Genomic DNA, 56,973 nt, shown 5'->3' with positions numbered 1-56,973 from the left:
CCCGCGCGATCCACTCGCCGCCGGCGGCGAGGATCACGACCAGCAGGGCCGCGACCGCAGCGTATGCAAAATCACGGTCGAGATTGCCGAAGGTGAGCCAGAGCGCCAGCAGGATGACCAGAGGCGCGATGACGCCCCATGCAGCCCACGAGGCTGCTCGGGTCCGCGCCGAGGCGGCAAAGCGGCGGGCGGTCCACAAGCCGGCGGCAAGGAAGACAAGGCCGAGGCCAATACCGATACGCAGCGTCAAGGCATTTCCGGCCGCCACCGGCAAGCCGTCAAAGCCCAGATTGCCTTGGGAGAAATCGGAGCCAATGGTGGTGGGCGGAATGATGCCGAGATGGATCATCACCGTCACCAGCCCGGCTGCGTGCAGCAGCGGCACCGCGCGCGGCCGGAAGAATGCGGTGGCGACAAGGGCGACGAGAACCAAGGCGCCTGGCAAGGCATAGCCTGCCGCGACAAATGTCGCGTCGACCGACAGGCCGAGCGCCGAAAACGCGATGAAAGCCCCCGGCACGATCGATGGCCAGTCGAAGCCGCTTTCCGCTTCGCTGCCCCGACCGCTCAGCCAGACAAGAGCCAGCACGGCCAGCGTGACGGCGTCGATGAACAGGATGGCGGAGAGGTCCGCGCCCGGCGCGTCGGTCATGTAGAGGATGGTCCAGATGCCGGTGCCGAAAAAGGCGGCCGCCATCAGCGCTTGCCAGTCGCGCATGCGGGCGATGACGCCGGTGGCCGCGAGCACGATGGCGAGATAGCCGAACAATGCCCAGGGATTGGGCGCCTGCGAAGCGATCAGCACCGGGGTCACCATAGCGCCGACAAGACCGATGCCAGCCAGCGCCTGGCCATGGACGAGCGCGGCGGCGATGGTCGCAATACCGATCGCACCGAGCAGCGTGAAGGCAAGAGCCGGGCCGATGAAGCCGTAAACGCCATGGGCGGCATAGACGGTGCCGAACAGGATGAAGGCACCGGCCGCCGTCAGAATCGCCGGAATATAGGCGCCGGCAACATCTTGCACCGGCACCTTGAAGCCGGTGCGGCGAATGAACTCGCCGCCGGCGACCAGCACCAACCCGAGCACGGCCGCCATGGTGAGCCGCACGCCGGGTCCGAAAATGCCGGCCTCGATGGTGTAGCGGATCAGGAACAAGCCGCCGAGAGCAAGCGCGATGCCGCCGACCCAGACCGCCCAACGCGTGCCGAGCGCGGTTTCGACATCGGACTGCCGGGCGGCCTGGGCGGCCGCGGCCGGCACGACCTCCGGCGTTTCCGGTGCTGCCTCGGGCGCGCTCCAGGGACCGGGCACACTCTCGCCGGCCGGGATTTCCACCTCCATGGCCTGTACCATCGCGGGTGCCGGATCGCTGATTGCTGCCGGGGCGATGTCGGCCGCGGGCGCGGCCACCGATGACGTGTGCGCCTTGCCCTCGGCCGCCTCCTGGTCCGACAGCCTGACCACGGGCGGCACGACGCCCGAAAGCACGAGACTGCGCAGCGCGCCAAGCTCGCGCTCGATCAGACCGATCCGGCTCTGCTGGCGCGAAATGATGACGAACAAGGCGATGATGGCGACAAGGCCGATCAGGCTTTCAAACATGGCGGTTCCCCCAAACCAGGCCAGTTTTCACTGACATTTCGTCTCACTGACATTCAAATGCGGCGGCCAAACGGCTGAAAACTCAACGTGCCGCCAGATTGGCGGCCGGAAATATCGAACATGTCTCGGTACCGAAAGCCAGCAGCTTGCCGCCGGCGTCCTTCAGCGTCGCCTCGGAAACGGCAAGGGTGCGGCCCTTGTGAACCACCTTGCCTTCACAAACCACCTCGCCGGTCCTGGGCGTGATCGGCCGCGTCAGGTTCACCTTGAACTCGGCCGTCGTGTAGGCCTCACCCTTTTCGAGCAGCGTCTGAACGGCGCAGCCCAACGCCGAATCGAGCAGCGTCGCCGCCCAACCGCCATGCACGCTGCCCAGCGGGTTGAGATGGCGTTCGCTCGGCACGCCGCGAAATACGGCGCGGCCTTCCGACACTTCGGTCAAGGCGAAGCTGAGCTGGAAGGAGATCGGCGGTGCCGGATATTTGCCGTCGATGATTCGCTGAAGCAATTCCAGGCCGGTGTATTTCAGGATGTCGGCATGAGGAATGGTGCCGAGGCCGAGTGGCGAGACCCAGCCCGGATAGAGTTCGACTTCGCTCATCTGATGATTTCCCCGGCCGCGTTCTCTCCGGCGATCGGCTTGTGCGTCGCGTGGTGCTTGCGCAGCGCTGCAAGAAAGCCGGCGCGCGCGTCAGGCTGATCGATGCCGCGCGGCTCGTAAACATGGCGGGTGAAGAAGAAACCGGTCAAGCGGAACGCGTCCGCGATCGCCGCATAGTTCGCGCGCATGCCGGAGCCGCGCTGCAGAAATGCAGGCAGCACCAGCATCTTGTCGTGCCACGGCACGCCGGCTTCACGCGACACCGCGCGTCCCGACTTCGGCGAGACATAGGCAAGATCCTGCCTTGTACCGGTGGCGGCGCATTGGCTGAGATCGAGGCCGAAGCCGAGTTCATCAAGGATCAGAAGTTCGAAACGCGCCACCAGCTCGCCGGCGGCATCGGCATCGTCCAGGTGGACGATCATCACCGAAAGCGCCTCGTAGAGGCCGCCATGGGCGTCACGCTCGGGCAGCAGGCGCAGATGCGCCGCCATGGTCTGAAGGCCGTAGACGGCGATGGCACTGTCCATCAGCCGGGCGGCATTCATTTCGATCGCTTCGGCCTGGAAGGTGCCCAGATGCTCGTCGAGGCGCGCGCGCCACAAGAGATCGACGCGATTGCCGGGCTGGAGAACGGGCTGCTGCTTGCGCGAGCGGCCGCCGCGCACGAGGCCGAGATGGCGGCCATGCGCACGCGTCATCACCTCGAGAATGGCGCTGGTTTCGCCATGCTTGCGGGTGCCGAGAATGATTCCCTCGTCGCGCCATTCCATGCCCGAGCTTTTCACCCGTTGGATGGCGAAATCAAGATGAGGCGCTGGTGCTCAGACGGGCTTGCTCCGGGACAGCGCGCAAAAAACCGCCCACAGCGATACGCTGCGGGCGGTCTGGTAAGGTCAGTCGATCCGTTAGAACGAGCGCTGGAAGCGGAGAATGCCGCCGACGCTGCTCTTCTTGTTGGCCTTGGTCCAGTTGTTGAAGTCGACGTCGTCGAATTTTCCTGCATTGAGGTAATCGACTTCAGCCGTGACCGTAAAGCCGGGCACAACGGTATAGGCAACGTTCGCGGCGATGCCGAGATTCTTCCAGTCGTCATAGGAGATCTGGGCGTTGAACGAGGTCTTGTCGTTGAACTTGTAGGTGCCGCCACCCCAGATTGCCCAGTTGCCGCCCCACTGTTTGTAGAAGCCGCGACCGTGTGCATCGATGGCGTTGTTCGCATCGTCGGTGAGATTGTCGTCGGTGCCGTAGCCAGCCATGATGAACAGCGACAATTCGTTGGTTGCCTTGACGTCAAGGCGAACCTTGCCAGCGACTTCTTCGTAGTTGCTGTCATAGGCCACGACGCCGGTGATCGCACCCCAGTCGCCCTTGTACTTCAAGCCGCCGACGACATGCGGAACATAGCTGTCGATGGTGCCCACGACGCCGGCGCCTTCTTCGAGGGAGACCATGCCCGAGAAGCCGTTGCCTGCGTCGAAGTAGTATTGGACGACGTTGCTCTCCTGCCCGCCGTAGGGCACCAGCGTATCCTGGATGACGTTGCCGGCATAGCCGATGAACGTGTCGAAAGCCGTATCGTCCTTACCGACGCGCAGACCACCGAGTTGGATCCAGGCGAAACGCAGCGAGAGCGACTTGTTACGGCCCGTCCAATCGGTGCTGGCCGAATCTTCATAGTCGCCCGAGGAGTTGCCGTAGTTGAAGCGGGTCTCGGTGTAGGTCTTCAGGGTACCGAGCTCGGTTTCCTGACCGGTCCAGGTCTTCAGCGTGAAGCGGGTGTTCTTGTAGTAGGTCGAGTGATCGTCGTTGGCGTTCTGATGGTCCTGGACATGGTTGACGCCATCGAACGAGCCGGAATCGCCGACGCCGATATCATAGCGGACATAGCCGCCGATGCGCAGGCAGGTCTCGGTGCCCGGGATATAGAAGTAACCGGCGCCGTAGACGTCACAGATCTTGACGTATTCGGCCGGTTCCGGTTCGGCGACGACGACCGCGTCCGCGGCGCGCGCGCCGGACACCGCGATCAGTGCCGCGGCTGAGCCGAGAAGGAGGCTCTTGATGTTCATTTCTGACCTCTCCAGTCAAGTTAATAAGATGGCTTCTGAATTGTGGCTGGCGGATATGTTGTCCCGCTTCACCCGACAATGAAAAAGGGCTCGCACCGCGTCCCCTTTTCGCGGCGAACATACCCACCAATCTTCCGCCTTCAATGACAATTCCACAAATATGCCGGATTCAGACCACAGATTAAATCTGTGTTGCACAAATAACACTAACCCACCATGACCAATTTTCAAATTGGCACAAATGGTACATTGTCATTTTTATGTAATAATTGGGTATTTTTTTGATTTATTCATCTGATGCTGTAATTTATTCTATTATTTTCATGTAATTAAAAATTACTTCTAACAAAAACATTGAATAACTTATTTTTCGACGTCAGATCCCTGAATCAAATCTGACCAATCCCTCGGGCTCCGCCGACGTCAGAAGGGCCATGTGAAGTTGCCCGCCGCAGTGACTTTTTTTAATCCATCGGAAACTCAACGCCGTCCGATGTCGGCGCGTCACGCGCTTCCCCTCACGCCTGACACTCGCGATTGATCAGCACCGCATCGATCACCCGCCAAGATTCTTCGATCTCGGCCCGGGCGACGTCTATGTGGCCGGCGGCGATGATCAGCGCCTTCCACAGCGCCCAGCCACGCCCGCGCGCCCAGGTCGCCTCATCTGCCGCGAGGCAGGCGCGAAAAGTGTCCCGGCTCTCGCCTTCGAAAAGCGTCCAGGCAATTGCCAGATCGCAGGAGGGATCACCGACACCGCAGGTGCCAAAATCGATCACCGCGCCTAGCCTGCCCTTTTCGACCAGGAGGTTGCCCCGGCTGACGTCGCCATGGAACCACACGGAAGGACCTTCCCAGGCCGCGGCAAGGGCTATCTCCCAGACAGCGGTGGCGGCGCCGGTATCGATGCGGTTGCCGAGCGCCGAGATCGCTTGCCTTGTCTCGCCGTCATAGACAGTCAGCGGTCCGCCGCGAAAGAAATTGTGCTGCCCAGGCGCTGGCCCATCGGTCGCGTCCACGTATCTCAACGCAACCAGGAACCGAGCCAGGTCCGCCGCGAATTCCGACAGATCCGCGATACGTTCCCGTTTCGCGGTCTCGCCCTCGATCCAGCCATAGACGGACCAGTGCCAGGGATAGCCCTCGGCCGGAGCGCCCATCGCCAGCGGTACGGGGATGGACAGTGGTAACAGCGGCGCCAACCTCGGCAGCCAGCGATGTTCCTTTTCCACTTGCAGGGAATAAGCGGCGGCGCTCGGCAACCGCACGGTCATCTCGTCGCCGAGATGAAAGGTCCTGTTGTCCCAGCCGCCAAAATCAACCGGCCTGACCGCAAGATTCTTCCAATGCGGGAATTGCGCGGCAATCAGCCGGCGCACCAAGGCGGCATCGATCGTGACCTCAACCATGATCTTTCCCGAAAACAGACCCTCTTGTTCGGGATCATGCCCTAATGAGGAAACTCCAACCCCATCTCGCGATAGCGCTCGGGATCATCGCCCCAGTTCTCGCGCACCTTTACGAACAGGAACAGGTGCACCTTCTGCTCCAATATGCCTGATATTTCCATCCGCGCGGCCTGCCCGATGGCGCGGATGGTCTCGCCCTTGTGGCCGAGCACGATCTTCTTCTGGCTGTCGCGCTCGACAAAGATGGTCTGGTCGATGCGCACCGAGCCGTCTTTCTTCTCTTCCCATTTCTCGGTCTCGATGTGCGAGGAATAGGGCAGTTCCTGATGCAGCCTGAGATAGAGCTTTTCGCGGGTGATCTCGGCCGCGAGTTGGCGCATCGGCAGGTCGGAAATCTGGTCTTCCGGATAGTACCACGGGCCGGCCGGCAGCGCCTGGGCCAGATAGTCGAGCAGGTCCTTGCAGCCGGAGCCGGTCAACGCCGAGACCATGAAGGTGCGCTGGAACGGCACTTTCTCGTTCGCTGCCGCTGAGAGGGCCAGAAGCGCCTCCGGCTTGACGCGGTCGACCTTGTTGAGGATCAGCGCCATCGGCTGGCGCACGTCCTTCAGCCGTTCGAGGATGGCATCGGCGTCGCCCCTGATGCCGCGTTCCGCATCGATCAGCAGCAACACGATATCGGCGTCCTTGGCGCCGCCCCAGGCGGTGGTCACCATTGCCGTATCCAGCCGCCGCTTGGGCTTGAAGATGCCCGGTGTGTCGACAAAGACGATCTGCGCGTTGTCGTGCGTGGCGATACCGCGCACGATGGCGCGTGTCGTCTGCACCTTATGGGTGACGATCGAGACCTTGGCGCCGACAAGTTGGTTGACCAGCGTCGACTTGCCGGCATTGGGCGCGCCGATCAGCGCGACGAAGCCGGAATGCGTGACAGGAGCGGCTGCAGTGTCTTCGGCGGTCATGCCGCACTCCCTTCATGAACCCAGACGCCCTCGCGAACCAGAAGGGCGGTGGCGGCGGCCTGTTCGGCCTCGCGCTTAGAGCGGCCGCTGCCGGTTGCCGGCTGAAACGCGCCGACCTTGACGCTGACGGTAAACAGCGGATCGTGATCGGGGCCTTCCCGGCCGTCGACCTGATAGGCGGGAACAGCGCCCGCCGCCTGATGCGCCCATTCCTGCAATTCGGTCTTGGCGTCGCGGCGTGCCGCGCCCGAGGCCTGCGAACGCGGCTGCCAGTATTTGTGAATGAACACGCGGGCCGCTTCCAGACCACCGTCGAGATAGAGCACGGCGATCAATGATTCCAACGCATCGGCGCGCAGGTTAACGCGCTTGCGTCCCTCGAGCCCGCGCACGTCCGATCCGGCATGGATCAGGTCCGGCAACCCGATATGCTCGGCGATATCAGACAGCGCCTCGGCATTGACCAACGCATTGAGCCGCAGCGACAATTCCCCTTCCGCGGCATCGGGAAAGGCAGCCAACAGCATATCGGCGACTACAAGGCCAAGAACCCGGTCGCCGAGAAATTCGAACCGTTCATAATCGGCGCCCGCATTGGCACCGCGCGCACTGGCATGGGTAAGCGCACGCTGCAGGCGCTGGCGGTCGGCGAAGGCATGGCCCGTGCGTTCCGCAAGCGCTTCGGCGAGCGCATCGGCGGTCAACCGTTTTGGCGCCGCCATGGCCCTAGTTGACGAAATGGAACAGGCGCGAAGCGCGCATCAGCGACGGCCATTTCCAGATTTCGAGCGGGCTTGCCTTGCCGGCGATCGAGAAGAAGACAAGGTTGGCGCGGCCGACCAGGTTCTCGGCCGGAACATAACCTACGGTGAAGCGGCTGTCGGCGGAATTGTCCCTGTTGTCGCCCATCATGAAATAGTGGCCCGGCGGCACGTCGAATTCGCGGGTGTTGTCGCCGATCGAGTTCGGCGACAGGTCCAGCGTGTCGTAGCTGACGCCATCGGGCAGCGTCTCGCGATAGACGTCGATGGGATAATCCTTTTCCGTGATGTCGGGATTGTCGATCTGGCCGGTCTTGACGCGCGGCACGCCGACGCCGTTGATGAACACTTGGCCATCCTTCATCTGGATCTTGTCGCCGGGCAGGCCAATGACGCGCTTGATGTAGTCGACGGACGGATCCGGCGGGAACTTGAATACCACCACGTCGCCACGCTTGGGCTCTGAGCCCCAGATGCGGCCCGAGAAGATATCAGGGCCGAAAGGCAGCGAATAGCGGGAGTAGCCGTAGGACCATTTGGTGACGAACAGATAGTCGCCTTCCAGAAGCGTCGGCCGCATCGAGCCCGACGGGATCGAGAACGGCTGGAACAGCAGCGTGCGAATGACCAGGGCGAGCAAAAGCGCCTGGACGATGACGCTGACGGTTTCGCCAAGCCCGCCGGATTTCTTCTGGGATTTTTCAGCCACGCTCATGTCGTCCTCGATTGTGCGTTGGATGGTATAGAGTCTCGGCGCGCGCTGGGCAACGTCAATGCCGGTCGTCAGATGCAATCAATGTGGCGCTTCTTCGACGGGCACCGCCTCGATGATCACAAAGGCTTGAGCGAGCGGAAAATCATCCGTGATGGTGAGGTGGATGGCAGCCTGATGGCCTTGGGGCAGGATCTTTTCCAGCCGCGCCAGCGCCCCGCCGGTGAGCGCCATGGTCGGCGCACCGCTGGGCAGGTTGACGACCCCCATGTCACGCCAGAAGACCCCTTGTGCCAGACCGGTGCCCAGTGCCTTGGCGCAAGCCTCCTTGGCGGCAAAGCGCTTGGCGTAGGAAGCCGCGCGAGCGCGCCGGTTCTCCGAACGCGCCTGCTCCACCTCGGTGTAGATCCTCTGGATGAAGCGCTGGCCGTGGCGCTCAAGCGACTTCTCGATGCGTCTGATGTCGATCAGGTCGCTGCCGATGCCGATGATCATTGGGCAGCGGAACCGACGCTTCCGCCGGGATGATGCGAATGCTCACGGCGTCTCGCGCGCTCAGCCAGCCGCTTGCGCCTCTGTTCGCGGAAGACATTCATGCCCCAGCGCGTGATGCCGTAGAACACCAGGCCGAACACCAGCCCGAGCGGCACCGCCCCGATCAGCATCGGCTCCAGGACGGGATGCCATAGTTTGGCGAACGAAAGCGTGTGCATCATCTCGCCCAGATGCGCCGGCGGGCCATGCGCCGGCAGGCGATCGTGCAGGATGAGCTTGCCGGTTTCCCAGGATGCGCCCCACAAGAGCGGAAAGGTCAGCGGATTGCCGAAGAAAACAGCTCCGAGAGCAGCTGCCACCAGATTGCCGGCGATCACCCAACACAGAACGGCGGCAATGATGAAGTGGAAACCGACGGGGAAGAACGAAGCAAAGACACCTGCGGCGACGCCCGCCGCCACCGCGTGCGGGGTGGCCTTCAGCCGCAGAATGCGCTTGGAGAAATATTGAAGCGAGCGCGAAAACGAACGGCGCGGCCACAAATAGGTGCGCACCCGCTCGAAAAGGCCATCAGGCTTGCGGCGACGAAAAAGCACTGTCTTCCTATTCCCGACAATTCACAGCCTACACGCCGGCTGTTCCAGCCGGGCTTCGACCACCATATCTTGCGCTTTACGGTCGCCAGAAGGCAATCGCGACTTTGATATAGCCATCCGCAACCCCGACAACAACCGGAGGCCGTCCGTGCGGTGGCCGCACCGCCAGATTTTGGTAAGGTCCGTCTCCTCCAACATCGGACAATCGCGGCGAATTTGAGAAGCGGTTTTCGGCTAATTGTCGCAGCCAAATGATCGATACGCTACCGCAGATACTGGCTGACTTCGACCAGGTTGCCATCCGGGTCGCGGAAATAGACCGACATCATCGGGCCCCGCGCGCCGAGGCGTTCCACCGGCCCGAGCTCCACCGTCACGAGATTGGCTTCGAGACCGGCAAGGAATTCATCGAGCGGCCGCTCGGTGATCAGGCAGAAGTCCCCGGATCCTGGCGTCGGCGACTGGGCTTTCGGCTCGAAGGTGCGGCTAACCTCGTGGACATTGATCTTCTGGTTGCCGAAGGCAAGTGCTGTCGGCCGGCCCGGCGTATCGACGCGTTCGAAGCCCAGCACGCGTTGATAAAAGGCGCAGGTTGCGTCGAGCGACGCCACCGTCAGCACGAAATGATCGATGCCAACGATCAATGCGACCTCCTCCTCAGATGTTGCGGCTGCCGGGCTTGATGGCCGGGATGGCGGCAAGCTCCGGCGGCAACCTGTCCGGCGGATAGGCTGGAACCTCGTATTCGGCAAGCGCAATCAGCGGCACGCCGACATGGGTCTTGCCGGCCGAACGATCGATGATGCAGGCAGCCGCGACCACCTCTGCGCCGAGTTGGCGCAAGCAATCGATGGTTTCGCGGATCGACAATCCGGTGGTGACGATGTCCTCGACGATGACGACGCGGGCGCCTTGGTCAATCTCGAAGCGCCGCAGGCGAAACTCGCCCCCTTCCCGCTCCACCCAGATCGCCGGCACGCCAAGGAGGCGCGAGGTTTCGTAAGCCGGGATCAGCCCGCCGATCGCCGGCCCGACGACATAGTCGATCTTGCCCGGCACCGCGGCGCGGATCTTCTCGGCCAGCGCCTTGCACAGCCGCTCGGTCTTGTCGGCATGCATGAACACCCGTGCCTTCTGCAGGAAGACCGGACTGCGCAGACCCGACGTCAGGATGAAATGACCCTCCAGAACAGCGCCAGCCTCGCGGAATATGCCCAGCACTTCGTCGGTATTCATCTCGTCCCCCATGGATCGGCTATCGCTAGCCATTGACGCGCCGCGCATCGCTGACGCTCGAATTGTCCTTGAGCTGCGAGAGCAGCCGGTTGAGATGCTTGAGGTCCCAGACTTCGAGATCGATCAGCATTTCGGTGAAATCGGGCGCGGTGCGCACCATCGACAGCGTATGGATGTTGGCGTCGTTTGAGGCAACGACCTGGGCGATGTCGGCGAGCGAGCCCGGCGCGTTGATGGCGGTGACCGAGACGCGCGCGGGAAACCGTTCCTTGGTGCGTTCGTCGATGTCCCAACGCACGTCGATCCAGCGCTCCGGCTGGTCGTCGAAAGCCTGCAGCGCCGGCGACTGGATCGGGTAGATGGTGATGCCGGTGCCCGGCTGGACGATGCCGACGATACGGTCGCCAGGGACCGCGCCTTCCGGCGCGAAGCGCACCGGCAGGTCGCCGCGCACGCCGCGGATCGGCACGGCGCCGGCGCCTGGCTGGTCCTTGTCCTTGCGCGCGGCCCGGCCAGGTATCTGGAACAGCATGCCGGCGGCGTTGCGGATCTTCGACCAGCCCTCCTCGCGCTGCTTGGGAGCCGCAGGGGTGACGCGCTCGTCCTTGTAGTCAGGGAAGACCGCCTTCATGACATCGGTGGAAGCCAGTTCTCCGCGACCGACGGACGCCAGCACATCCTCGATGTCCTTGCGAGCCAACCGGTGCAGGACGGGCTTCAGGCTTTCCTTGGTGAAGGTCTTGCCGGCTCGTTCGAAGGCACGCTCAAGGATACGCGCGCCGAGACCCGAATACTGCTTGCGGATGGCATTCTTGGTGGCGCGGCGGATGGCGGCGCGCGCCTTGCCGGTGACGACGACCGATTCCCACGCGGCTGGCGGCACCTGCGCCTTGGAGCGGATGATCTCGACCTCGTCGCCATTCTTCAGTTCCGTCATCAGCGGCATGATGCGGCCATTGACCTTGGCGCCGACGCAGGTGTCGCCGACATCGGTGTGGACGGCATAGGCGAAATCGATCGGCGTGGCGCCGCGCGGCAAGGCAATCAGCATGCCCTTCGGCGTGAAGCAGAACACCTGGTCCTGGAACAGCTCCAGCTTGGTGTTTTCGAGAAAATCTTCCGGATTGTCGCCTTCGGCCAGTTGCTCGATGGTGCGCCGCAGCCAGGCATAGGCATTGGTCTCCTTCGAGATCGCATGGCCGGCGCCGTTCGTCTTGCCACCGGCGTCCTTATAGATGGAATGAGCGGCGACGCCGTATTCGGCGATCTTGTTCATCTCGCGGGTGCGGATTTGCAGTTCGACGCGCTGGCGCGAAGGGCCGACGATGGTGGTGTGGATCGAACGGTAGTCGTTCTGCTTCGGCGTCGAGATGTAGTCCTTGAAACGGCCGGGTACCATCGACCAGGTGGTGTGGATGGCGCCCAGCGCGCGATAGCAGTCCTCGACGGTGTCGACGACGACGCGGAAGCCGAAAATGTCGGACAGTTGCTCGAAGGACAGAGCCTTGGCCTCCATCTTGCGGAACACCGACCACGGCTTCTTCTGCCGGCTCTTCACGCCGGCGTTGATGGCATGCTTCTCAAACAGTGCCGACAGCGCCTTTTCAATGTCGGTCAGTACGCCCTTGTTGCGCTCGAAGATCTCGGCGAGGCGGGCGGTGACGGCACGGTAGGCTTCCGGATTGATGAAGCGGAAGGCGATCTCTTCCAACTCCTCGCGCATGCCTTGCATGCCCATGCGCCCGGCCAGCGGCGCGTAGATGTCCATCGTCTCCTCGGCAATGCGCAGACGCTTGGCCTCGGGCATGTGATCAAGGGTGCGCATGTTGTGCAAACGGTCGGCGAGCTTGACCAGCAGCACGCGCACATCTTCCGAGATCGCCAGCAGAAGCTTGCGCAGGTTCTCCGCCTGCTCGGCCTTCTTGGAGACGAGATCGAGCTTCTTAAGCTTGGTCAGGCCCTCGACCAGCTTGCCCATTTCGGGGCCGAACAGATCGTCGATCTCGGCTCGCGTCGCCGTTGTGTCCTCGATGGTGTCGTGCAGCAGGGCGACGGCGATGGTCGCCTCGTCCATGTGCATCTCGGTGAGGATGGCCGCGACCTCGAGCGGGTGCGAGAAATAGGGATCGCCGGAAGCGCGCTTCTGGTGGCCATGCTTCTGCATGGCGTAGACATAGGCCTTGTTGAGCAACGCCTCGTTGACGTCAGGCTTGTAGCGCTGGACGCGCTCGACAAGCTCATACTGACGCATCATGGGCTAAATCTCTCGGCGATGAAATGAATCATGCGCCGCACTGTCGTACGGCGCATGTCCGGTACCAACTGTCGCAAATACCAGATTCATACATTATGCCAAGTGCGGCCAAAACTGCATCTGGTATTTGCGACAGTTGGTACTCGATAGCCACGAAAACTGCCGGGACGGAAGGGCCGGAAGATTGTTCCAGGCGCTTCCGGAGAGCTGTCTCAGTAGTCGTCGCTCTTTTCCGGCGGGACCAGACCTTCGATGCCGGCCAGCAGGTCTTCCTCGGTCATGCGATCGAAGGTGACGTTGTCCTCGGCGTCGTCGGTGTCGGCGGCGGCGACGGCACCGCCAGTCTGGTCGGCGATCACTTCGCCATCGGCTTCGGGCTCGTCGACCTCGACATGCTTCTGCAGCGAATGGATCAGATCTTCCTTGAGATCGTCGGGCGACAGCGTCTCGTCGGCAATCTCGCGCAGCGCAATGACCGGGTTTTTGTCGTTGTCGCGCGGGACGGTGATCTGCGCGCCCTGGCTGATCTGACGGGCGCGGTGGCCGGCCAGAAGCACCAGCTCGAAGCGGTTGTCGACCTTGTCGATGCAATCTTCAACGGTTACGCGGGCCATGGATTGCCCCTTTCATGCCTGGATGTGACGGAAAACAGGCGCGGTCCATAACCCGAACGGCGCCAAAATACAAGCATCATGAAGATGCAGGCCCACGGGGCACTCAATCCCTCCATCAAACTCCGGATTTGGCAAAACCGGCCGCGTCCACAGTTCGGTTCTACGATCACAATTGCTTGCAGTGCGCCAGACGCCCTTGGATTGCCACCAAACTGGCGTTATCTCGGTTGGTCCAAGGTCGGCCGGTTTTTATGAGCCTGACCAATAGTCGATACCGCATTTCGTTTAGACGGCGCTTATTTCGAAAAGGATTATTTCCATGTTCGACCCTCGTGAAAAAATCGCCCTGTTCATCGACGGCGCCAATCTCTACGCCACCTCGCGCGCACTCGGGTTCGACATCGACTATCGCAAGCTTTTGGCGAGCTTCCACAAGCGTGGTTACCTGTTGCGCGCCTATTATTATACCGCGCTGGTGGAGGACCAGGAGTATTCCTCGATCCGGCCGCTGATCGACTGGCTCGACTATAACGGCTTCAAGGTGGTGACCAAGCCGGCCAAGGAATTCACCGACTCGACCGGCCGCCGCAAGATCAAGGGCAACATGGACATCGAGCTCACTGTCGATGCGCTGGAACTCGCCGACGTCGTCGACCACTATGTCATATTCTCCGGAGATGGCGATTTCCGCACGCTGGTCGAGGCGCTGCAACGGCGTGGCCGCAAGGTGTCGATCGTCTCGACCATGGCCTCGCAGCCGCCGATGATCTCGGATGACCTGCGCCGCCAGGCCGACCATTTCATCGACCTGGCGACGCTGAAGAACGAAGTCGGCCGCGATCCCTCCGAGCGGCCCGTAAGGCGGCCCGAACCGGCCGAAGTCGAGGAGGACGACTACTGAGGCCGGTCGACTTGACCGTCCTCTCCGCTTCCGAACCCAGCCGCGACTGCCCACTTTGCCCGCGGTTGCATGACTTCATCGCCGAATGGCGGCAGCGCGAGCCGTCCTGGTTCAATGCGCCAGTGCCGACCTTCCTGCCACCGGGCGGCGAAGACACCGTCCGGCTTCTGATCGTCGGTCTGGCGCCTGGCTTGCGCGGCGCCAACCGCACCGGGCGCCCGTTCACCGGTGACTATGCCGGTGACCTGCTCTATTCGACACTGATTGCCCACGGTTTTGCACGCGGCGAGTTCAAGGCGCGGCTCGATGACGGGCTGGAACTCGTCGGCACGGCCATCACCAACGCGGTGCGCTGCGTGCCGCCGGAGAACAAGCCGGTGGGCGCCGAGATCACCACCTGCCGGACATTTTTGGTGCCGACGATCGCTCGCTTTCCAAACTTGCGCGCCGTGCTGGCCCTGGGATCGATCGCGCACCAGTCGACCGTGCGGGCACTGGGCGGGCGCGTCGCCGCCTATCCGTTCAAACATGGCGGGCAATTGCCCGCCGGCGGCATTACGCTGTTTTCGAGCTATCATTGCTCGCGCTACAACACCAATACCGGGGTGTTGACCGAAGACATGTTCGTCAGGGTGTTTGGCGACATCGCGGCATTCCTGGAGACCTGAAGTATCGGACGTCGTACGGTCTTCGGTGCCTGCCTACACCGGCAACAGGGCATCCGGTTTCACGTCGCCGATCGAGGCATAGGTATGTGTTTCCTTCACGCCCGGCAGCGGCAGGATGACGCGTTTGAGAAAGTCCTGATAGTCGGCCATCTCGGCAATGCGCGCCTTCACAAGATAGTCGAAGCCACCGACGACCATATGGCATTCCAGAACCTCGGGCGCCTTTGCGACCGCCTCGGCGAAACGATCAAAAATATGCGGGGCCGTGTGATCGAGCCGCACCTCGATGAAGACAAGCATGCCTCGGCCAATCTTTACCGGATTGAGCACCGCCCTGACGGCGGTGATGAACCCGTCGCGAAACAGGCGCTTCACGCGCTGGCTGGTGCCGGTCGGCGACAGGCCGACGCGCGCTGCCAGATCAAGCGTGGTGCGGCGTCCATCTTCCTGCAGCAGCCGCAAAAGACTGCGATCGACGGCGTCGAGGTCGCCCGATTCAGGATTCACGTTCAAGCCACCTCATTTGCGTGAACTACACGTCAATTTTCGAAAAACAGCGTATTTAGTCGCGGCCATTTCGACAATAGGCTGCGCTTCATCGCAAGGTCGGGGCTGTCTCCTCCTGGCGGCATGAATATGGTGGCAGAACATGGCGGACGTCCGAGACACGGGAAACACAAGGCTTGCGGTGATCGCCGGCCTCGCCATGATCGCCATCTATGCCGCGCAGTTCGTGGCCGCCCGCTTCAGCCTCAGGGAGCATCTGACGGCCACCGACATGGCCGGCTTGCGCTTTGCCGGTGCCGGCGCGGTGTTCCTGCCGATCGTCTGGAGGCGCGGCCTGGCGACCATGACGGCGCTGGGCTGGCGGCGTGGATTGACGTTGGCGGCGCTGGCCGGATTGCCCTATCCGCTGATCATCAACTGGGGCCTCACTCATGCGCCCGCCGCCCATGCCGCGGCGCTCTGCCCCGCCTCGATCGTCTTCTTCTCGTTCCTATTGTCGCTGTTCAGGGAAAGCGCGTCGCGCCGGCGGATCGTTGGCGTCGCCACGATCATCGCCGGCTTGTTGCTGTTCATAGCGCCGGCGCGCACCGGCGCCGGTGATGTCTTGTTCGGGGATCTGCTGTTTGTCGGATCGGGCGCGATGTTTTCCACATATGCCGTTCTTGTGCAGCGGTGGCGTGTCGAGCCGGTGACGGCGACCGCGAGCGTCGTGCTTTTGTCCTGCCTGCCGCTGCCACTTCTCTATGTCTTTGCGCCAAGCGGCCTCCATGCCGCCGCAGGCGCCGAAATCGCCAGCCAGATCGTCATTCAAGGTCTTCTCGCCGGCGCTGTCGCAATGTTCCTTTACACTTACATTGTCGACCAATTGGGCTCGCAGGCTGCATCGCTGTTCCTGCCGGGTGTGCCGATCGCCACCGTGATGGTCGGCATGGTCGTGCTTGGCGAGACCCCGCTGGCGATCCAATGCGTGGCCATCGCCATCATGGCCGCCGGGATGGGTTATTCGGCGATGGGTCGACGCAGCACCAGGGAAAATCTGGCTGTTCCGGCACCAGCTGGATCGTAAATGGTTTCAGTGGCATCAAGGTATGGGGGCAAGCAGCGCCGCCAACTTCTGCGGCCCGCCCTGCAAAACGTTCAGGTCGACGTCCCCCTCAATGCCGTCCACGCGTCCCCGGTTGTGGTACTGCCAGTAGATCCAGTCACGGCGGTCCGGCTCCATGAGCAGAGAGCGCAGCCAGAGTGGGCGAGCGCTGATTTGCCCGGCATAGGCAGCTTCGGCTTCATCCGTCAGATAGACGATCGCTGGCTTGCCGAAGGCCGCCTCGACGGGTCCAAGGAAAGCCTGCAGTTCGGCGTTCAGTTGCTCGGGCGACGGGCGCTGCGGACAGTTGCCGCCGAACTCGATGTCGACGACCGGCGGCAGCAACGGCTGATCGCGCGGCACCACCGAGATAAAATTCCTGGCCTGGTCGGCGCCCGGACGGCAGAAGGTGAAGAAATGATAGGCGCCGACGGCGAGCCCGGCGGCGCGGGCCTCGCGCAGGTTGCCGGCGAAGGCTTCGTCGACATGGTCGCCGCCCTCAGTCGCCTTGATGACGGCGAAAGCCACATCATCGGCGGCAACGCGCCGCCAGTCGATCTTGCCCTGATGATGGGAGACGTCGATGCCCCTGACCGGATATCTGCCGCGGTCGGGAGAATAGGTGTGGAAATAGACCAAGGCCCCCGCCGCAACGATAGATGCCAGGGCAAGACTGGCGAGGCCCCAGAGAACAATCCGCTTCTTCAAGACCATCCCCTGTTGGGCTTGCCGATTGTTAGACCTTGAAGCCCCGGCTGTTGGCTTTTTTCAGGCTGTCACCTGATCACCCGCGTTCCTTGAGCAGCCGGCCCTTTTCGCGCGACCAGTCGCGTTGCTTCTCGGTCTCGCGCTTGTCATGCAGCTTCTTGCCGCGGCCAACGGCAAGCAGCAGCTTGGCGCGCCCCTGATCGTTGAAATAGATTTTTAGCGGCACCAGCGTCATCCCTTCACGGTCGACGCTCTGCGACAGTTTTGCCATCTCGCGCTTGTTGAGCAGCAGCTTGCGGCGCCGGCGCGGTTCGTGGTTGAAGCGGTTGGCCTGCAGGTATTCAGGCAGATAGGAATTGATCAGCCAGATCTCGCCGCCTTCTACCGAGGCATAACTGTCCTGGATGTTGGCCTGGCCCTGGCGCAACGATTTGACCTCCGTGCCAGTCAGCACCAAGCCGGTCTCGATCGTGTCGAGCACCTCATAGGAAAACCGCGCCTTGCGGTTTTCCGCAACGGTCTTGTTGTTGGGATCGGCTTTTCTGACTTGATTCATGATGTGGAGAGGTGGCGCCTCATCCTCAATTAATCAAGCCGGCGTGCTTCATGGCCGCATCGATCTTTTCGGCCGTCGACTGCTCGATGGTGACCAGCGGCGAACGCAGCACGTTCTCGACCTTGCCCAGCTTCGACAGCGCGTATTTGGCGCCGGAGACGCCGGGCTCTATGAAGATCGCCTTGTGCAGCGGCAAGAGGCGGTCCTGCAGCTCGAGCGCCTTGGCGCTGTCGCCGGACAACGTTGCCTCCTGGAATTCGGCGCACAGCCTCGGTGCGACATTCGAGGTCACCGAAATACAGCCGACGCCGCCATGCGCGTTGAAGCCGAGAGCCGAGGCATCCTCGCCAGAAAGCTGGATGAAATCCTTGCCGCAGGTCATTCGCTGCTCGGACACCCGCTCGACCTTGCCGGTCGCGTCCTTGACGCCGACGATGTTGTTGAAGTCATGCACCAGCCGGCCCATCGTCTCCGGCGTCATGTCGATCACCGAGCGCGGCGGGATATTGTAGATGATGATCGGCAGCTTGGTCGCCCGGGCGACGGCGGCGAAATGCTCGTAGAGACCGCGCTGTGTCGGCTTGTTGTAGTAGGGCGTGACGACCAGGGCCGCATCGGCACCCGCCTTTTCGGCATACTGCACAAGCCCAACAGCTTCCTCGGTGTTGTTGGAACCGGCGCCGGCGACGACAGGCGCCCTGCCCCTGGCCACCTCGATGCAGACCTTGACGACGTGGCGGTGCTCGTCATGCGACAGCGTCGGCGACTCGCCGGTGGTGCCTACCGGGACGAGGCCCGTGGTGCCTTCGCCCAGCTGCCATTCGACGAACGCGCGAAAGGCTTTCTCGTCGAAACGCCCGCTCTTTTCGAACGGTGTCACGAGCGCAGTAAGCGAGCCTCTCAGCATGTCGTCCAACTCCTTGGGACTTCCAGGTTCATGCATGTCGTCGTCCCAAAAGCGGTTGCCGGTTTTGGGCGACATGCATCGGTGTTTTGTCGTGCGCGCCTTCTAACCGAAAGCGAAGCCGCGCACCATAGTCTCGACATTGTTGCGCGGCAAGCATTGCCATGGTGCCAGCAAGCGTTATTCGAACGGCCTCGATAACCCTTTGTTTACGAGCCCTTCACGACCTAAGTCTAGGCTTCGAGGCTTCTTCGCCTGCTGGTAAAATGCTGGACTAAGGAAAGACACGAAGGATCATGCCGACCGGTCGGCCCCGCCTGTTCGCGCTTCTTGGCGCCATCGCCGCGCTGATGCCCGGCGTGGCGATCTGTGGCAGCGCCGATGTGCGGGTCACTTCGGCCATTCCGATGCCTGGCGTGCAGGACAAGGCGCAACAGGCCCCCACCCCCGGCGTCGCGCTCTTGAAAAGCGGCCTGGATGCGCTGGCAGCTGGCGATATTCCCGGCGCGCGCGGTGTGCGCGATGCCCTCCCCGCACAATCGCTCGACCAGCACATATTGGCCTGGGCGATCGCGCTCTACGGGGGCGACAAGGTTCCGAGTGGCGATATCGCGGCGGCCGCGAAGATGCTGCCCAATTGGCCAGGCACCGTTGCATTGCGCAAGAACGGCGAGCGCGCGCTCTATCGCGAGAACCCAGCGGCGGACATCGTCATCAAGGCCTTCGACGGCAGCCAGCCGCAGACATTCGAAGGCGTGATGGTTCTCGCGCGCGCCTATGTGTCGTCCGGCAACGCCAAGGCGGCGCGATCGGCGTTGTCGCCGTTCTGGCGCACCGCGATCCTGGACGCCAAGGACGAGGCGGCTCTGATCAAGGAGTTCGGCGCCCTTGTTCCCGCCGCCGATCACCGTTTTCGCATGGAACGCATGTTCTATGCCGACCGGGTGAATTCCGCCTTGCGTGTCGCCGGCCTCGCCGGCGCCCAGCAGCTTGCCGACGCCTGGGTGGCGGCCGACAGAGGCGACAAGAATGCGGCCAAACTGCTCAAGGCGGTGCCGGTGGCGCAGCGTTCGGCCGGCTATTTCTTCGCGCAGGCCGAATATCTGCGCAAGCAGGAGGATTTTGCGGGCGCAGCGGCGGTTGTCATGAAAGCGCCGGCAGACCGTGAATCCCTCGTCGATCCGGACGCCTGGTGGGTCGAACGCCGGGTGCTGTCGCGCGAACTGGTCGACCAGGGCGACATGAAGACCGCATACAAGATAGTCGCCATGCATGCAGCCGAAAGCGCGGCCAATGCAGCGGAAGCCGAGTTCCATGCCGGCTGGTATGCGCTGCGCGGCCTGAGCGATCCCAAGCTCGCGGCGACGCACTTCGCGCGCATCGCCGAGCTAGCTCAGGGGCCGATGACCCTGTCGCGCGCCTATTACTGGCTCGGCCGCTCGGCGGAAGTCGGCGGCCCCGGCAATGCCAAGGATTATTTTGGACGTGCGGCGACCTACGGAACGACGTTCTACGGCCAGCTAGCCGCCGAACGCGTCGGCCGGCAGGCGCTCAACATCGTCTATCCCCAGCCAAGTGCCGCCGACCGGCAGAACTTTGCCGGCCGCGAGGCCGTCTCCGCCATCAAGCGCCTGCAGGAGGCAGGCTACGACCGTTATGCCGAAACGCTCTATCGCGACCTTGCCGGGCAGTTGACCAGCCCGGGTGAACTGGCGCTGCTCGCTGTCCTTGCGGAAAAGCAGAACAACCATTTCATGGCGCTGAAAGTTGGCAAGATCGCCGGGGCGCGCGGCATCGATGTCGGTGCGTTGTCGCATCCGCTCGGCGTCATCCCCGATTCGGCCAATATTTCCGGTTCGGGCAAGGCGCTGGCCTATGCGATCGCCCGCCAGGAAAGCGAATTCAACGTCGGTGCCGTATCCAGTGCCGGCGCGCGCGGCCTGCTGCAGCTGATGCCGGGAACCGCCAAGCAATTGGCGAAGAAGGCCGGATTGCAGTTTTCGCAGACCAGGCTGACAAGCGACGCCGGCTACAATGCAACGCTTGGTTCGGCGTTCCTTGGCGAACAGCTCGATCGCTTCAACGGCTCGTACGTATTGACCTTCGCGGGCTACAATGCGGGCCCCGCCCGGGCCAGCCAGTGGGTGGCGAAATACGGCGACCCGCGCGGCAAGGACATCGATGCGGTGGTGGACTGGGTCGAGCGGATTCCCTACACGGAAACAAGAAGTTACGTGCAGCGCGTGATGGAGAATTACGAGGTCTACAAGATGCGTATTTCCGGCAAGTACGACATTGTAGGCGATCTCGTGAATGGCCGCAGCTGAGGCTCTTGCTCTCCCCGTGCGAGGAGAAGGAGGAGCCTTTCCCGTTTGACCCTCCAGCGCTCCGTCTATAGCAGTCGTGGACGATCTCGCGGCTAAGGCGTCCGTTCCATGTCGAGCAATCCAGATTTCTCCGACTTCTTCTATGCCGCGCCAGATGGGCTGAGGCTTCACGCGCGTGTCTATGGCGAAGCGAGTTCCGCCCATTGGCCGGTCGTCTGTCTGCCTGGCCTGACGCGCAACGCGCGGGATTTTCACGAGCTTGCGCTCTATCTCTCAACGCGATCCGCCCTTGCGCGCAAGGTTGTCGCTTTCGACTACCGCGGACGCGGGCAGTCGGCCTACGATCCCGATGTCAGTCACTACAATGTCGGCATCGAAGCCGGCGACGTTCTTGCCGGGCTGGCCGCACTCGGTATCGAACAGGCGGCCTTCATCGGCACCTCGCGCGGCGGGCTGGTGATCCATGTCCTTGGCGCGATGCAGCCGGCGGTACTGAAAGCCATCGTGCTCAACGACATAGGGCCAGTGATCGAAGCCGCCGGCCTCGCTCACATCCAGTCCTATCTCGAACGCACGCCAAAGCCGAAAACCTTCACCGAGGCGGTGGATGCCCAGCGCAATGTTCATAGCCAGGACTTTCCAGCGCTTGCTGAGGGCGACTGGGAGCGAATGGTGCGCGCGCTCTATCGCGAGACGAATCAAGGGCTGCTGCCCGATTTCGATTCGAAGCTGGTCGACACTGTTGCCAATCTCGACCTGTCACAGCCATTGCCGCCTCTTTGGCAGCAATTCGATGCGTTGGCGGCCATTCCGCTGCTCGTCATACGCGGCGCCAATTCAAGGCTATTGTCCCAGGAAACGCTGGAGGAGATGCGAAAGCGTCATCCTCCCGGCACCAGGACAATCACCGTACCGGATCAGGGCCACGCACCCTTCCTGGAGACCGGTAACCTGCCCAATGAGATCGCGCTCTTTCTGGATCAAGCAGAGGCGCAGAAAAATCCGGGGTAAGCCCCGAGAGCAACCAAGGTCTTGGGGTCATGGCGGAGAGGATGGGATTCGAACCCACGAGAAGCTTTTGACCTCTACTCCCTTAGCAGGGGAGCGCCTTCGACCACTCGGCCACCTCTCCGTTGTGCCGGTGGATAAAGAAAAGCGGCGGCACAATCAACAAGCCCGCGTCATTAATATGGAAAAATAAGAGCGTACCGGACCGCGGCTTTGCGCGATGCGGGGATTCTGCGGCAATTCCTGGCTGGTAGAACTGGCCGCGGGTTGCGCTTTGGTGCAGATCGAGCGTTGAATTGCCTGGACTAGATGGGGGGCAATCGCGTGTTCATCCTGCCTCGCTGGCAAATACCGCCGGCAGAATCCAGTAAGGCCACCGGATCGGTCGATCCTGACCTTGCACCGTCCCAAGCGGCACGTTAGCAAGAAGGCTCCCTTCCAAGCGAGCTTTCGACATGCCTCAGCGCCCTGCCCTCTCACCACTCATCGCCGCGCTTCCGTCGACCGTGCCGTTTGTCGGCCCCGAAGCGCAGGAGCGTGAACGCGGGCGCGCTTTCCGTGCCCGCATCGGCGCCAATGAGAGCAGCTTTGGCCCCTCGCCGCGCGTGATCGCCCGCATGGAGAGTGTCGCGCGCGACCAGTGGATGTATTGCGACCCGGACAATTACGACCTTAAAGTTGCGGCGGCCGCGCATCACAATGTGGCTGTCGAGAACGTCGTTGTCGGCGAAGGCATCGACGGCCTGCTCAGCCTGGTGGCGCGCATGTATGTGGCGCCTGGCGATGCGGTGGTCACCTCGCTCGGCGCCTATCCTACCTTCAACTTCCACATTGCCGGTGTCGGCGGCCGGCTGGTGAGCGTCCCATACGAGAACGATCGCGAAAGCCTGGACGGTCTGCTCGCGGCGGTCGTCAGGGAAAAGGCGCCGCTGGTCTATCTGTCCAACCCGGACAATCCGATGGGCAGTTGGTGGGAGGCCGACGAGATCATCGGCTTCATACAAGCCCTGCCGGAAACCACCATGCTGGTGCTCGACGAGGCCTATGGCGAGCTGGGACCGGCCTCGGCCCTGCCGCCGATCGATATTTCGCGGCCAAACGTCATCCGCATGCGAACCTTTTCGAAGGCCTACGGACTTGCCGGCATACGGTGCGGCTATGCGTTGGCCGAGAGGCTGGTGATCAGCGACTTCGAGAAGATCCGCAACCACTATGGCGTCAGCCGCATGGCGCAGATCGCCGGCGTCGAGGCGCTCGCCGACCAGGCCTATCTCGAGACGGTGGTGGCCCGGGTGGCCGCCGGACGGCGGCGCATCGCTGATATCGCCGAACAGAACGGGTTGAAGCCGCTCGCCTCGGCGACCAATTTCGTCACCATCGACTGCGGCCATGATGGTGCTTTCGCCCTGAAAGTGCTGCAGGGACTGTTGTCGCGCGACGTCTTCATCCGCAAGCCGATGGCGCCAGGACTAGACCGCTGCATCCGCGTCAGTGTCGGTCTCGACCACGAATTGGATATCTTCGCCGAGGAATTGCCGGGCGCATTGGCGGCGGCGCGGGGAAACTAGGGCACTTCCGGGCGTTCAGGAGCCATCGCCGCGCCGAGCAGATGCCTGGCACGCGTCAGCACATCCGACAGTTCCGCGGCTTCCCAGTCATTCAGGCCCGCGGTCAGGCGGGCGAGATCACGATCCGTGGCCGCATGAAGCGCGGCCAGCGCGGCCTGGCCGCGCGCGGAGAGCGAAAGAACGCGCGGTCGTAGCGGCGCGGGACCGGTGCACATTTCAGTCAGGCCGGCGGCAGAGAATTTGCGAAGGATTCTGGTGACATAGGCAGGATCCACCTGAAGGCCCCGGGCGATTGCGGAGGCCACCGGTTCGACATCGAGCCGAAGCGCTCGGGCCAGAAAGCCTGTCTTGCCGCCAGGATTGGTGGGGCAATCGCGGGGGCCACGACCGAGCTCGAACAGCACCCGCGCCTCGGTCAGCGTATAGGCACTGTGCATCAACGTCTCGTCGAGCAACCCTATCAGCCCGGTATAGAACCGGTTGAAGCGGCGGATATCGCCGACCAAGGCATTGCGATCGCTCATGCCAGAAGCCTCCGGGAAATTTCCAGACCGCAGGGATGATGGCCAGAAAATTGACCCAGTCAACCATTTACTGGATCAAGTCACTTATTTCCGCAAAAACTCCCGGTCTTCGATTGGATAGTACCTCAAGCCAGTTGCCTTCGTTCGGTGCCGCGCCAGACTCTATGCAAGGGAGTGAGCCATGAAAGACCGGAAAAGGGCGGTTCAGGCGCGCATATACGGCAAGGTTCAAGGTGTCGGCTACAGGATCTGGGCGCGAGGCGAAGCGACAAGGTTCGGGCTGCTGGGCTGGGTGCGCAACGAGAGAGACGGCTCGGTGACGGCATGGCTTACCGGCGCCGACGCGGCGGTTGCGGACATGATCGAGCGGCTACGGCAGGGCCCGCTGGGAGCGGCGGTCTCGCGGATCGATGTGGAAGAGCTGGAGAGTTGGACCACGCCTGGAGATTTCAGGATCATTGCGTAGGAGCATTTCGCTCTCTTGAATTAATTGAACGTTCGTTTTATTACTACCGCCGTCAGCGAGGCGATGATGGCACGCACCACAGGATCAGACGGCGGGCGAACCGAGGCGGCAATCCGCGAAGCGGCGGTCAGCCTGATAGCGCGCTACGGCTATCAAGCGATGTCGATGCGCCAGTTGGCCGCCGAGGTCGGCGTCCAGGCAGCCGCGCTCTATCGCTATTTCCCGACCAAGGAAGAGCTGCTGTTCACACTGATGCGCGAGCATATGCAAGGACTTCGCGAAGCCTGGGAGCACTCCAGGCCGGCCGGCGCGGATCCGGCGCGGCAGCTTGCCGCCTATGTGCGCAACCACATCGCCTTTCATATCGAACGCCGCCACGCCACGCATGTGTCGAACATGGAATTGCGCAGCCTGTCGCCCGGCAGGCTGACGCAGATCCTGCGCATGCGCACGGCCTACGAAAAGGAACTGCGTTCGATCCTGCGCGATGGCGCCGAGGCGGGTATTTTCAGCGTCGAGGACACCGGCCTGACGGCCATGGCGCTGATCCAGATGATGACCGGCGTCATTGTCTGGTTCCGGCCGGGCGAGCGATTGTCGATCGCTGAAGTCACGGCAACATATCTTTCGATGACAATGCGCCTGGTCGGCGCGAAGATCGATGGGGTCATGCGGCAGGAGGAACGGCATGTACACGAACACGCTCAGCTTCGGGCATGACGAGGACGTCGAGGCGTTGCGCGACCTGGTCCGGCGCTTCGCGCAGGACAGGATCGCTCCGCTCGCAGCCGACATCGACCGGGAGAACGAATTCCCCGCGCATCTGTGGCGCGAACTCGGCGCGCTCGGCCTGCTCGGCATTACCGCCGATCCCGATTTCGGCGGCAGCGGCATGGGCTATCTCGCCCACGTGATCGCGGTCGAGGAGATTTCGCGCGCCTCGGCATCGGTCGGCCTCTCCTATGGCGCCCACTCCAATCTCTGCGTCAACCAGATCAACCGTTGGGCAACACCGGCACAGAAGGAAAAATACCTGCCGCCGCTGTGTTCGGGCGAGCATGTCGGGGCGCTCGCCATGTCGGAGCCCGGCGCCGGCTCCGACGTGGTGTCGCTCAAGCTGCGCGCAGACAAGCGCAATGACCGTTATGTGCTCAACGGCACCAAGATGTGGATCACCAACGGTCCGGACGCCGAAACGCTGGTCGTCTACGCCAAGACCGACCCGGAACGGCAATCGCGCGGCATCAGCGCCTTCATCGTCGAAAAGGCGATGCCGGGGTTTTCGGTGGCGCAGAAGCTCGACAAGCTCGGCATGCGAGGCTCCAACACCGGCGAACTGGTCTTTTCGGATGTCGAGGTACCGTTCGACAATGTGCTGCACGAGGAAGGACGCGGCGTCGAGGTGCTGATGTCTGGCCTCGACTATGAGCGCACCGTGCTTGCCGGCGGGCCGATCGGCCTGATGGCGGCGTGCCTCGACGTGGCGATCCCCTATGTTCACGAGCGCAAGCAGTTCGGCCAGCCGATCGGGGAATTCCAGCTCGTGCAAGGCAAGCTTGCCGACATGTATACGGCGATGAACGCAGCGCGCGCCTACGTCTACGCCGTCGCCGCCGCCTGCGACCGCGGCCAGACCAGCCGTAAGGATGCCGCCGGCTGCGTGCTGTTTGCCGCCGAGAAAGCGACGCAGATGGCGCTCGACGCCATCCAGCTGCTTGGCGGCAACGGCTATATCAACGACTATCCGACCGGCCGGCTGCTGCGCGACGCCAAGCTCTACGAGATCGGGGCCGGCACCAGCGAAATCCGCCGCTGGCTGATCGGCCGCGAAATCATGGCGGAGGGAGCGTAGCATGGCCACGCTGCAAACCCAGATTTCTCCTTCCTCCGAAACCTTCCGTGCCAATGCCGAGCGCATGCGGGCTCTGGTTGCCGACATCGCCGAAAAGGCCACGGCCGTCGAGCGGGGCGGCTCGGACGAGGCACGCGAGCGCCATGTCGGCCGTGGCAAGCTGTTGCCGCGCGAACGCCTGGCGCAATTGCTGGACACCGGTTCGCCTTTCCTCGAGATCGGCCAGTTCGCCGCCTGGTCGATGTATGGCGAGGAGATTTCGTCGGCCGGCCTGATCGCCGGCATCGGCCGTGTCGAGGGCACCGAGGTGATGGTCGTCGTCAACGACGCCACCGTGAAGGGCGGCACCTATTATCCGCTGACGGTGAAGAAGCATCTGCGGGCGCAGGAGATCGCGCTGCAAAACAACCTGCCTTGCGTCTATCTGGTCGACAGCGGCGGCGCCAATCTGCCCAACCAGGACGAGGTCTTTCCCGACCGCGAGCATTTCGGCCGCATCTTCTACAACCAGGCCAACATGTCGGCGGCCGGCATCCCGCAGATCGCCTGCGTCATGGGTTCCTGCACCGCCGGCGGCGCCTATGTGCCGGCGATGTCGGACGAGACGATCATGGTGCGCAACCAGGCGACCATCTTCCTCGGCGGACCGCCGCTGGTGAAGGCGGCCACCGGCGAGGATGTCAGCGCCGAGGATCTGGGCGGCGCTGATGTGCACACCCGGCTTTCCGGTGTCGCCGATCACTATGCACTGGACGACGAACACGCGCTCGCCATTTGCCGGCGCATAATCAAGAACCTGAATCGGAACAAGGCTGTAAGCCTGAAGTTACAGAAAGCGATTCCGCCGCTTCATCCGGCGGATGAGCTCTACGGCATCGTCCCGACCGATCTGCGCCAGCCCTATGACGTGCGCGAGGTGATCGCGCGCGTCGTCGACGGTTCAGAATTCGATGAGTTCAAGCAGAACTACGGCACGACGCTGATCACCGGCTTTGCCCATCTCCACGGCATGCCGGTCGGCATCATCGCCAACAATGGCGTGCTGTTTTCCGAGAGCGCGCTGAAGGGCGCGCACTTCATCGAATTGTGCTGCCAGCGCAAGATCCCGCTGGTTTTCCTGCAGAACATCACCGGCTTCATGGTCGGCAGGAAATACGAGGCGGGCGGCATCGCCAAGGACGGCGCCAAGCTGGTGATGGCGGTTGCGACCGCCAGGGTGCCCAAGGTGACCGTCATCGTCGGCGGTTCGTTCGGGGCCGGCAATTACGGCATGTGCGGCCGCGCCTACTCACCTCGCTTCCTGTGGATGTGGCCCAACGCCCGCATCTCGGTGATGGGCGGCGAGCAGGCGGCGACGGTGCTAGCCATGGTCAAGCGCGAAGGCATCGAGCGCAAGGGCGGGGAATGGACCGCCGAGGAGGAGGCGAAATTCAAGAAGCCGATCCTGATGAAGTACGAGCATGAAGGCCACCCGCTCTATTCCTCGGCAAGGCTCTGGGATGACGGTATCATCGATCCGGCCCGGACACGCGAGGTGCTGGCGCTCAGCCTGTCGGCCGCGCTCAACGCCGAGATCGAGGAGACACGCTTCGGTGTGTTCAGGATGTGATGATGAGCGCCACGGGCGACCGGATCAGCGTTCACACCGGCGACATCACCAAGCTGGCGGTCGATGCCATCGTCAACGCCGCCAACTCCTCGCTGCTCGGTGGCGGCGGGGTCGACGGAGCCATTCACCGCGCCGCCGGGCCGGAACTCGAATTCGAATGTCGCATGCTCAATGGCTGCAAGACGGGCGATGCAAAGCTGACCAAGGGTTATCGGCTGCCGGCCCGCCAAATCATCCATACGGTCGGGCCGGTTTGGCAGGGTGGCGGCAAGGGTGAGGCAGAACTGCTCGCCTCCTGCTACCAGCGCTCGCTCGAAATCGCTTTTGCCAATGATTACCGGACAATTGCCTTTCCAGCAATCTCGACTGGTGTCTACCGGTATCCGAAGGCTGAAGCGACTGCGATCGCGGTCCGAACGGTCGGCAGCTTCCTTGCACGGAACACATCGCCGGAAACCGTTACTTTCTGCTGCTTCGATGAGCCGACTTCAGAACTATACCGAAGAGCCATTGCTGCTCTGGGGGAAAGTTGAACTGTATGGACCAATCGATTCATCATCATAGCCAAATGAAAATTTCTACCGGCGAACTGGCGGCGGCACCGAATGTTCGCTATTGCTCACACTGGGTTGGGCAATTGGGCTGGGGTGAAAATGGTTCGGAAATATTGTCGCAAGTCGGCAGCGTCGATACTTGCAGGATTACTAATGTTCTCGGCGACTGGCATGAGCAGGGCCAAATCGCTTGCAGGCAGGAAAGACCACGTTCGTTTCCCGGTGCTGACCGGACTGCTTGTCGTAACGACAGTCGCCGCCGCGACGGCGGGTTCACTGGCGGGAAGCAAGGGAGACGTGCATTTTCCACCGACCATGGGCTCGGATCCGAAAAGCGAATGCAACGTGGCGTACAAAGCCTATATCGCGGCGGGCGGTCATTCGGCCTACGCCACGACCTTTTATTCGCGCGTTGTCGACCTCTACATCATCTGCGGGACGAAGCTCAACGCGCCGTCCCAGAAGGCCGCGGAAGAAATGGCGCTGCGCAACTGCCAGGCCGGCTTGACACGGTGGAAGCTCAAGACCGCGAGCGGCGGCTGCGCCATCTCGGCGTCGAAGTAGGCAGGGCCGAACGCCAGCTGGAGCACTCCCTTGGTAAGGGAGAGGTCGAGGGAACGTCTGCCAGCATAGGTCGGCGGGACAGCGTGCCTCTCGTGGGGGATATGTCCGGCAGGACTGAGGCGAGCGCGAAGCAAGGCCTGCGTCGCTCGAAGCAAATTCGCCGCTGGAGGCTCCATGTTTAGCAAGATCCTGATCGCCAATCGGGGCGAGATCGCTTGCCGCGTCATCCGCACCGCCCGCAAGCTCGGCGTGCACACCGTCGCCGTCTATTCGGATGCCGACGCGAGATCCCTGCATGTCGAAATGGCCGACGAGGCGGTCCATATCGGCCCCTCGCCTGTCGGCGAGAGCTATCTGCGCGGCGACAGGATCGTCGCGGCAGCACTTGCGACGGGTGCCGAAGCGATCCATCCGGGCTATGGCTTCCTCTCGGAAAACCCTGACTTCGTCGATCAGGTCACAGCCGCAGGGCTCACCTTCATTGGCCCATCGGCCGCTTCGATCCGCGCCATGGGGCTCAAGGACGCCGCCAAGCGGCTGATGGAGAAAGCCGGCGTTCCGGTCGTGCCGGGCTATCATGGCGAGGCGCAGGAGATCGTTCTGCTTGCCTCGAAAGCCCGCGAGATCGGCTATCCCGTGCTGATCAAGGCGCGTGCCGGCGGCGGCGGCAAGGGCATGCGGCGCGTCGAGCATCCCGATGATTTTTCCGAGGCGCTGTCCAGCGCCCGGCGCGAAGCCAAGGCCGCCTTCGGCGACGACCGCGTGCTGGTCGAAAAATACGTCGACAAGCCACGGCATATCGAAGTGCAGGTGTTCGGCGACAATTTCGGCAATGCCGTGCATCTCTACGAACGCGACTGCTCGGCGCAACGCCGCCACCAGAAGGTGATCGAGGAGACCCCCGCCCCCGGCATGACGCCGGCCTTGCGCAAGGCGATGACGGAGGCGGCGGTGAAGGCCGCCAAGGCGATCAACTATTCCGGCGCCGGCACCATCGAGTTCATCGTCGACGCCTCGCAAGGCCTCAAGGCCGACCGCTTCTGGTTCATGGAAATGAACACCCGCCTGCAGGTCGAGCATCCGGTCACCGAGATGGTCACCGGCACCGATCTCGTCGAGTGGCAGTTACGCGTCGCCAGCGGCGAAAAACTACCGAAGACACAAAGCGAGATCGCGCTTTGCGGCCATGCCTTCGAGGCGCGCATCTATGCAGAGGACGCGGCCAAGGGGTTTCTGCCGGCGACGGGCACGCTGCACCACCTGAAATTTCCGGGCGTTGCCCCCGAGGGTGCCGCGATGCGCATCGAGACCGGCGTGCGGGCTGGCGATGCCATCTCGCCCTATTACGACCCCATGATCGCGAAGCTGGTCGTCCATTCCGGGGACAGGCAGGCGGCGCTGGAGGCGCTCCGCACCGCGCTCGCGCAAATCGAGATTGCCGGCTCCACCGTCAACGCCGCTTTTCTTGCCGCTCTTGCCGCCGATCCGGATTTTGCGGCGGGCGACGTCGATACCGGCCTGATCGGCAGACACCAGGAGATGCTGACGGCGGTCGCGCCGCCGACCGGCGAAGTCATCTCGGCTGCCGCGCTGGCGGCCTCGGGTGCCGGAGCATTGCCGTCGTCGGACGACCCCTGGTCGTCGCTTGCCGGCTATGCGCATTTCCACGGGGTTGCGCGGCGCATGCGGCTGAAGTTCGGCGACGAGGCCATCCTGGCCAAGGTTTCAATGCGGCCGGACGGACGCTTTCAGGTGGCGCTCGATGCGCCGTATGACAGCACCAATTCGCATGACCTTCGGGCCGTTCCCCGCCTCGCCCGCTGGCCTGGCCACATCACCGTGTTCGAAGGCGCTGTCGCCTATACTTTCACCGTGCCGGATCCCCTGGCCAGGAGCGATGAAGCCGCTGCCGCCTCCGGCAGCCTGCGCGCGCCGATGCCGGGTCTCGTCAAGCTTGTGCGCGTGGCGAAAGGCGACGCCGTGATCAAGGGACAAATTCTGCTGATCCTCGAAGCGATGAAGATGGAGCACACCATCGCCGCCCCGCATGACGGGGTGATCGCCGAGATCGCCGGGGAAGGGTCACAGGTCACCGACGGGGCGGTGCTGGTGGGGTTCATCGAGGACCAGAACGCGTCGACCGCCGCCACCGGCCGATAGCCGGAGCGCATCGCGGACCGCAAACAGAAATGGCCGGGAAGAACCCGGCCATTTCCTTGGACTAGAGCGGTTCAGAGTTTGATAGAATCTCTGACCCGCTCTAACTTCTTGTTTTTACGCAATTCTGGACGGAAAACCGCTACACACTTTTCCTAGAATTGCTCTAGCCGATCGTCGGAGCGATTACTGCGCGATCGGCGCGTACTTGCCGTCATGCCACTGGTTGATGTCATAGCTGGCATTTTTGAGGTCGCCCTTCTCGTCGAAGGTGACGTCGCCGACAACGGTGCTGATCGGCGTGCCGTTCTTCAACGCTTCGGCAACCTTGGCCGGATCGTCGCTGCCGGCACGCTTGATGCCTTCGGCGAAAGCCTGGACCACGGCGTAGGAGAACAGCGTGAAGCCTTCCGGCACGAAGCCGCCGGCCTTGATCTTCTCGACGGCCGCCTTGGCTTCCGGCTTTGCCTGCGGATCCGACGGGAACACGAACATGGTGCCCTCGCCGGCCGGGCCGGCAACCTGCCAGAACTCCGGCGAGGCGATCGAGTCCGGCATGATCAGCTGGAACTTCAGGTTCTGTTCGGCCGACTGACGCAGGATCAGGCCAGCCTCAGGATGGTAGCCGCCGAAATAGACGACATCGGCCTTGAGATCCTTCAGCTTGGTGACAAGCGCCGAATAGTCCTTCTCGCCGGGGTTGATGGCGTCATAGTAGACTTCCTTGAGGCCACCGGTATTCATGGTTGCCCTGACGGCGTCAGCCACGCCCTGACCGTAGGCGCTCTTGTCGTGCAGGATGACCACATTCTTGCCGGCATACTTCTTGGCGATCCACGGGCCGATGAAGGCGCCCTGTGCGTCGTCACGCGTATAAAGACGCATGATCGTCGGCCAGCCGGACTTGGCCGCGGCGTCGGTCAGCACCGGGTTCGAAGAGGCCGGACTCATCATCAGCGCACCGGCTTCGGCATAGACGGCCGAGGCCGGAATGCTCGAACCCGAGCAGGCATGACCGTCGATGAACTTGACGCCGTTGGCGATGATGCGGTTGGCGACCGAAACGGCCTGCTTGGGGTCGCACTGGTCGTCCTCGATGTCGAGCTTGATCATCGAGCCGTTGACGCCGCCCGCGGCGTTGATGGCATCGGCCGCGGCCTGTGCGCCCTGCTTGAACTGATCGCCGATGGTCGCGAGCTGTCCGGTCATCGGGCCAACCACCGATACGGTGATGTCGTCGGCGAATGCGACAGGCGCGCTCATCATCAGGCCGAAAATGGCCGCGCTCAAAATACTCATTTTTTTCATGACAATAGAACTCCTCCACTCACGCGCGGCCGCCCCGGCCGCGCTTCTTCCAGAGAGGCGGGACAATTTCATCCTTCACCGGGCCTGTCTAGGCGCATTGGCGCCGCTCGATTGGGCCTGCGCGGTCTCATCCACGCAAAAAGCCACGCCAGCCTTGTTCCGGCTGGTCGTGGCTTTTTGCCTGTCAGGCTGTTTCCCCGGCGCCCCCGCGCTGTGAACCCAACCCACCTTCCCTGTCTTCCTGTTGGCCATGATCTTGCCGAAGCCCCGATTCCACTTTCGGGATCATGGTCCGTCGCGCGGCTTGGGCCTGTCGGCCTGCCGCATTCTTTTTGTTGTTGGCCCGTGGCCTGGCTGTCTGCGCGGCCTTGTCCCTGTTGGCCCGACCGTCTTTTAGCGGTCTTGGCCGGAGCGTCCCCGTCTGGCGGAACTCAGTGCATGGTCATCCATTCGCGGGCTTCGCGCAGCGCCTTGGCGATCTCGACCTTCGACATGGCCGACGAGAGTTCCGAGCGCAGTTCCGCGGCGCGGGCCGAACCCTTGATGGCGGCGATGTTGAACCATTTGTGGGCGGCAACGACATCGGTCTCGCAATCGCGACCGGTCGCATACATCATGCCCAGTTCGAAAAGAATGTCGGCCTGGGCAGTTGCCCCCATGGCGCCGAAGCCTGCTTCAAGCATTTCAAAACGTGCCATTTTAGTCCCCTGTCTGGCTCCCGAGAGCTGCCTCCGTTTGTCTTGTCCGGGGCGCGCTCTTTCGATGCTTTCGAGAATGCCGCGCAGGCTTGAATCCGTCGTTAAATGGCGTGCTTAATTTGAGGAAAACAAAGCTAAAACAAGAGGTAAACACGGAAATTCGTTAAGGATACGAAACCAGCAATTCGGCTGGTTTTCGCCAAATTTGACGAAAATTTTCGGGACCCCGATCAACACTCCGCTAACCACGGGAAACAAACACGACGCGGCGATCGTTTCCGTTTCCGTCCCGACAGAGCGAATTCAGCCGCTTTCAAAACGCCAAAGTCTTCCGTTGCGGCACCGCTTTTGTTTTGACGGAAGCTGGACTAGCTTACGTTTGCGTAAGCGGCAGACCGGCGAGGCGGAGCATCCGGCCGGCTATCCAAACGGAGGAAGACATGTTTCGAAAAGTGAGCCTGGCCCTGGCGGCCACTTTGATGCTGAGCGGCGCGGCATGGGCCGATCCGATCGAGGGCAACTGGAAAACGCAGGCAGGCGACACCGCGGCCATTTCAGGCGGCGATTCATTTTCCATTACGCTCAAGTCCGGTAAATATGCCGGCAAGACCATCGGATCGCTCAAGGCGGCCGGCGACAACAAATATACCGGCAACATCACCGATCCGGCAAACGACAAGACCTATTCCGGCAAGGCGACATTGGCTGGCACCTCGCTCAAGATGAGCGGTTGCGTGCTAGGCGGACTGATCTGCAAGAGCCAGACCTGGCACAAGCTCTGATCGTCCATCTCCTTGCGATCTCAAAACGGGGCCCGGCGGGCCCCGTTTTCGTTTTATCGACGCGCTGACCGTGACCCTCGATGGCCGTTCGGGCCGGCGGCGACCCAGCCAATGTCCCGTCAATCAATTTGAACCGCAGATGAACGCCGGCCTCAGAGCCGGTTCAGAGGCGTCAGGGCATTCTCCTGCGTGTTGAAGGAGACACGGACCCAATGCTTGCTCGCCGCTTCACCATCGTCTGCCTGCTGATGAGCCTGTTTGGGATGTTCTTCGCCATCCTCGTCGCCGAAGCGGCCCGGTCCCCCCGCTCCTGGGAGGAAGCCGCCAGAATGTGCCACCTCGCCTGCCCGACCAACCTTCGCCACTGAAACAGAGAACCAGACCTCGAAAAGAAAAGCACAGACATCATGAACCGCATCGCCGCCAACCTCGCCAAGACCCTCCGGCTCCTGCCGAGGGCGGCGCTTATCCTGGTGCTCCTGGCCGCTCCGGTCCTGGCGGTGCCGATGATGCGCGCCGATGCCGGCTCGACGATCGAGGCGCCGGCGCTCAGAAAGTCCGGCGTCGGGTTCGTGCTGCTGGTCAGCCTGCAGCGGGGTTGAAGAAAAATGGCGCTTTGAGCGCCTTCGGCGGCGAGCCCCCTCCCAACCGCCTCCCCAAGTCTCTATATTGAGTCATGGAAAAGCGAATCTACCCCCAAGCCATCGAATCAGTCGTCATGCCCGAGCCTTTTGGCCGGCAAAGCTTCGACAATGCCGAAAAGGCCGTTACCGCGCTGAAGGTGCTTTACAACCGCAACACCAAGTTCCTTCGCGATTCCTTCGCAGCCCTTGCCGCCGGCGGCGACAGCAGCAAGCGCTACCGGGCCTTCTACCCCGAGATCGGCGTCACCACGAGTTCGTTCACCCAGGTCGACTCGCGCCAGGCCTATGGCCACATGCCGACGCCCGGCCATTTCGCCACCACGGTGACCCAGCCGGACCTGTTCGAGACCTACCTCATCGAGCAGCTTCGGCTGATCATGCGCAATCACGGCGTGTCGGTGACCGTCTCGGAATCGACCACGCCGATTCCCCTGCATTTCGCTTTCCTGGAAGGCACCTATGTGGACGGCGCCGCTGCCGAGCGCATCAAGCGGCCGATCCGCGACCTGTTCGACGTGCCGGATCTCGACGGTACCGACGATCAGATCGCCAACGGCACGTTCGAGGTCGCCTTCGGCGAGCCCCGGCCGCTGGCGCCGTTCACGGCGCAGCGCATCGACTATTCACTGCACCGCATGACGCACTACACCGCAACCAGCCCGCAGCATTTCCAGAACTTCGTGCTGTTCACCAACTATCAGTTCTACATCGACGAGTTCGTCGCCCGCGCCCGCGACCTGATGGAAAAGGGGGGCCACGGCTACACAGAATTTGTCGAACCCGGTAACGTCATCACCCGGGCCGGGCAGAGTGCGCCCAGCGAAGGCGTAGCGCCACAGCGCCTGCCGCAGATGCCGGCCTACCATCTGAAGAAGCCGAACCATGGCGGCATCACCATGGTCAATATCGGCGTGGGTCCTTCCAACGCCAAGACCATCACCGACCATATCGCGGTGCTTCGGCCACATGCCTGGGTGATGCTTGGTCACTGCGCCGGGCTGCGCAACACTCAGGCACTGGGTGATTATGTGCTGGCGCATGCCTATGTGCGCGAGGATCACGTTCTGGACGACGATCTGCCGGTCTGGGTGCCGATCCCGCCATTGGCCGAGATCCAGGTTGCGCTGCAGGAAGCAGTCGCCGAGGTCACTGGCCTGTCTGGCTATGACCTGAAGCGCATCATGCGCACGGGCACCGTCGCCACCATCGACAACCGCAACTGGGAACTGCGCGACCAGCGCGGACCGGTGCAGCGCCTGTCACAGTCGCGCGCGATCGCGCTCGATATGGAATCGGCCACGATCGCCGCCAATGGTTTCCGCTTCCGGGTGCCCTATGGCACGCTGCTGTGCGTTTCCGACAAGCCGCTGCATGGCGAGTTGAAATTGCCTGGGATGGCGACCGAGTTCTACAAACGCCAGGTGGCGCAGCACCTGACCATTGGCATCAGGGCGATGGAGAAGCTGGCCGAGATGCCGATGGAGCGGCTGCATTCGCGCAAGCTCAGGAGCTTTTCGGAGACAGCGTTCCAGTAGGCGGTCGTGCGAAGCCTCGGCGAGGCAATTGGTCGTCTTGCTCAGGCCGTAATTTGGCGGACAAGCAAAATCGAACGGATCGGCAGGCGGCATTCGGCAGACACGACCTCAATGACAACAGGCGCGCGCTTGAACATGACGGCTGGGCTGGTATTCCTGGCGATAACGGTATTGTCGGCCGCTTTGTTGGCCGGGTTTTTCGGCGCGCTGCACCCCGCTTTCGATTCCTTCTCGCATTTCCGCATTCACTTCAGTGTGCTGCTGGCGCTTCTGGCGCTGCCGCTGCTTGCGAGTTCCTACCGGCTGCAGGCGGCCGCGGCACTGCTCTTCGCCATCGCCTGCCTGGCCACGACGGCAAACGCACTGCCCAGGTTGTGGCCGCAGCCAGCAGTTGCCAAGCCCGCCGACCAGATCGTCTACAGCCTGCTGCAGATGAACCTGCGCTTCAACAACCCGACGCCGAAGAAAGTGCTCTCACTGATCGGCCGCACCAATCCTGATGTGATCACCCTCGACGAAGTGTCGGCGATGTGGACGACCGAGCTTGGCTACATCGCCAGCGCCTACCCCTACCGTATCCTCTGCCCCTACCCGAACGGCATGTTCGGCGTGGCGCTGCTGTCGCGCCGGCCGTTTGCCGCCGACACCGCGCCGCGTTGCGAGCCGCGCGGCGCGATGGCGACCGCCACCATCGACTTTGGCGGGAGCGATGTCGATGTCGCCGCGATCCATTTGAGCTGGCCCTGGCCGAAGGAGCAATACTGGCAGATCGGCGAACTGGCGCAGCCACTGGCCGCGCTCGGCGAGACCGCGATCCTGGCCGGCGACTGCAACGCCGTGCCCTGGAGTGCGGCGGTGCGGCGGGTCGCGGCGCTCGGCGGGCTGACACTGATGCCTTCAGCCGGCCCGACCTGGATCCACCGGACACTGCCCGACTTCCTGCGCCGCTATGCGGGCCTGCCGATCGACCAGGTGTTCAGCAAGGGCGGGCTGAAGATCCTGTCATCGACGCGGCTGGAGGATACCGGCTCCGACCATCTGCCGGTGCTGGTCGAATTTACGGTTCGATCGGATCAGAAGCAGCCCGAGGATGGGCACGCCACGGCGCTCGCGGCGAGCGGCTTGTCAGCCAAGTCGCAGGGCTGACTTACACGCGCCGCGCAGCGCAGAAGCGTCGAGATGGCGAATGGATTGCGCGTTCAAGGTTTCCCGATCAAGGCAGCGATCAGATGTTCGACATGGCCGCCATCGCTATGCTCGCGCCGGTCGAAAGCGTTTTGCCTGGCCTCATATTCCGCATAGACGGTCTTGATGCGAAGCCGAGCCTCGCGGCGCGTCTTGTCGCATGATGGGTCGTTGGCAACCCGCAGGCCGGCTATCGACCGTTCCGTAGCGCGCATCATCTTCCTGGCGATGCGCCCATGCGTTTCCTCATGGGCGCGAACACCGGCGAAAAATCTGTTCCACCGCCTTTTCAGCGCCGGCGTCATGGGCGAACCAACGCGAGGGAAGGTGTAGAACAGATTGAGCGTGCCGTTGACCCGCCGCAGCCGGCAGAAGCCGTTGTCCTGCCCCCCGCCGAGATCCCAGTCGACGGTATAGGCAGTTGTGGCGATGGCATGCGTCATGAAGCCATGCTTGGGACCCTTGCTGTCCATCGCCTCGATGAAGGCCGTACCCGAGCTTCCCTTGATGTCGTAGGTCCGAGTCTGGACGATTGCCCTGGTGCCAGCCCAGGCCTCCGGCGCACACAGTGTTCCGATGACGATGAGGCATGTCAGAACTGTCCGGCGCATCGGCCTTCTCCTTGTCCCTGGAGAAGGGAACCACAAGCCGGTGATCGTTTCAACGGTTCTGCTGTGCTGCATGCCCCGCGCAGCCAGCACTCCGCGGCGTTTTTTCTGCCGCCGCGCCCTGGACAGCCCGGCGGCTCAGGGGTCACATGCCCTGGTAGACCGGTCCTTCACCGCCTTGCGGCGGCACCCAGTTGATGTTCTGGTTCGGGTCCTTGATGTCGCAGGTCTTGCAGTGGACGCAGTTCTGCGCGTTGATGACGAAGCGCACGTCCTTGGCCTGCGGATCGGCGGCGGCGTTGCCGTCCTTGTCCACCCACTCATAGACGCCCGCCGGGCAATAGCGCGTGGAAGGTCCGGCGAACACATCGTGCTCCGACCGCTGCTGCAGCGCCATGTCCCCGACGACGAGATGCACCGGCTCGTTTTCCTCGTGATTGGTGTTGGACAGAAACACCGAGGAGAGACGGTCGAAGGTGAGCACGCCATCCGGCTTCGGATAGGCGATCTTCTTGTGCTGGGCGGCAGGCTCGAGCGTCGCATAGTCGGCCTTGCCATGCTTTAGTGTGCCGAAGGGCGAGACGCCGAACAGCGTGTTCAGCCACATGTCGAGGCCGCCGAGGCCGACGCCGATGATGGTGCCGAAACGCGACCAGAGCGGCTTGACGTTGCGCACCTTCTTCAGGTCCTTGCCGATGTCGGTCGCCCGCCAGGCTTCCTCGTAGGCGGAAAGCTCGTCATTGGCACGGCCGGCGCCGATCGCCTCGGCGACATGATCGGCCGCCAGCATCCCAGACAGCACCGCATTGTGGGAGCCCTTGATGCGCGGCACGTTGACGAAGCCCGCCGCGCACCCCATCAGCGCGCCGCCCGGGAACGACAATTTCGGCACCGACTGCCAGCCGCCCTCGGTTATGGCGCGCGCGCCGTAGCCCAGGCGCTTGGCGCCCTCGAACGTGCCTGCGATCGCCGGATGGGTCTTGAAGCGCTGGAATTCCTCGAAGGGCGACAGATAGGGGTTCTTGTAATTGAGGTGGAGGACGAAGCCGACAGCCACCTGGTTGTCCTCCAGATGATAGAGGAACGAACCGCCGCCGGTCTTCATGTCGAGCGGCCAGCCGAAGGAATGCTGCACCAGACCCGGCCGATGGTTCTCCGGCTTGACCTGCCAGAGTTCCTTGAGGCCAATGCCGTATTTGCCCGGCTCGTGGCCATCGGAGAGGTTGTATTTGGCGATCAGCTGCTTGGCGAGCGAACCGCGCGCGCCCTCGCCGATCAGCACATACTTGCCCATCAGCGCCATGCCCGGCGCGAAGCCCGGACCGTGCGTGCCGTCCTTCTCGACGCCCATGTCGCCGGTAACGACGCCGGTGACGGCGCCTTCTTCATTGTAGAGCAGGCCGGCGGCGGCAAAGCCTGGATAGATCTCGACGCCAAGCGCCTCGGCCTTGCCAGCCAGCCAGCGGCAGACGTTGCCCAGCGAGACGATGTAGTTGCCGTGGTTGTTCATCAGCGGCGGCATCAGGATGTTGGGCAGGCGGAACGAGCCGGCGGGGCCGAGCACCAGGAAATGGTCCGCCGTGACCGGCGTCTTGAAGGGATGACCATCCTCCTCGCGCCAGCCGGGCAGCAGCCGGTCGACGCCGATCGGATCGACGACGGCGCCCGACAGGATATGGGCGCCGACTTCGCCGCCCTTTTCCAGCACGACGACGGAAAGCTCGGGATTGACCTGCTTGAGGCGGATGGCCGCGGCAAGGCCGGCAGGGCCGGCGCCGACGATGACCACGTCGAATTCCATGCTCTCGCGTTCGATATCGCTCATCAACCCCTCCGCACTGGCTTGCCGCCATTGGCGCATCTTGCTGGCTCCTGCGCTGCATAGCGCATCAATTGGCGACAGGAAACCGGCGCATACGTGACAATGCGGATTTGGCCAAAAAGTCGCGCACCTTGCCGCAGGATAAGCCGTTTGCGCCTGGAAACACGCCTCGCTCGCGTTTTTGATTGTTCGACGGCTTGCTTATCGGCCATACTTCCCGCCATGCGCATTCCCGGGCCAGGCGGCTTATCTTCGACGCGCTTTCCATCAACGCCCGGCCGGGCCTGCCGGGCGGTTATTTTTGCCCTTCTGGCGTTGGCGCCGGGTCATGCCGTCGCGGATGAAGTGAAAGTGTGGGCGACAGGCGCGTACTCGTTCTCGGACGAGCTTGGCGGCTTCCGCATCACCGGAGCGTCCGGAATCGGAACCAAGGACGATCCGCTGGTCATCACCGAAGAGCTGAATTCGGCGACCCCGGTGACGCTGACCATCCGCACCACAAAGCCGATCCAGACCTTCGGCAAAGCGGGCGAGTTCGCCAACGGCATCATGTATATGCGCATCGACGTGCTCAACAACAGCGGCCAGGCATGGATCGAGTTCCAGTTCGAGCTGCAGGAAATACTGGACCAGCCGAGCGTGTTCGGCGATGGGCTTTCGTTCGACCAGCGCAACAAGACGCCGGACAATATCTGGTCGAGCAATTTCGCCGATTTCGACCGCGACTTCGAACCCTATGACCGGCTGCTGTTCAAAAACGGCAAGGTCGATCCGCTGAAAACCGCCAGCTTCGAATTCCTGATGACGGACTACACGCCGCGGTGGACTTTCTATCTCGTGCAGGATCCGCGCATACCCACTGGCTAGGACGCCTCGCCGAGGTTGCAAATTGACGCCGCCCGGACGATGGTGCGGCCATGACTGCCGCCTCTCCCAACAATCCGGTCGATCTTGCCGATCTGCTCGCCTTCTATGCCAGCGTGGGTGTGGACGAGGCTCTGGAGGATGCGCCGGTAAACCGGTTCGCGGAGGCCGCGCCGAAGCCGGCGGAGCGGATGCCGACGACGACGCCACGCGAAAGCGGCGCACCGGAGCCGCCCGCTGCTCCGCCGCGATTCGATGCGCGCGCCGTGCCGGATGCTCCGGCCCCGCGCCCGCCGACCTCGGCCGTGCCCGACGAGGCGCAGGCTGCGTTGGCGCGCCAATTGGCGACCGCGGCAGTGTCCCTGGACGAGCTGCGCCAGCACATGGCCGCTTTCGAGGGCTGCAATCTCAAGGCCACCGCCAAGAACCTCGTATTCGCCGACGGCAACCCGCAAGCCGCTGTCATGCTGGTCGGTGAGGCCCCCGGCCGTGACGAGGACATTGAAGGCCTGCCCTTCGTCGGCCGCTCGGGCCGCCTGCTCGACCGCATGCTGGCCGCGATCGGTCTTGACCGCAACTCGGCCTACATCGCCAATGTCATTCCCTGGCGGCCACCCGGCAACCGCACGCCGACGCCGCACGAGACGGAAATCTGCCGGCCGTTCATCGAGCGTCAGATCGAACTGGTCAATCCCAAGGTGCTGATCAATCTCGGCGGTCCATCGGCCAAGACCTTGCTCAACACCTCGGAAGGTATCCTGCGGCTGCGCGGCAACTGGCGCGTCCACACCACGGCGTCCGGCATTGCCATTCCGGCCATGCCGACATTGCATCCGGCCTATCTCTTGCGGACGCCCGCGCACAAGAAGCTGGCATGGCGGGACTTTCTCGAGGTGAAGGCGAAGCTGCGGGCGCTCGGCTAGCGATGACCTCGCAGGTAATTGAAATGCCTTCAGCGTCGGCCTAGTCATGCGGCCATGACAAGCTCGCAGACCTCCGCCGGCAGTCTCATCCGCGAATGGCGCACGCGCCGCCGCATGAGCCAGCTCGACCTCGCCGTGGAGGCCGAAATTTCGCAGCGGCATCTCTCCTTCGTCGAAAGCGGACGCGCCGCACCCTCGCGCGACATGGTGCTGCATCTGGCCGAGCAACTGGCGATCCCGCTGCGGCAACGCAACCAGTTGCTGCTGGCCGCGGGCTTTGCGCCCAGCTTCGGCGAACGGCCGCTCACCGATACGACGCTGGCGCCGGCGATGGCGGCGGTCGAGACCGTACTCAAGGGGCATGAGCCATTTCCGGCGCTGGCGGTGGACCGGCACTGGAACCTGGTTTTGGCGAATGCCGCGATCGCCCCTTTCCTTGCCGATGTCGGCGAGGCTTCGCTGCTGACACCACCGGTCAACGTGCTTCGCCTCAGCCTGCACCCCGGCGGCATCGCGCCACGCATCGTCAACCTGCAGGAATGGCGCACGCACCTGATCGAGCGTCTCAAGCACCAGAACGATGCCACCGGCGATCCGGTGCTGGTCGAACTGGAGCGCGAACTGCGCGGCTATCCTTCAGGCCTCAAGGGCAGTCGGCCGGCGCCGGTCGAGCCGAATGCGATCGTCCATCCGCTGAGGCTTGCCCATGGCGATCAGGTGCTGTCGTTCATCAGCACCATCACGGTCTTCGGCACACCGCTGGATGTGACCTTGTCGGAACTGGCGATCGAATCCTTTTTCCCGGCCGATGAGCAGACACGGGCGGCGCTGGTACGCCTGGCAAAGGAGCGGTCGGAACGGTCCTGATCACCCCTGCGGCAGGGCCGCCTTGCGGGTGCGGGTGCGTTCCAGACCCAGTTGCCGTTCGCGCCAGATGATGAAGATGCCGGCGGCCACCACGATCGCACCACCGACCAGCGTGCCGGACGAGGTCACGTCACCGAAAACGAGATAGCCAACCACGATCCCAAGGATCATGGAGGTGTATTCGAAAGGCGCCACGACCGAGGCTTCGGCATGGCGATAGGCCGCGGTCATCAAGATCTGGCCGAGGCCGCCACAACAGCCTGCCATGATGAGCAGCGCGGCTTGCGTTGGCGTCAGCGATTGCCAGCCGAAGGGCAGCGTCAGCAGCGAGAGCACACTTGCCGTCGACGAGAACCACAGCACGATGGTGGCGGTCTTCTCCGTCTGCACGAGATTGCGCACGAGCAGCATGGCGACAGCCGAGATTGCCGCGGCCATCAGCGCGGCCATGACGCCCAGCACCTCCTGGTCGTCGAGCCCTTCATCCGAATTGAGCAGCGTCAGCTCCGGCCAGGAAATGATGAGCACGCCAATGAGGCCGATCGCGACGGCGCTCCAGCGATAGACGCGGATCGTCTCGCCAAGGAAGACCGAGGAGAACACCACGACCAGCAGCGGTTGTGCATAGTTCAGGGTGATCGCCTCAGGCAACGGCAGCCTGGTAAGCGCGAAAAAGCCGAGCCCCATGGCACCGACGCCGACGACGCCACGCGCGATGTGGTTGAAGGGACGCTTCGTGGCGAAAGCGGTGGCCAGATGCCCTTTCAATGCCAGGAAGGCGATGATCGGGAAGATGGCGAAGAAGGAACGGAAGAAGACGATCTGGCCGGCTGGCACGTCGCCTGCCGCCTTGATGCAGGTTTGCATGCCGACAAAGACCGTCACGGAGACGATCTTCAGCACGATGCCTCTCAGCGTGCCGTGGCCGCCCGTCGTCTCTGGTTGCGCCCCGGCCCCTGATGTCACTTCGGCAATGCATCTCTGCCCGCCGTCGAGGGCACGTTGCGGGTCTCGAAATGGCAGAACGGGAGATCGTCGGCGCGCCGAACGGAAGCGCCCATCCCGAATTTCGGTGTGACGGCGGTCATGACTGCCTCGCGACGACGAAAGGAAGGCCTGAATTAGGCTCTGCCGCAGTTTTGTCGAGGGTGTGTTTCGTGTAAAGAGCGCGGACTTTGAATTTTTTGGACCAGTCAAACCATGTCCGGTCCCCGGAAAAGACAGGAAAAGCCAGGGAATGCGCACTGACACAGGCCAGGTCTTCAAACTCGAGGACTATCGCCCCAGCGACTACCTCATTCCGGAAACCAACCTTGACTTCCGTCTTTCGCCGCAGGCCACGGTCGTCACCGCGATACTGACCGTCGAGCGCCGCGAGGGCATATCGGAATCGGCTCCGCTGGTGCTCGACGGCGATGGATTGACGCTGAAGCGCGTCGAGATCGACGGCAAGACGGTGAAAGCGGCGGATCTGCTGGCGAGCCCCGACCAGCTGACGCTGCTCAAGCCGCCGGCCGCACGTCGTTTCCAGCTGCTGATCGAAACCGAACTGGCGCCTGCCGGCAATGAAGCTCTTATGGGCCTTTACCGTTCGAACAACGTTTACTGCACGCAGTGCGAGGCGGAGGGTTTTCGCCGCATCACCTACTTCCTCGACCGCCCCGATATCCTGTCCGTCTACACGGTGCGGATCGAGGCGCGGCGCGACGAGGCGCCGCTGCTCCTGTCCAACGGCAATCCGGTCGAGAGCGGCGATCTCGCCGATGGCCGGCACTATGCCAGCTGGCACGACCCCTTCCCCAAGCCGTCCTACCTGTTCGCGCTGGTGGCCGGCAATCTCGGCCAGGTCGCCGACAGTTTCGTGACCTTGTCCGGCCGCAAGGTCGAGCTCGGCATCTATGTCGAGCCCGGCAAGGAGGCGCTCGCCGGCTATGCGATGGACGCGCTGAAGCGGTCGATGCAATGGGACGAGGAGGCGTTTGGCCGCGAGTACGACCTCGACGTCTTCAACATCGTCGCCGTGTCGGACTTCAACATGGGCGCGATGGAGAACAAGGGCCTCAACATCTTCAACGACAAATACGTCCTGGCCGACCAGGAGACGGCGACGGACGCCGATTTCGCCAATATCGAGGCGATCATCGCGCATGAGTACTTCCACAATTGGACAGGCAACAGAATCACTTGCCGCGACTGGTTCCAGCTTTGCCTGAAGGAAGGGCTGACGGTCTTCCGCGATCATGAGTTCTCCGCCGACCAGCGCTCGCGCGCGGTCAAGCGCATCGCCGAAGTGCGCACGCTGCGCGCCCACCAGTTTCCCGAGGACCAGGGACCGCTGGCGCATCCGGTGCGGCCGCGCCGCTACCGCGAGATCAACAATTTCTATACGGCGACGGTCTACGAAAAGGGGTCCGAAGTGGTGCGCATGATCCGCACCATTCTCGGGGCCGAGGCCTTTCGCGCGGGAATGGACCTCTATTTCGAACGCCACGACGGTGAAGCCGCGACCATCGAGGACTTCATCAAGGTGTTCGAGGAGGCGTCCGGCCGCGATCTTTCACAATTTGCGCTCTGGTATCACCAGGCGGGCACGCCCAACCTGACCGTGAGTTCGACGCACAATCCTGCCGCGCGGGAATTCACGCTCGAGATCGAGCAGTCGGTGCCGCCGACACCGTCGGAAAGCCGCAAGCGGCTGATGCATATACCACTCGCCTTTGGGCTGATCGGCGCCGGCGGCAAACCTGTCTGTTATAGCGGCGTCGAGGGCGCGAGCGTCGAGGACGGTGTCATCCATGTCCGCAAGCGCCGTCACATGGTGCGCTTTTCCGGCGTTGCCGAACGACCGGCGGTGTCACTCAACCGCGGCTTTTCGGCACCAGTGACGCTGTCGGTCGAGCAGAAGGCGGCTGACCAGTTCTTCCTCGCTCGCCATGACAACGACGCCTTCTCGCGCTGGCAGGCCTTCAACACCCTGCTCACCGATGCACTGATCGCGGCCTTCCGCCAGACCCTCGGCGGCAAACAGCCGGACTTCGCCTCACAGCTGACCGAGCTTGCCGGCAACATCGCCAGCGACGAGACGCTGGAGCCAGCCTATCGGGCCCTTGCCCTGGCGCTGCCCGGCGACGCCGACATCGCGCGTGACATCGGCAAGAACATCGATCCGGACGCCATCCATTCAGCTCGCCAGGCGCTAGCGCTGGCGATCGCCACGGCTAACGGCGAGATATTTTCCGGCCTCTATGACAGCCTTGCCGACAAGACCGCTTTCAGCCCCGACGCGGCGAGCGCGGGACGACGCGCCTTGCGCAACATTCTGCTGGATTATCTCTCGCTGCTGCCCGGTGGATCGGCATTGGCGGCCGGGCATTTCCAGTCCGCGACCAACATGACCGACCGCGCGGCCGGATTGGCAGTGCTCGCGCATCGTCACCACGGATCGCCGGAGGCGAAAATAGCGCTGGCGGCTTTCGAAAAGACATATGCGTCCGACCCGCTGGTCATGGACAAATGGTTCCAGATCCAGGCCGGCGTGCCGGGGCCGCAGGCTGTCGACACGGTCCGCTCCCTGACCGCTCATCCGGGCTTCTCGATGGGCAATCCGAACCGGGTGCGCTCGCTGATCGGCACATTCTCCAGCGCCAACCAGACCGGCTTTCACCGCGCCGACGGGGAAGGCTACCGTTTCTTCACGCAGACGGTGCTCGAGGTCGAAAAACGCAACCCGCAAGTGGCGGCAAGGCTGGCGACGGCGCTCAGGTCCTGGCGTTCGCTCGAACCGGGCCGGCAGGCCAAGGCCAGGGAAGCGCTGGTTTCGATCGCCAATGCCGAAAACCTCTCGGCGGATCTGCGCGATATCGTCGAGCGCACGTTGGCGTGAATGCAGACTCCGCTGCCTATGGGAGAGTTCTCCTGTGCCCGGCGCCTATCAAACCGACTGATGGGGCTGTGCCTTTGCGGTCAACTCGATTCCAAGGGCCTTCATCACTGCAATCGTGGTTTTTAGTGTCGGATTGCCGTTCTCACTGAACGAGCGATAAAGCTGTTCACGCGAAAGTCCCGTCTGGCTCGCTATTTGGGCCATGCCCTTAGCGCGCGCAACGACACCCAGCGCATGCGCGATATAGCCAGGATCTTCGGAAGCAAACGCTTCCGCCATGAATGCCGCAATCACCTCATCGGAGGTCAGGCCTTCAGCCGGATCAAAGGTCGTCAGTTTCTCAGCCATCTCATTCGCTCCATTCTTGTGCCAGACGTTTCGCCGTCTTGATGTCCTTCTTCTGGGTGCCTTTGTCACCGCCGCACAGGAGGACGATGATCGTGTTGCCCCGCTTCTGAAAATAGACGCGGTAAGCCGGGGCCATGGTGGATACGCAACTCGCTTATCCCCTCTCCCACAGGCTCAACGTCTCCCGGATGCCCATAAGCAAGACGGTCAAGCCGGGCAAAGATCGCGCCACGAGCGCGCTCATCCTTTAGCCGCATCCACCATTTTCGGAACGTTTCGGTCTGCTTTAGATCGATCATAGGGATTTGTAGTTTATAAACTACATCCCGTCAAGGAAAGCTCAAGGATCGGTCCGCTCTTATCCGACTCGCCTTCTGTCACATAGCCCTCGCCATAGGGTCGCGCTCAAAAAGGGCATTGGGTCGATTCAGCATTATTTAAGTCGATTTTTAATCTTTTTTCGCCGGACCACTGGACAAGGCGAATCACCTTTGATTCTTTAATGGCGATTCGGAAGTGCGGTGTTGCCGGGTCACCAGCACATAGAAATGCGGCATACTGGAAATCGGGGAGTGCCATTTATGGCGAAGGCGGACGCGTGGGGCGCGCCCGGTGGGATGGCTTTTGCGCGTCGCGAGACGCGCAGCGACGGCCTTGCCGGGAATACGCGGCTCATCGCCGAACCGGCCTACAAGCGGCTTCTTGCGGCTGAACCGCTGCTGCGCCGGTCGATACCGGCCCTCATCGTCATCTTCCTGCTCGTCATCGCGGCGCTGCGTGTGCTCTCGCTGATGAACGAGCGCGACGATGTCGAGCGCGATGCCAAGGCGATCCTGACGCTGGCCGCCGCGCAGCTCGCCAGTTCGCTCGCCACCACGTCGGACACGCTGCCGGGCGCCACCCAGGACCTGCTGGAGACCACCAGCCGCCAGGGCGCGATGGGCCGCAGCCACGTGTTGGTCGTCACCGACAGTGCCTTCAGGATCACCGCGGTGACGCCGCGTTCGGTGCCCTGGCAAGGCCATTCGCTCGACGGCCTCGTCCAGGGCGGCCAGCCTTTGTTCATGTTCGGCGATCGCGCCGGTGTCATGGAGGTCAACATCGGCGGTCAGGACTGGTACGCGGCGGTCAGCCTGTCCAAGGACAGGAAGGGAGCCGCCGCGGCGCTTGTGCCGCAAGAGGCGGTCTTCGACACTTGGCGCAAGACAGTCTCGCTCAACGTCACCCTGTTCGTGCTGACGGCCGGCGTGCTGATCATCATCCTCTATGCCTATTTCGGACAGGCGGCGCGCGCGCAGGCAGCCGACCGCATCTATCTCGAGGCACATCAGCGTATCGACATGGCGCTGGTGCGCGGCCGCTGCGGCCTTTGGGACTGGGACATGGTGCGTGGCAAGATGTACTGGTCACGCTCGATGTACGACATGCTCGGCTACGAGCCCTGCGAGACGATGCTGTCCTTCGGCGAGGTCGACGAGATCATCCATCCCGAGGACGGCGACCTGTTCGAACTCGCCAACAGGATCGTCGCGCGCGAGATCGATCATATCGACCAGGTGTTCCGGATGCGGCATGCCGATGGCCAATGGGTATGGATGCGCGCCCGGGCACAGGTCATGGATCCGGAAGCGCCGGAGATCCAGCTGATCGGCATCGCGGTCGACGTCACCGAGCAACGGCATCTGGCGCTGCGCTCCGAAGCGGCCGATCTTCGCCTCAGGACCGCGATCGAGAACATCAATGAATCCTTCGTGCTTTGGGATTCGGCTCAGCACCTGATCATGTGCAATTCCAAATACCAGCAGGACAACGGGCTCTCGGATCGCGACGTAATGCCAGGTGTGACGCGCGCGTCCCTGGAAGAGCGGATGCTGGCCTTTGCTTCGGAACGCCGGCTTGTTAACACCAATGGCCCGCAGGGCGGCGCCACGTTCGAGCGGCAGCTGTCCGACGGCCGCTGGCTGCAGGTCAACGAACTCAGGACCAGGGACGGCGGCATCGTCTCGGTGGGGTCCGACATCACCCAGATCAAGCTGCATCAGGAAAAGCTGGTCGACAGCGAGCGCCGGCTGATGGCGACCATCCATGATCTCAGCCTTGCCCGCCGGGCCGAAGAGGAACGGTCGCGCGAACTGGTCGACCTCAACCGCAAATACATGAAGGAAACCGAGCGCGCCGAAGCGGCGAACCGGGCCAAATCCGAATTCCTGGCCAACATGTCGCATGAACTGCGCACGCCGCTCAATGCCATCATCGGCTTCTCCGAACTGATGGAACAGGGGCTGTTCGGCCCGCTGGGCTCGGAGCGTTACGAAGAGTACGCCACCGATATCAACAGCAGCGGCAAATACCTGCTTGGCGTCATCAACGACATTCTCGACATGTCCAAGATCGAGGCGGGCCAGTTCTCGCTGGACCAGGAGCAGATCGATCTCGGTCCGCTGATCAGCGAGACGGTGCGTGTCGTGTCGCTACAGGCGGCGCAGAAGGCGATCACCGTGGAAACGCGTATCGCGGACGCGCTGACGTTGTTCGCCGATCGCCGGGCGATCAAGCAGATCGTTATCAACCTCCTGTCCAATGCGGTGAAGTTCACCGGCCAGGGCGGCCACATATCGGTCAGGGCCCGCAACACGTCAGGCGCGCTGGTGCTGACAATCGAGGACAATGGCTGCGGTATCCCGAAGGAAGCGCTTGGCAAGCTGGGGCGCCCTTTCGAGCAGGTCCAGAACCAGTTTTCCAAGAACCATGCCGGCTCCGGTCTTGGCCTTGCGATTTCACGCTCATTGGCCGAGTTGCAGGGCGGTGCCCTGAAGATCCGTTCCACCGAGAGTGTCGGCACGATCGTCTCGGTGCGCATTCCCGTGAAGAAGGCGCCAACGGCGGTCAAGGCCGCGGCCTGAGCGACGGGCTCCGGCCGACGATGTCGGAGCCCGCATCAACCAATCCTACTGCAGGCCGCCGTCGTTGCCTTCGTGATCCCATTGGCGGTCATGGCCAAAGCGGCCGCGCTTCGGCAGTTCGCCCTTCTCGATCTTGCCGTCATTGTTCTTGTCGAGCACGGCGAAAAGCTTCCTCTCGCGGCCGCTGATGTTATCAGCGGTCAGCGTGCCGTCGCCCTTGCTGTCGTAACGGGCGATGATGCGCCTGGCCATGCGTTCGAAGCGTGCCTTCTCCAGCGCGTCGGCGAGTTGAGCGACAGTCAGTTTGCCGCCATTGTCGGCGACAAGCTTCTTGAGCCGCGCGTCCATGACATTGGAGAACTGATCGAAGGTAATGGTGCCGTCATTGTCCTTCATCGCCTTGTCGAGCCGCATCATGGTGCGCTGACGCATATTTGCGCTGTCGACATTCTCGGCATAGGCGGCGCCGCCGACGGCTCCGGCCAGGGCGATGAAGGCAAGTGCGAGCTTGATTGTCTTTCTCATGATTTTCTCCTGTTGCATCGTCACCCCCGATGCGGCCGGATGGTCGTTGGTCACGAACCCCCGGCCCGAAGCAAAAGGTCGAAATCCTTCCTGACCTTTTGCGACGTCTCCTTGAGATGTGCTTCCAGCACACCGAAATCCGGCAGGTCGCTGACCGCCAGAAGCAGATCCGAAAGCCCCGGCGGAACGTCGTCACGTTCGAAGGGTCCGGTAAGGCACAGCCGCGTCATCTGGGTCAGCGCCAGATAAAGGGCGTAAGCATCGCCAAGGTCCTGCCTGATCGCGGCATTGGCGAAACGGGGCGTCAGGCGAGACAGGATCTCGGCCGTACCGGTGGCGCGCGGTCCGGCCTCGACCTGCCCGCTGATGACAGCCACCTGGGCGATGAATTCGAGATCGATCAGACCGCCCGGGATCAGCTTGATGTCCCACAGGTCGCGGGGCGGCTTTTCCTGCTCGATCATGGCACGCATTTCCGAGGCCTCGGCCCTCACCTTTGCCGCATCGCGCGACTGGCCAAGCACCGCGGCAACTTCCGCCTCGACCTCACCGCACAAGCCATCATCACCGGCGATGGCACGCGCCCGCGACAGGGCCATGTGTTCCCAGGTCCAGGCTTCCTGGCGCTGGTATTTTTTGAAGGCATCGATATGGGTGGCGACCGGTCCCTTGTTGCCGGACGGCCGCAAACGCAGGTCGAGTTCGTAAAGCACCCCTTCCGCCGTCGGCGCCGATACCGCCGATATCAGCCGCTGCGTCATGCGGGAGTAGTAATGCGACGGCGCCAGCGGTTTGTCGCCATCGGAATCCTCGGCGTCCGCATCGTGATCGTAGAGCAGGATGAGATCGACATCCGACCCGGCGGTCAACTCGCGGCTGCCAAGCTTGCCCATGCCGAGCAGCGAGACCACACCGCCGGCGATCGTGCCGTGGCGCACCGCGAATTCGGCGGTCACCGCTTCCAATGCCGCCGCGATTGTCAGGTCCGCCAGATCGGAGAAAGCGCGGCCGGCGCGGGCCGGATCGATGGAGCCCGCGAGCAGCCGCACACCGATCAGGAATTTCTGCTCGGAAGCAAATATGCGCAGCCGGTCGAGCACGTCCTCATAAGCCCTGTCGCCTTCGAGGAAGGCGGAAAGCCGCGCCGAGAGATAGGCACGGTCGGGGAGCTCGGTCAGCAATGCCGGGTCGAGCAAGCCGTCGAAGACATGCGGCCGGCGGGTGATGATCGCCGCCAGCCGGGGCGCCGCGCCCATGATCGTCGCCATCAGCTTGAGCAGCGCGGGGTTCGACTGCAACAGCGAGAACAGCTGGATGCCGGCCGGCAAGCCGGCAAGGAATTCGTCGAAACGGACCAGCGCCTCGTCGGCCCGGCGTGTCTGGCCGAAGGCCTTGAGCAGTGCCGGCGTCAGTTCCGTCAGCCGCTCGCGCGCCTCCGCCGACTGGGTGACGCGATAGCGCCCGAAATGCCAGCCGCGGATGACCCGGCAAATGTCGCTTGGCCGCTGAAAGCCGAGACCGTGCAGGGTCTGCAGTGTGTTCGGGTCGTCGACGTCACCGGTGAAGACAAGATTGCCGATGCCGGCCGAAAGCTCGGGCGCCGTTTCGAACAGCGCCGCATAATGGCGCTCGACCTGCTGCAGCGAGGCACGGAACGCCCCGGCAAAAGCGGCCGCGTCGGCAAAGCCCAGCATGCGGGCGATGCGCTCCAGCCCTTCATCGTCTTCCGGCAGCGTGTGCGTCTGCTCGTCGGCCACCATCTGGATGGCGTGTTCGACCCGGCGCAGGAACCAGTACTGGCGGGCGAGCGCGTCACGCGCATCTGACGTGATCCAGCCCCGAGCCGCGAGCTGACCGAGCATGGGCACGGTTTCGCGGCCGCGCAGCTCCGGGAAGCGGCCGCCGGCGATGAGCTGCTGGGTCTGGACGAAGAACTCGATCTCGCGGATGCCGCCGCGCCCAAGCTTGACGTTGTGCCCCTTCACGGCGATCTCGCCGTGACCCTTGTGGGCATGAATCTGGCGCTTGATCGAATGGACGTCGGCAATCGCGGCGTAGTCCATGTATTTGCGCCAGATATAGGGCTGGAGTTCCTTGAGAAAGGCATCGCCCGCCGCCAGATCGCCTGCCACCGGGCGCGCCTTGATCATCGCGGCACGCTCCCAGTTCTGGCCGCGCGCCTCGTAGTAGCGCAGCGCGGCTTCAACCGGAATTGCCAGCGGGGTCGAGCCGGGATCGGGACGCAATCTCAGATCGGTGCGGAAGACATAGCCGTGCTCGGTGCGATCCTGCAGGATGCGCACCAGCCGGCGCGTCAGGCGCGAGAACAGATCAGTGGCGTCGAGGGGATCGACCACGGCGGGCGCTTCCGGATCGAAGAACACGACGAGGTCGATATCGGAGGAGAAATTCAGCTCATGCGCGCCGAGCTTGCCCATTCCGAGCAGGATCCAGCCCGATTGATGCGACGGGCTGTCGAGGTCTGGCAGTCTGAGCTTGCCCTGGCCATGCGCGTCACGCAGGAGGAAATCGACGGCCGCGCGGGTGCAGGCGTCGGCGAGATCGCTCAAGCGCCTTACTGTCAGCGACGTCTCGGCCTCGCCCGAGAGATCAGAGAGCGCGATCAGGAAATGCGCCTCAGCCTTATGCTGGCGCAGGTCCATCATCAGGCCGGATTCCGAGACCGTTTCGGCCAGCGGCGCCTGGTCGATCGCGGCGGTGATCGCCTTCAGGCGGGCCTCGATCGGCAGGTCGAAGAGGCCGTCGAGGATTTGCGGCCGGCGGCGCGCCGTATCGCGCAGGAACGGCGAAAGGTCGAAGACGGCGGCCAGGAAATCCTGCGCCGTCCCCTTGCCGGCCAGGAATTTGGCCGCCCGTGTCAGCCCTTCTTCGCGCGCTGCGTCCGCGATTTCGGCCAGTTCCTGCCGCGCCCGCCCCTCGTCGAGCGGGACAAGCGGGGTTTCCAGGCTCAGCAACCAGTCTGTCTTGCTCCGCTTGGCAACGGCCGCCATCAGTGGTCCTCGCGTGTGGGGAAACTCATGACCACGGATAGTCCCGGATTGCCGGGCAACAGGTCAAGCCGGCCGTAATGGAATGTCATGACCGCCTTGGCGAGACTGAGGCCAAGGCCGGAACCAGGCTGCGAACGGCTTTTCTCCAGCCGCACGAAGCGCTCCGTCGCCCGGGCGCGATCGGCATCGTCGGGAATGCCCTGGCCGTTGTCGGCGACGGAAAGCCTGATCTCGCCATGCGTGCGTTCGAGCGCCACGCGGACCGCCGGCTTGGACGTGGCATCGGTCGAGTACTTGATCGCATTGTCGACGATGTTGGAGAGCGCCTGGCCGATCAGTTCGCGGTTGCCGTCAACGGCAAAAGCACCGTTCACCTCGGCGTCCAGCGAAACGCCAGCCTCCTCGGCCACCGGCTCGTAGAGCTCGACCACATCGCGCACGGCAGCCGCCAGATCGACGCGGTTGGTGTGCTCGGAAGAATATCCAGCCTCCAGCCGGGAGATCATCAGGATGGCGTTGAAGGTCTTTATCAGCTGGTCGGACTCGGCGATGGTGCCCTCCAGCGCCTGCCGATAGTCCGACGTCTTCTGCTTGCCAGAAAGCGTCGCCTCGGCCCGGTTGCGCAGCCGGGTCAGCGGCGTCTTCAAATCATGCGCGATGTTGTCGGAAACCTGTTTCAAGCCTTCATTGAGCGTGGCGATCCTGGCCAGCATGGAATTGAGGTTTTCGGACAACCGATCGAATTCGTCGCCAGTGCCCGTAACCGGCAATCGGCCACTGAGATCGCCGCCCATGATGCGACGGCTGGCCTCCGACACGCTGTCGATGCGCTTCAGCGCGGCGCGGCCAACAAAGAACCAGATTAGCAGTCCGCCGAGCCCCATCATGCCGAGCGCCAGCATCAGCGAGCGGCGGATAACGGCGCGAAAACGCTCCGGTTCGCCGAGATCGCGGCCAACCAGCAGGATCATCTGATTGGGCAGCCGCAGCACCAGCGCGATGGCATTGTGGCCCTTCTCGCCTTCAGCCTGCACCGCGTTGTCGCCAGTTGAAGGAGACGTCGTCTGGTCGGACGTTCCGCTGCGCAAACGATCAAGCTCACCTTCGCCGAAACGCTTGTAGGAGAACGGCTCGGTCGTCCAGCCCTCGGTATCGATCACACCCGGTTCCAGAGCCTGCACATTGCCGGTCAGGATCTGGCCATTGGTGTCGGCGATCAGATAGAGGTTGGCGCCAGGCTGGCGGGAGCGGTTTTCGACCACACGCACCAGCAATGGCAAGCCGCCCTTTTTGTAGGCGCTGGCCAAGCCTATTATCTCATCATTGATTGTGTCCTGCGTCTGCCCGGTCAGCATGCTCGCTGACAGCGACGTCATGTAGAAGACCAGCAGCACGGCGCACAGCGCGAAAAGCAGGAAATAAAGCGCCGAAAGCCGCGCTGCCGTCGTCTTCATGATGGCGGGCACGGAAAGAGCCATGCTGCCGCCTAGCCGCCCTTCAGCATGTAGCCGGCGCCTCGAACCGTGTGCAGGATCGGCTTGTCGAAGCCCTTTTCGATCTTGCCGCGCAGCCGCGAGACGTGGACATCGATGACATTGGTCTGCGGATCGAAATGATAATCCCAGACATTTTCGAGCAGCATGGTGCGCGTCACCACCTGGCCGGCATGGCGCATGAGATATTCGAGCAGGCGGAATTCGCGCGGCTGCAGCGTGATCTCACGCGCGGCCCGGCGGACAGAATGCGACAGCCTGTCGAGTTCAAGGTCGCCAACCCGGTAGACGGTCTCGGCCTCCTTGGCGCTGGCGCGTCGGTTCAGCACCTCGACACGCGCCAGAAGTTCGGAAAAGGCATAGGGCTTGGTCAGATAGTCGTCGCCGCCGGCACGCAGGCCGGTGACCCGGTCATCGACCTCGCCCAGCGCCGACAGGATGAGCACTGGTGTCGTGTTGCCCCTGGAGCGGAGAGCGGCAATGACCGACAGGCCATCGCGGCGCGGCATCATCCGGTCGATGACCATCACGTCGTAATCACCCGCATCGGCAAGCGCGAAGCCGGTCTCGCCGTCACCGGCGACATGTGCCGTATGACCGGCTTCGGTGAAGGCTTTCTGCAGATAATCCGCAGCCTCGCGGTCGTCTTCTATGACGAGAATCTTCATAGGGCCGTTATACGCGATTTCGCTGGAAGATTGAGTAGCCGGCATCTGCATTCTAGCCTTTGCCAAAGCGCATCGCGATCAAGATGATCGAGAGCGTGCGCGATGAAATCCTTGTTCCGTGGCGTCGTTGCGCCGGACATGCCAGTTCCCGGTCATGTCGTTTCCCCCCGCGACCACCGAACCGACCGACTTCGGGCACGAGAGCGTGATGTGGCACCCATATGCGGCGCGCGGCAGCGGGCGATGGGAAGCCCGCTGCCACTGAAGAAGAGCGCGATGACTGACTAACGGGCTCTCCTTCTTGCTTTCCCATGCGACGACTCGGGGGTGTTGAAACCGCCGCATTGGAAAAGTCGTCTCAGCCCTTGGCCACCGGCAGCGCGACGAAGCGGTTGTTGTCGTCGCGGGTGATCTGCATCAGCACCGCCTTGCGTCCGGATTTGACCGCATCGGCCATGGCCTTGGTGACGTCGTCGGTGCCGTTGACCTCCGCCGAGTTAACCGCGGTGATGACGTCGCCCGGCTGGATGCCGCGATCGGCGGCGGCGCTGTCGGGGTCGACGTCGGTCACCACCAGACCCTTGCCGTTTTCAGACTTGGTGACGGTGAGGCCGAGATCGGCGAGCGTGTCCGGCTTTGCCGGAGCGGAGGGTTGCTGCTGCTGGTCGCCCGATGCCTGCTTGTCGCTGATGGGCAGTTTGCCGAGATCGACCTTGACCGTCTGGCTCTTGCCGTCACGCCACACGGTGACGTCAACCGATTTGCCCGGCGAATAGGCGCCGATCAGGCGGGCGAGTTCCTTCGGCGAGGCAACGTCCTTGCCATCGACCTGGGTGATGACATCACCCGCGGTGATGCCGGCCTTCTTGCCGGGACCGTCGTCCTGGGCGCTCGAAACCAGGGCGCCGTTGTTGGACTTCAGACCGAGCGATTCGGCGATGTCGGAGGTGACCGGCTGGATTTCGACGCCGAGCCAGCCGCGCTGGACCGCGCCATTCTTCATCAGATCTCCGACGACCTGCTTGGCGGTCGAGGCCGGAATGTCGAAGGCAATGCCGACGCTGCCGCCCGAGGGCGAGAAGATGGCGGTGTTGATGCCGACCACCTGGCCGTTGAGGTTGAAGGTCGGGCCACCCGAATTGCCGCGGTTGACCGATGCGTCGATCTGGAGAAAATCGTCATAGGGGCCGGCGCCGATATCGCGGCCGCGCGCCGAGACGATGCCGGCGGTGACGGTGCCACCGAGGCCAAACGGGTTGCCGACAGCCACGACCCAGTCGCCGACGCGAACCTTGGAATCGTCGGCGAAGTCGACATAGGTGAACTTGCCGCCACCATCGACCTTGAGCACGGCGAGATCGGTGCGCGGATCGGTGCCGACCAGCTTGGCGTCGAGTTCCTTGCCGTCATTGGTCACCACGGTGAAGGCGGTGCCTTCTTCGACGACATGGTTATTGGTGACGAGATAACCGTCTTCGGAGATGAAGAAGCCTGAGCCCTGCGCCACCGGACGCGGCTGGTCGTTGTTGCGATCGCGATGACCGAAGCGGCGCTGACCTTCATCGTTCTGGCCATTCTGGTCACCAAAGCCGCGGAATTCCTTGAAGAAGCGGCGCAACTGCGGATTGTTG

54 protein-coding genes, 1 tRNA gene and 1 pseudogene (2 of these 56 running past the window's edge) are annotated in these 56,973 nt (G+C 63.0%); 23 read left to right on the top strand and 33 right to left on the bottom strand.

What is annotated here, in order from left to right; all coding sequences use genetic code 11:
• The 14 genes from EN861_RS12205 to rpoZ form a co-directional block, all read right to left on the bottom strand.
• On the bottom strand, positions 1-1,606 hold the 5' portion of the coding sequence (locus tag EN861_RS12205; protein WP_135863741.1) for a DUF2339 domain-containing protein. It extends 1,133 nt beyond the left edge of the window; 1,606 of the gene's 2,739 nt are visible here — the first part of the coding sequence; it begins with the start codon at positions 1,604-1,606; the stop codon falls past the left edge of the window.
• Positions 1,607-1,688: 82 nt separating this feature from the next.
• Entirely contained in the window at positions 1,689-2,207 is a 519-nt protein-coding gene (locus tag EN861_RS12200; protein ID WP_135863738.1) for a PaaI family thioesterase, read from the bottom strand.
• The gene (gene recO, locus EN861_RS12195; RefSeq protein ID WP_135863736.1) at positions 2,204-2,980 is read right to left on the bottom strand and encodes a DNA repair protein RecO; all 777 of its coding nucleotides are present in this window, start codon (positions 2,978-2,980) and stop codon (positions 2,204-2,206) included. The genes EN861_RS12200 and recO overlap by 4 nt, the downstream gene beginning before the upstream one ends.
• Before the next feature lie 135 nt (positions 2,981-3,115).
• A complete protein-coding gene (locus tag EN861_RS12190) occupies positions 3,116-4,279 on the bottom strand; it encodes a porin (RefSeq protein WP_127276222.1) in 1,164 nt (387 codons plus the stop codon).
• 518 nt (positions 4,280-4,797) lie between these two features.
• Complete coding sequence (locus EN861_RS12185; protein WP_189343615.1) at positions 4,798-5,688, bottom strand: aminoglycoside phosphotransferase family protein; 891 nt, start codon at positions 5,686-5,688, stop codon at positions 4,798-4,800.
• A gap of 41 nt (positions 5,689-5,729) precedes the next feature.
• A complete protein-coding gene (era, locus tag EN861_RS12180; RefSeq protein WP_127276219.1) occupies positions 5,730-6,650 on the bottom strand; it encodes a GTPase Era in 921 nt (306 codons plus the stop codon).
• Positions 6,647-7,372: a ribonuclease III gene (gene rnc / locus EN861_RS12175; protein WP_127276216.1), complete on the bottom strand. Its 726-nt coding sequence runs from the start codon at positions 7,370-7,372 to the stop codon at positions 6,647-6,649. Before rnc ends, era begins: the two co-directional genes overlap by 4 nt.
• A 4-nt stretch (positions 7,373-7,376) precedes the next feature.
• Positions 7,377-8,126, bottom strand: coding sequence for a signal peptidase I (gene lepB, locus EN861_RS12170; RefSeq protein WP_027144187.1), 750 nt, complete (start codon positions 8,124-8,126; stop codon positions 7,377-7,379).
• A 78-nt stretch (positions 8,127-8,204) separates the two neighbouring features.
• Entirely contained in the window at positions 8,205-8,618 is a 414-nt protein-coding gene (gene acpS, locus EN861_RS12165; protein ID WP_127276214.1) for a holo-ACP synthase, read from the bottom strand.
• The gene (locus tag EN861_RS12160) at positions 8,615-9,214 is read right to left on the bottom strand and encodes a DUF2062 domain-containing protein (protein ID WP_127276212.1); all 600 of its coding nucleotides are present in this window, start codon (positions 9,212-9,214) and stop codon (positions 8,615-8,617) included. Before EN861_RS12160 ends, acpS begins: the two co-directional genes overlap by 4 nt.
• A 263-nt stretch (positions 9,215-9,477) precedes the next feature.
• Entirely contained in the window at positions 9,478-9,858 is a 381-nt protein-coding gene (locus EN861_RS12155) for a VOC family protein (RefSeq protein ID WP_167531192.1), read from the bottom strand.
• Positions 9,859-9,871: 13 nt separating this feature from the next.
• The gene (gene pyrE / locus EN861_RS12150) at positions 9,872-10,450 is read right to left on the bottom strand and encodes an orotate phosphoribosyltransferase (protein WP_135863732.1); all 579 of its coding nucleotides are present in this window, start codon (positions 10,448-10,450) and stop codon (positions 9,872-9,874) included.
• A gap of 25 nt (positions 10,451-10,475) precedes the next feature.
• Positions 10,476-12,704, bottom strand: coding sequence for a bifunctional (p)ppGpp synthetase/guanosine-3',5'-bis(diphosphate) 3'-pyrophosphohydrolase (locus EN861_RS12145; protein ID WP_135863730.1), 2,229 nt, complete (start codon positions 12,702-12,704; stop codon positions 10,476-10,478).
• 212 nt (positions 12,705-12,916) lie between these two features.
• The gene (gene rpoZ / locus EN861_RS12140) at positions 12,917-13,318 is read right to left on the bottom strand and encodes a DNA-directed RNA polymerase subunit omega (protein WP_127276203.1); all 402 of its coding nucleotides are present in this window, start codon (positions 13,316-13,318) and stop codon (positions 12,917-12,919) included.
• 319 nt (positions 13,319-13,637) lie between these two features.
• Here rpoZ and EN861_RS12135 point away from each other — a divergent pair, with 319 nt between their 5' ends.
• A complete protein-coding gene (locus EN861_RS12135) occupies positions 13,638-14,219 on the top strand; it encodes an NYN domain-containing protein (RefSeq protein ID WP_127276201.1) in 582 nt (193 codons plus the stop codon).
• An 11-nt stretch (positions 14,220-14,230) separates the two neighbouring features.
• The gene (locus EN861_RS12130) at positions 14,231-14,887 is read left to right on the top strand and encodes a uracil-DNA glycosylase (RefSeq protein ID WP_135863728.1); all 657 of its coding nucleotides are present in this window, start codon (positions 14,231-14,233) and stop codon (positions 14,885-14,887) included.
• Between the two features lie 33 nt (positions 14,888-14,920).
• On the opposite strand, the gene EN861_RS12125 is transcribed toward EN861_RS12130, so the two are convergent.
• Entirely contained in the window at positions 14,921-15,394 is a 474-nt protein-coding gene (locus EN861_RS12125) for an Lrp/AsnC ligand binding domain-containing protein (RefSeq protein WP_127871508.1), read from the bottom strand.
• A gap of 142 nt (positions 15,395-15,536) precedes the next feature.
• Here EN861_RS12125 and EN861_RS12120 point away from each other — a divergent pair, with 142 nt between their 5' ends.
• Positions 15,537-16,460, top strand: coding sequence for a DMT family transporter (locus tag EN861_RS12120; RefSeq protein WP_135863726.1), 924 nt, complete (start codon positions 15,537-15,539; stop codon positions 16,458-16,460).
• 15 nt (positions 16,461-16,475) lie between these two features.
• Here EN861_RS12120 and EN861_RS12115 read toward each other — a convergent pair whose 3' ends face one another.
• The 3 genes from EN861_RS12115 to dapA all read right to left on the bottom strand — a co-directional run bounded on the left by EN861_RS12115 (position 16,476) and on the right by dapA (position 18,649).
• Positions 16,476-17,186, bottom strand: coding sequence for a GH25 family lysozyme (locus EN861_RS12115; RefSeq protein WP_135863724.1), 711 nt, complete (start codon positions 17,184-17,186; stop codon positions 16,476-16,478).
• Between the two features lie 76 nt (positions 17,187-17,262).
• The gene (smpB, locus tag EN861_RS12110) at positions 17,263-17,742 is read right to left on the bottom strand and encodes an SsrA-binding protein SmpB (RefSeq protein ID WP_027144197.1); all 480 of its coding nucleotides are present in this window, start codon (positions 17,740-17,742) and stop codon (positions 17,263-17,265) included.
• Between the two features lie 25 nt (positions 17,743-17,767).
• On the bottom strand, positions 17,768-18,649 hold the full coding sequence (gene dapA / locus EN861_RS12105) for a 4-hydroxy-tetrahydrodipicolinate synthase (RefSeq protein ID WP_127278541.1): 882 nt from the start codon (positions 18,647-18,649) through the stop codon (positions 17,768-17,770).
• 293 nt (positions 18,650-18,942) lie between these two features.
• Between dapA and EN861_RS12100 the strand changes: the two genes are divergently transcribed.
• Together EN861_RS12100 and EN861_RS12095 are read left to right on the top strand one after the other, a co-directional pair.
• Positions 18,943-20,973: a lytic transglycosylase domain-containing protein gene (locus tag EN861_RS12100; protein ID WP_135863721.1), complete on the top strand. Its 2,031-nt coding sequence runs from the start codon at positions 18,943-18,945 to the stop codon at positions 20,971-20,973.
• Positions 20,974-21,081: 108 nt separating this feature from the next.
• Positions 21,082-21,984, top strand: a complete 903-nt coding sequence (locus EN861_RS12095; protein ID WP_127871374.1) for an alpha/beta hydrolase — start codon at positions 21,082-21,084, stop codon at positions 21,982-21,984.
• A gap of 30 nt (positions 21,985-22,014) precedes the next feature.
• Here EN861_RS12095 and EN861_RS12090 read toward each other — a convergent pair.
• A tRNA-Ser gene (locus EN861_RS12090) sits at positions 22,015-22,105 on the bottom strand.
• 331 nt (positions 22,106-22,436) lie between these two features.
• Between EN861_RS12090 and EN861_RS12085 the strand changes: the two genes are divergently transcribed.
• On the top strand, positions 22,437-23,549 hold the full coding sequence (locus EN861_RS12085; RefSeq protein WP_135863719.1) for a pyridoxal phosphate-dependent aminotransferase: 1,113 nt from the start codon (positions 22,437-22,439) through the stop codon (positions 23,547-23,549).
• On the opposite strand, the gene EN861_RS12080 is transcribed toward EN861_RS12085, so the two are convergent.
• Positions 23,546-24,073 carry a MarR family winged helix-turn-helix transcriptional regulator gene (locus EN861_RS12080; RefSeq protein ID WP_135863717.1) on the bottom strand — a complete coding sequence of 176 codons (528 nt, stop codon included), beginning with the start codon at positions 24,071-24,073 and terminating at the stop codon, positions 23,546-23,548. The genes EN861_RS12085 and EN861_RS12080 overlap by 4 nt on opposite strands.
• Before the next feature lie 181 nt (positions 24,074-24,254).
• Here EN861_RS12080 and EN861_RS12075 point away from each other — a divergent pair, with 181 nt between their 5' ends.
• The 7 genes from EN861_RS12075 (at position 24,255) to EN861_RS12045 (ending at position 31,278) form a co-directional block, all read left to right on the top strand.
• Positions 24,255-24,539, top strand: coding sequence for an acylphosphatase (locus EN861_RS12075; RefSeq protein ID WP_127278538.1), 285 nt, complete (start codon positions 24,255-24,257; stop codon positions 24,537-24,539).
• Between the two features lie 66 nt (positions 24,540-24,605).
• Positions 24,606-25,259, top strand: a complete 654-nt coding sequence (locus EN861_RS12070; protein WP_127871371.1) for a TetR/AcrR family transcriptional regulator — start codon at positions 24,606-24,608, stop codon at positions 25,257-25,259.
• Complete coding sequence (locus tag EN861_RS12065) at positions 25,228-26,391, top strand: isovaleryl-CoA dehydrogenase (RefSeq protein ID WP_127871370.1); 1,164 nt, start codon at positions 25,228-25,230, stop codon at positions 26,389-26,391. Before EN861_RS12070 ends, EN861_RS12065 begins: the two co-directional genes overlap by 32 nt.
• A 1-nt stretch (position 26,392) precedes the next feature.
• Positions 26,393-28,000 carry a carboxyl transferase domain-containing protein gene (locus EN861_RS12060; protein WP_127871369.1) on the top strand — a complete coding sequence of 536 codons (1,608 nt, stop codon included), beginning with the start codon at positions 26,393-26,395 and terminating at the stop codon, positions 27,998-28,000.
• 2 nt (positions 28,001-28,002) lie between these two features.
• Positions 28,003-28,533: an O-acetyl-ADP-ribose deacetylase gene (locus EN861_RS12055; RefSeq protein ID WP_135863715.1), complete on the top strand. Its 531-nt coding sequence runs from the start codon at positions 28,003-28,005 to the stop codon at positions 28,531-28,533.
• 120 nt (positions 28,534-28,653) lie between these two features.
• On the top strand, positions 28,654-29,118 hold the full coding sequence (locus EN861_RS12050; RefSeq protein WP_127871367.1) for a hypothetical protein: 465 nt from the start codon (positions 28,654-28,656) through the stop codon (positions 29,116-29,118).
• A 174-nt stretch (positions 29,119-29,292) separates the two neighbouring features.
• Complete coding sequence (locus tag EN861_RS12045; protein ID WP_127280394.1) at positions 29,293-31,278, top strand: acetyl/propionyl/methylcrotonyl-CoA carboxylase subunit alpha; 1,986 nt, start codon at positions 29,293-29,295, stop codon at positions 31,276-31,278.
• 183 nt (positions 31,279-31,461) lie between these two features.
• On the opposite strand, the gene EN861_RS12040 is transcribed toward EN861_RS12045, so the two are convergent.
• The gene (locus tag EN861_RS12040) at positions 31,462-32,583 is read right to left on the bottom strand and encodes a branched-chain amino acid ABC transporter substrate-binding protein (protein ID WP_127281159.1); all 1,122 of its coding nucleotides are present in this window, start codon (positions 32,581-32,583) and stop codon (positions 31,462-31,464) included.
• A gap of 431 nt (positions 32,584-33,014) precedes the next feature.
• A complete protein-coding gene (locus EN861_RS12035; protein WP_127871365.1) occupies positions 33,015-33,281 on the bottom strand; it encodes a sel1 repeat family protein in 267 nt (88 codons plus the stop codon).
• 440 nt (positions 33,282-33,721) lie between these two features.
• On the opposite strand from EN861_RS12035, the gene EN861_RS12030 reads away from it, so the two are divergent.
• The 5 genes from EN861_RS12030 (at position 33,722) to EN861_RS12015 (ending at position 37,388) form a co-directional block, all read left to right on the top strand.
• On the top strand, positions 33,722-34,063 hold the full coding sequence (locus EN861_RS12030) for a DUF2147 domain-containing protein (protein ID WP_127871364.1): 342 nt from the start codon (positions 33,722-33,724) through the stop codon (positions 34,061-34,063).
• A 212-nt stretch (positions 34,064-34,275) separates the two neighbouring features.
• Entirely contained in the window at positions 34,276-34,431 is a 156-nt protein-coding gene (locus EN861_RS35405; RefSeq protein ID WP_167531191.1) for a hypothetical protein, read from the top strand.
• 39 nt (positions 34,432-34,470) lie between these two features.
• A complete protein-coding gene (locus tag EN861_RS12025; RefSeq protein ID WP_127871363.1) occupies positions 34,471-34,665 on the top strand; it encodes a hypothetical protein in 195 nt (64 codons plus the stop codon).
• A gap of 116 nt (positions 34,666-34,781) precedes the next feature.
• The gene (locus EN861_RS12020) at positions 34,782-36,242 is read left to right on the top strand and encodes an AMP nucleosidase (RefSeq protein ID WP_245511630.1); all 1,461 of its coding nucleotides are present in this window, start codon (positions 34,782-34,784) and stop codon (positions 36,240-36,242) included.
• A gap of 135 nt (positions 36,243-36,377) precedes the next feature.
• Entirely contained in the window at positions 36,378-37,388 is a 1,011-nt protein-coding gene (locus EN861_RS12015) for an endonuclease/exonuclease/phosphatase family protein (RefSeq protein WP_245511634.1), read from the top strand.
• 53 nt (positions 37,389-37,441) lie between these two features.
• On the opposite strand, the gene EN861_RS12010 is transcribed toward EN861_RS12015, so the two are convergent.
• Complete coding sequence (locus EN861_RS12010) at positions 37,442-38,038, bottom strand: DUF922 domain-containing protein (RefSeq protein WP_127278150.1); 597 nt, start codon at positions 38,036-38,038, stop codon at positions 37,442-37,444.
• A gap of 142 nt (positions 38,039-38,180) precedes the next feature.
• A complete protein-coding gene (locus EN861_RS12005; RefSeq protein WP_127871360.1) occupies positions 38,181-39,860 on the bottom strand; it encodes an electron transfer flavoprotein-ubiquinone oxidoreductase in 1,680 nt (559 codons plus the stop codon).
• A 219-nt stretch (positions 39,861-40,079) separates the two neighbouring features.
• Between EN861_RS12005 and EN861_RS12000 the strand changes: the two genes are divergently transcribed.
• Genes EN861_RS12000 through EN861_RS11990 form a run of 3 tightly spaced genes read left to right on the top strand, consistent with a single transcriptional unit; the run spans position 40,080 to position 42,511 of the window.
• Positions 40,080-40,724, top strand: coding sequence for a hypothetical protein (locus EN861_RS12000; RefSeq protein ID WP_127871359.1), 645 nt, complete (start codon positions 40,080-40,082; stop codon positions 40,722-40,724).
• Between the two features lie 50 nt (positions 40,725-40,774).
• Positions 40,775-41,644, top strand: coding sequence for a uracil-DNA glycosylase (locus tag EN861_RS11995; protein WP_127871358.1), 870 nt, complete (start codon positions 40,775-40,777; stop codon positions 41,642-41,644).
• A gap of 54 nt (positions 41,645-41,698) precedes the next feature.
• A complete protein-coding gene (locus EN861_RS11990) occupies positions 41,699-42,511 on the top strand; it encodes a helix-turn-helix transcriptional regulator (protein ID WP_135863713.1) in 813 nt (270 codons plus the stop codon).
• Here EN861_RS11990 and EN861_RS11985 read toward each other — a convergent pair whose 3' ends face one another.
• The gene (locus EN861_RS11985) at positions 42,512-43,477 is read right to left on the bottom strand and encodes a DMT family transporter (RefSeq protein ID WP_135863711.1); all 966 of its coding nucleotides are present in this window, start codon (positions 43,475-43,477) and stop codon (positions 42,512-42,514) included.
• The gene (locus EN861_RS36640) at positions 43,474-43,599 is read right to left on the bottom strand and encodes a hypothetical protein (protein ID WP_272483014.1); all 126 of its coding nucleotides are present in this window, start codon (positions 43,597-43,599) and stop codon (positions 43,474-43,476) included. The genes EN861_RS11985 and EN861_RS36640 overlap by 4 nt, the downstream gene beginning before the upstream one ends.
• A gap of 149 nt (positions 43,600-43,748) precedes the next feature.
• On the opposite strand from EN861_RS36640, the gene pepN reads away from it, so the two are divergent.
• On the top strand, positions 43,749-46,394 hold the full coding sequence (pepN, locus tag EN861_RS11980; RefSeq protein WP_135863709.1) for an aminopeptidase N: 2,646 nt from the start codon (positions 43,749-43,751) through the stop codon (positions 46,392-46,394).
• 48 nt (positions 46,395-46,442) lie between these two features.
• Here the strand turns inward: pepN and EN861_RS11975 are convergent, their stop codons facing one another.
• Positions 46,443-46,742, bottom strand: coding sequence for an addiction module antidote protein (locus tag EN861_RS11975; RefSeq protein WP_135863707.1), 300 nt, complete (start codon positions 46,740-46,742; stop codon positions 46,443-46,445).
• A 1-nt stretch (position 46,743) separates the two neighbouring features.
• Positions 46,744-47,041, bottom strand: a pseudogene (locus EN861_RS11970) (type II toxin-antitoxin system RelE/ParE family toxin).
• 282 nt (positions 47,042-47,323) lie between these two features.
• Here EN861_RS11970 and EN861_RS11965 point away from each other — a divergent pair.
• Positions 47,324-49,645: a PAS domain-containing sensor histidine kinase gene (locus EN861_RS11965; protein WP_135863705.1), complete on the top strand. Its 2,322-nt coding sequence runs from the start codon at positions 47,324-47,326 to the stop codon at positions 49,643-49,645.
• A gap of 45 nt (positions 49,646-49,690) precedes the next feature.
• On the opposite strand, the gene EN861_RS11960 is transcribed toward EN861_RS11965, so the two are convergent.
• From EN861_RS11960 to EN861_RS11940, 5 genes are all read right to left on the bottom strand, one after another.
• Positions 49,691-50,170 carry a hypothetical protein gene (locus EN861_RS11960; protein ID WP_135863703.1) on the bottom strand — a complete coding sequence of 160 codons (480 nt, stop codon included), beginning with the start codon at positions 50,168-50,170 and terminating at the stop codon, positions 49,691-49,693.
• A 50-nt stretch (positions 50,171-50,220) separates the two neighbouring features.
• Complete coding sequence (locus tag EN861_RS11955; RefSeq protein ID WP_135863701.1) at positions 50,221-53,181, bottom strand: bifunctional [glutamine synthetase] adenylyltransferase/[glutamine synthetase]-adenylyl-L-tyrosine phosphorylase; 2,961 nt, start codon at positions 53,179-53,181, stop codon at positions 50,221-50,223.
• Positions 53,181-54,659, bottom strand: a complete 1,479-nt coding sequence (locus EN861_RS11950) for a HAMP domain-containing sensor histidine kinase (RefSeq protein ID WP_135863699.1) — start codon at positions 54,657-54,659, stop codon at positions 53,181-53,183. The genes EN861_RS11955 and EN861_RS11950 overlap by 1 nt, the downstream gene beginning before the upstream one ends.
• Positions 54,660-54,667: 8 nt before the next feature.
• Complete coding sequence (locus tag EN861_RS11945) at positions 54,668-55,342, bottom strand: response regulator transcription factor (RefSeq protein ID WP_023771592.1); 675 nt, start codon at positions 55,340-55,342, stop codon at positions 54,668-54,670.
• A 358-nt stretch (positions 55,343-55,700) separates the two neighbouring features.
• Positions 55,701-56,973, bottom strand: partial view of a Do family serine endopeptidase gene (locus tag EN861_RS11940; protein ID WP_127871349.1) — the 3' portion only. It continues 278 nt past the right edge of the window; 1,273 of the gene's 1,551 nt are visible here — the last part of the coding sequence; the start codon falls outside the window, past its right edge; it ends in the stop codon at positions 55,701-55,703.

The sequence above is a fragment of the Mesorhizobium sp. M8A.F.Ca.ET.218.01.1.1 genome (assembly GCF_004791165.1).
Lineage (GTDB): Bacteria > Pseudomonadota > Alphaproteobacteria > Rhizobiales > Rhizobiaceae > Mesorhizobium.
Note: the sequence above shows the minus strand (reverse complement) of the source record. Positions and strands in the feature narration are given on the sequence as shown.

Coding starts and splice junctions, on each gene's coding strand:
- EN861_RS12200 (WP_135863738.1), bottom strand. CDS start 2,207: ATGAGCGAAGTCGAACTCTATCCGGGCTGGGTCTCGCCACTCGGCCTC.
- recO (WP_135863736.1), bottom strand. CDS start 2,980: ATGGAATGGCGCGACGAGGGAATCATTCTCGGCACCCGCAAGCATGGC.
- EN861_RS12190 (WP_127276222.1), bottom strand. CDS start 4,279: ATGAACATCAAGAGCCTCCTTCTCGGCTCAGCCGCGGCACTGATCGCG.
- EN861_RS12185 (WP_189343615.1), bottom strand. CDS start 5,688: ATGGTTGAGGTCACGATCGATGCCGCCTTGGTGCGCCGGCTGATTGCC.
- era (WP_127276219.1), bottom strand. CDS start 6,650: ATGACCGCCGAAGACACTGCAGCCGCTCCTGTCACGCATTCCGGCTTC.
- rnc (WP_127276216.1), bottom strand. CDS start 7,372: ATGGCGGCGCCAAAACGGTTGACCGCCGATGCGCTCGCCGAAGCGCTT.
- lepB (WP_027144187.1), bottom strand. CDS start 8,126: ATGAGCGTGGCTGAAAAATCCCAGAAGAAATCCGGCGGGCTTGGCGAA.
- acpS (WP_127276214.1), bottom strand. CDS start 8,618: ATGATCATCGGCATCGGCAGCGACCTGATCGACATCAGACGCATCGAG.
- pyrE (WP_135863732.1), bottom strand. CDS start 10,450: ATGAATACCGACGAAGTGCTGGGCATATTCCGCGAGGCTGGCGCTGTT.
- EN861_RS12145 (WP_135863730.1), bottom strand. CDS start 12,704: ATGATGCGTCAGTATGAGCTTGTCGAGCGCGTCCAGCGCTACAAGCCT.
- rpoZ (WP_127276203.1), bottom strand. CDS start 13,318: ATGGCCCGCGTAACCGTTGAAGATTGCATCGACAAGGTCGACAACCGC.
- EN861_RS12135 (WP_127276201.1), top strand. CDS start 13,638: ATGTTCGACCCTCGTGAAAAAATCGCCCTGTTCATCGACGGCGCCAAT.
- EN861_RS12120 (WP_135863726.1), top strand. CDS start 15,537: ATGGCGGACGTCCGAGACACGGGAAACACAAGGCTTGCGGTGATCGCC.
- smpB (WP_027144197.1), bottom strand. CDS start 17,742: ATGAATCAAGTCAGAAAAGCCGATCCCAACAACAAGACCGTTGCGGAA.
- dapA (WP_127278541.1), bottom strand. CDS start 18,649: ATGCTGAGAGGCTCGCTTACTGCGCTCGTGACACCGTTCGAAAAGAGC.
- EN861_RS12100 (WP_135863721.1), top strand. CDS start 18,943: ATGCCGACCGGTCGGCCCCGCCTGTTCGCGCTTCTTGGCGCCATCGCC.
- EN861_RS12095 (WP_127871374.1), top strand. CDS start 21,082: ATGTCGAGCAATCCAGATTTCTCCGACTTCTTCTATGCCGCGCCAGAT.
- EN861_RS12085 (WP_135863719.1), top strand. CDS start 22,437: ATGCCTCAGCGCCCTGCCCTCTCACCACTCATCGCCGCGCTTCCGTCG.
- EN861_RS12080 (WP_135863717.1), bottom strand. CDS start 24,073: ATGAGCGATCGCAATGCCTTGGTCGGCGATATCCGCCGCTTCAACCGG.
- EN861_RS12075 (WP_127278538.1), top strand. CDS start 24,255: ATGAAAGACCGGAAAAGGGCGGTTCAGGCGCGCATATACGGCAAGGTT.
- EN861_RS12070 (WP_127871371.1), top strand. CDS start 24,606: ATGGCACGCACCACAGGATCAGACGGCGGGCGAACCGAGGCGGCAATC.
- EN861_RS12065 (WP_127871370.1), top strand. CDS start 25,228: ATGTACACGAACACGCTCAGCTTCGGGCATGACGAGGACGTCGAGGCG.
- EN861_RS12060 (WP_127871369.1), top strand. CDS start 26,393: ATGGCCACGCTGCAAACCCAGATTTCTCCTTCCTCCGAAACCTTCCGT.
- EN861_RS12055 (WP_135863715.1), top strand. CDS start 28,003: ATGAGCGCCACGGGCGACCGGATCAGCGTTCACACCGGCGACATCACC.
- EN861_RS12050 (WP_127871367.1), top strand. CDS start 28,654: ATGGTTCGGAAATATTGTCGCAAGTCGGCAGCGTCGATACTTGCAGGA.
- EN861_RS12045 (WP_127280394.1), top strand. CDS start 29,293: ATGTTTAGCAAGATCCTGATCGCCAATCGGGGCGAGATCGCTTGCCGC.
- EN861_RS12040 (WP_127281159.1), bottom strand. CDS start 32,583: ATGAAAAAAATGAGTATTTTGAGCGCGGCCATTTTCGGCCTGATGATG.
- EN861_RS12035 (WP_127871365.1), bottom strand. CDS start 33,281: ATGGCACGTTTTGAAATGCTTGAAGCAGGCTTCGGCGCCATGGGGGCA.
- EN861_RS12030 (WP_127871364.1), top strand. CDS start 33,722: ATGTTTCGAAAAGTGAGCCTGGCCCTGGCGGCCACTTTGATGCTGAGC.
- EN861_RS35405 (WP_167531191.1), top strand. CDS start 34,276: ATGCTTGCTCGCCGCTTCACCATCGTCTGCCTGCTGATGAGCCTGTTT.
- EN861_RS12025 (WP_127871363.1), top strand. CDS start 34,471: ATGAACCGCATCGCCGCCAACCTCGCCAAGACCCTCCGGCTCCTGCCG.
- EN861_RS12020 (WP_245511630.1), top strand. CDS start 34,782: ATGCCCGAGCCTTTTGGCCGGCAAAGCTTCGACAATGCCGAAAAGGCC.
- EN861_RS12015 (WP_245511634.1), top strand. CDS start 36,378: ATGACGGCTGGGCTGGTATTCCTGGCGATAACGGTATTGTCGGCCGCT.
- EN861_RS12010 (WP_127278150.1), bottom strand. CDS start 38,038: ATGCGCCGGACAGTTCTGACATGCCTCATCGTCATCGGAACACTGTGT.
- EN861_RS12005 (WP_127871360.1), bottom strand. CDS start 39,860: ATGAGCGATATCGAACGCGAGAGCATGGAATTCGACGTGGTCATCGTC.
- EN861_RS12000 (WP_127871359.1), top strand. CDS start 40,080: ATGCGCATTCCCGGGCCAGGCGGCTTATCTTCGACGCGCTTTCCATCA.
- EN861_RS11995 (WP_127871358.1), top strand. CDS start 40,775: ATGACTGCCGCCTCTCCCAACAATCCGGTCGATCTTGCCGATCTGCTC.
- EN861_RS11990 (WP_135863713.1), top strand. CDS start 41,699: ATGACAAGCTCGCAGACCTCCGCCGGCAGTCTCATCCGCGAATGGCGC.
- EN861_RS36640 (WP_272483014.1), bottom strand. CDS start 43,599: ATGACCGCCGTCACACCGAAATTCGGGATGGGCGCTTCCGTTCGGCGC.
- pepN (WP_135863709.1), top strand. CDS start 43,749: ATGCGCACTGACACAGGCCAGGTCTTCAAACTCGAGGACTATCGCCCC.
- EN861_RS11975 (WP_135863707.1), bottom strand. CDS start 46,742: ATGGCTGAGAAACTGACGACCTTTGATCCGGCTGAAGGCCTGACCTCC.
- EN861_RS11965 (WP_135863705.1), top strand. CDS start 47,324: ATGGCGAAGGCGGACGCGTGGGGCGCGCCCGGTGGGATGGCTTTTGCG.
- EN861_RS11960 (WP_135863703.1), bottom strand. CDS start 50,170: ATGAGAAAGACAATCAAGCTCGCACTTGCCTTCATCGCCCTGGCCGGA.
- EN861_RS11955 (WP_135863701.1), bottom strand. CDS start 53,181: ATGGCGGCCGTTGCCAAGCGGAGCAAGACAGACTGGTTGCTGAGCCTG.
- EN861_RS11950 (WP_135863699.1), bottom strand. CDS start 54,659: ATGGCTCTTTCCGTGCCCGCCATCATGAAGACGACGGCAGCGCGGCTT.
- EN861_RS11945 (WP_023771592.1), bottom strand. CDS start 55,342: ATGAAGATTCTCGTCATAGAAGACGACCGCGAGGCTGCGGATTATCTG.